The sequence below is a fragment of the Hydrogenophaga borbori genome (assembly GCF_003417535.1).
GTDB classification, from domain to species: domain Bacteria; phylum Pseudomonadota; class Gammaproteobacteria; order Burkholderiales; family Burkholderiaceae_C; genus Hydrogenophaga; species Hydrogenophaga borbori.
This window is the reverse complement of sequence record NZ_QVLS01000001.1, coordinates 555,604-612,850: the sequence shown is the minus strand read 5'-3', so window position 1 is coordinate 612,850 and position 57,247 is coordinate 555,604. Positions and strand designations below refer to the sequence as shown.

Genomic DNA, 57,247 nt, shown 5'->3' with positions numbered 1-57,247 from the left:
TGAAGCTCAGCGCCAACTGGATGGCGGCCTGCGGCGAACCCGGCGAGGACGCCACCCTGTACGAGACCGTGAAGGCCGTGGGCATGGAGCTGTGCCCCGCGCTGGACGTGTCCATCCCCGTGGGCAAGGACAGCCTGTCCATGCGCACCCAGTGGCAGGCCGATGGGCAGACGAAGAAGGTCACCGCGCCGGTGAGCCTGATCGTCAGCGCCTTCGCCTCGCTGGCCGACGTGCGCGGCACCTTCACGCCCCAGCTGAACCGCGACATCGACGACACCACCCTGGTGCTGGTCGACCTCGGCAAGGGCCGCCACCGCCTGGGCGGCAGCGTGCTGGCCCAGACCCTGGGCCACCCCGGTGGCGAGGTGCCCGACCTGGACAGCCCACAGGACCTGAAGAACCTGGTGAACGCGGTGAACGCCCTGCGCGCGCAGGGTCGCGTGCTGGCCTACCACGACCGCAGCGACGGTGGCCTGCTGGCCGCCGTGGCCGAGATGGCCTTCGCTGGGCGGGTGGGCGTGGCGCTCAACATCGACCAACTGATCACCGAGGGCGACGGCATCAGCGACAGCCGCGCCGAGACCGGCGACGCCAAGAACTGGGCCCAGCAGGTCGGCGCGCGGCGCGAAGAGCTCACGCTGCGGGCCCTGTTCAACGAAGAGCTGGGCGTGGTGCTGCAGGTGCGCACCGAACAGCGCAACGAGGTGATGCAGGTGCTGCGCGAGCACGGCCTGTCCAAGCACAGCCACTTCATCGGCAAAGTGCAGAGCCGGGCGTGGCCGCCAGCGTCCGCGCGCGGCCCCGCCGGTTCCGCCAGGGACGCCGGCACGGGCGAGCTGCAGGTCTGGCGCGACACCAAGGCGGTCTTCAGTGCCCGGCTGTCCGACCTGCAGCAGGTCTGGGACAGCGTGAGCTGGAAGATCAACCAGCGGCGCGACAACCCCGAGTGCGCCGACGCCGAGCACGCGGCGGCCGGCGACCCGGCCGACACCGGCCTGCACACGCACCTCACGTTCGACCCCAACGACGACGTGGCCGCGCCCTTCCTGAACCTCTCGCGCCCCCGGGTGGCGATCCTGCGCGAGCAGGGCGTCAACTCGCACGTGGAGATGGCCTGGTGCTTCACCCAGGCCGGCTTCGAGGCGCTGGACGTTCACATGACCGACCTGCAGGCCGGTCGCGCCGACCTGAAGGACGTGCGCGGCGTGGTGGCCTGTGGCGGCTTCAGCTATGGCGACACGCTGGGCGCGGGCATTGGCTGGGCGCGCTCCATCACCTTCAACCCGCGCCTGGCCGAGCAGTTCCAGGCCTTCTTCGCGCGAGCCGACACCTTCGGCCTGGGCGTGTGCAACGGCTGCCAGATGTTCGCCGAGCTGGCCGACATCATTCCCGGGGCCCAGGCCTGGCCGCGCTTCACCACCAACCGCAGCGAGCGTTTCGAAGCGCGCCTGTCGCAGGTGGAGGTGCTGGACTCGCCCAGCCTGTTCTTCCAGGGCATGGCCGGCACGCGCCTGCCCATCGCCGTGGCGCACGGCGAGGGCTACGCCAACTTCCGCCACCGGGGCGACCCGGCCCAGGCCATCGCCGCCATGCGCTTCGTCGACAGCCAGGGCCAGGCCACCGAGCGCTACCCCTACAACCCCAACGGCAGCCCGGCCGGCCTCACCGCCGTCACCACCGCCGATGGCCGCTTCACCGCGCTCATGCCGCACCCCGAGCGCGTCTTCCGCAACGCGCTCATGAGCTGGACCGATCAGGACGTGTCCGCCCCCAGCGGCTGGACGCGCCTGTGGCGCAACGCGCGCCGCTGGGTGGGCTGAACATGTCCCCCCCGAAGCGCCTGCGGCGCCTCCCCCCAGGGGGCAACACCTGCAGCCCGGCAAAGCCGGTTCTGCGGTGTTCCCGATGAAGGCACGGCGCATGGCACGCACCCACACACTAGACCCTTCCACGATCGCGGCCTACGCGCGCGACGGCGCCGTGGTGCTGCGCGGCGTCTTCACCCCGGCGGAGCTGCGGCGCCTGGAGGAGGGCATCGAGCACAACCTGGCGCACCTGAGCCCGCTGGCCCTGGTGGCCAGCGAACCCGACGACCCGGGCCGCTTCGTCGAGGACTTCTGCACCTGGACCGACAACCCGGCCTATGCGGACGTGCTGCGCCACTCCGCGCTGCCGCACCTCTCGGCCCAGCTCATGGGCAGCCGCCAGGTGCGGCTCTACCACGACCACCTGCTGGTCAAGGAAGCCGGCACGCGCCAGCCCACGCCCTGGCACCAGGACCAGCCCTACTACAACGTGGACGGCGCGCAGAACGTGAGCTTCTGGATCCCGGTGGACCCGGTGCCGCTGGCCAGCACGCTGCGCTTCGTGGCCGGCTCGCACCACGGCACCTGGTACATGCCGCGCACCTTCCGCGATCAGCAGGCCAAGTGGTTCCCTGAAGGCACGCTGGCCGAGCTGCCGCCGGTGGAGCAGGAGCCGCAGCGCTATCCCCAGCTGGCCTGGGCCCTGGAGCCCGGCGACTGCGTGGCCTTCCACATGCTCGCGCTGCACGCCTCCAGCGGCACCGGCCCGGGCGCGCGCCGCCGCGTATTCTCGGCCCGCTACCTGGGCGACGACAGCGTGCACGCGCCGCGCCGTTGGCGCACCTCTCCCCCGTTTCCCGGGCTGGACGCCCGCCTGCCCCCCGGCGCGGCCATGGACGACCCCCTGTTTCCCCTGGTCTGGCCTTCGGCGCCTACCTGAACCTGCGGAGCCCCCATGGCCGGTACCAGCCTGCTCGCCCTCATCGACGACATCGCCACGCTGCTCGACGACGTCTCGCTCATGACCAAGGTCGCGGCCAAGAAGACGGCGGGCGTGCTGGGCGACGACCTCGCGCTCAACGCCCAGCAGGTCACCGGCGTGAAAGCCGACCGCGAGCTGCCCGTGGTGTGGGCCGTGGCCAAGGGTTCGCTGCTCAACAAGGCCATCCTGGTGCCGGCGGCGCTGCTCATCAGCGCCTTCGTGCCCGCGCTCATCACGCCACTGCTCATGCTCGGGGGCCTGTTCCTGTGCTTCGAGGGCGTGGAGAAGCTGGTCCACGCGCTGGGCGCACACAAGGCCGAGGACACGAAGGGCCGCGAGGCGCTGGTGAGGGCCGCGGCCGACCAGGCCGTGGACCTCGTGGCCTACGAGAAGGACAAGATCAAGGGCGCCATCCGCACCGACTTCATTCTCTCGGCCGAAATCATCGTCATCAGCCTGGGCACGGTGGCCAGTGCCACCATGGGCCAGCGCATCGGCGTGCTGGTGGGCATCGCGGTGGTGATGACCGCGGGCGTGTACGGCCTGGTGGCCGGCATCGTGAAGCTCGACGACCTGGGCCTGCACCTGAACCGGCAGGCGCAGGCCTGGAAGCAGGCCATCGGTCGCGGCATCCTGGCCTTCGCGCCCTGGCTGATGAAGTCGCTGTCGGTGCTGGGCACGGCCGCCATGTTCCTGGTGGGCGGCGGCATCCTGCTGCACGGCCTGCCGCTGCTGGCGCACGGCGTGGACACCTGGGCCGAAAGCCTGGGCTGGTTCGGCGCCTTCGTGCCCAGCCTGGCCGGCGCGCTGGTGGGCATCGCGGCCGGCGCGGTGGTGGTGGGCGTGGTGGAAGTGGTCAAGCGCCTGCGCGGCGCGCGAGCCAAGGCCGGCTGAGCCCTGCGGCCTTGACATGGGTCAAGGCGCCGTGGCGGGCGCGGCATAGACTGGATTGGCCCACCGATCCTCCGCAGGAGTCCTGCCATGAACAGCACCGCCACTGCCGATCAAGCGCCCCTGACCAACTTCACGCAATGCCACGCGGGCATCGTGCGCCGGCTGCACGCGCTCGATGAGTTGCCCGCGCTGCTGGAGCCCGCGATGCGGGCCCGGCGCATTGCCGAGGAATCGCTCGCCTTTTTTCGCGAAGCCATCTTCGAGCACCACCTCGACGAGGAGCGCGAACTCTTTCCCGCCGTGCTGGCCAGCGCCGAGCCGGGGCCGGAGCGCGAGCGCGCGCAACGCCTGGTGGAGCACCTGACCACCCAGCACCGTCAGCTGGAGGCGCTGTGGCGCTCGCTGGAGCGCGAGCTCAAGCGCGTGGCGCGCGGGCAGGACAGCGAACTCGACGTCGGCGATGTGCGCCGGCTGGTGGCGGACTACACCGCGCACGCGCGGCTGGAAGAGACGGAGTTCCTGCCGCTGGCCGAGACCATCCTCGGGCGCAACGGCAACCACATGGCGGCGCTCGGCCTGTCGCTGCACCTGCGGCATGCGCCGCAGCCGGTGCCCTACGTCTGAACGACTGCGGGTTATTGCCTAGAGCCGCGCCGACGCGCACGGCCTATGCTCCGCAAATCACTCACATGTGAGTGATTTGCGGCGGACGCCGTTGTCCGCTGGAAAAAACATCCAGGAGACAAGGCATGACATTCTTCCGATGGGCCGGCGCGGCGCTGCTGTGCGTCGCGGCCTTGAGCGGCCACGCGCAGGACAACTTCCCCAACAAGACCATCCGCATCGTCATTCCGTACGCGGCCGGTGGCGGCGTCGACGCCGCCGCGCGCCTGGTCGCCCAGTCGCTGGGCGACGCGATGGGGCAGAGCGTGATCGTCGAGGCCAAACCCGGCGGCAACACGGTCATCGGCGCCTCCACCGTCGCGCGCGCCGCGCCCGATGGCTACACGCTGCTGCTCACCGGCGGCTCGACCATGACCCTGCTGCCGCTTACCCAGGCCAAGCTGGCGTTCGATCCCCTGAAAGACTTCGCGCCCATCGGGCTGGTGTCGCGCCTGCCGTTTTTCCTCACGGTGTCCAGCACCCAACCGTACAAGACGGTGAAGGAATTGTTCGCCGATCCGAAGATGAAGGACGGCTCGCTGGCCTACGCCAGCAACGGCGTGGGCTCGATGGCCCACGTGGGCACCGAGATGCTGGTGCAGAGCGCGGGCGCGAAGATGATCCACGTGCCCTACAACGGCTTCACGCCGGCGATCGCCGACCTCGTCACCGGCCGCGCCATCATGGTGATGGCCGATCTGGCGCCGCTCAGCGGCCAGATCAAGTCTGGTGGCCTGCGCCCGCTGGCCGTGGCCTCGCTGAAGCGCTCGCCCTTCCTGCCCGACGTGCCGACCCTGGCCGAGGCGGGCTACCCCGGCACCGAGTACGAGGTCTGGTTGGCCCTGTACGCCCCGGCGGGAACGCCCGCGGGCGTGCTCAAGCGCCTGTCGGGCGAACTGGAAAAGGCCCTGGCCGTGCCGGCCACGCGCGAGGCCTTCGCCAAGCTCGGCCACGAAAGCGACTTCGTGGGCCCCGAAGGCATCCGCCAACGCATCCAGGCCGAACAGAAGGCCTTCGCGCCCGCCGTGCGCGCCGCCGGCCTGGCCGCCCCGACCAACTGACAGGACCCCATGCTCCCCGACAGCCCCCACGGCGCCGCGCGCACCGCCGCCCACCACCTGCTCCAGGCCCTGCTGGATCGCGGCATCGAGTACCTGTTCTGCAACCTCGGCACCGACCACGCGCCCCTCATCGAAGAGATGGCGCGCTGGCGCGAAGAAGGCCGGCGGCTGCCTGAACTGGTGCTGTGCCCGCACGAGAACACCGCGATCCACATGGCCGGCGGTTACGCGGTGGCCACCGGGCGCGGCCAGGCCGTGCTGGTGCACGTGGACGCGGGCACGGCCAACGCCGCGATGGGGCTGCACAACCTGTTCCGCGCGCGCGTGCCCATCCTGCTGATGGCCGGCCGCGCGCCGGCCACCACCTTCAACGGCGTGGACGGCGGGCGCGACACCTACGTGCATTTCGTGCAGGAGCCCTTCGACCAGGGCAGCGTGGTGCGGCCCTACGTGAAGTGGGAGTACACGCTGCCCTGGCCGTCGATGGCCGAGGAGGTCATCGCCCGCGCGCACGCCGTGATGCAGAGCGATCCGCCCGGTCCCGTGTACCTCATGCTCCCGCGCGAGGTGCTGGCCGCGCAGTGCCCGCCGCAGGAGCTGCGGCCGTTCCCCGCCGCGCGCCACCCGCCCGTGCGCGCGGGCATCGCCCGGCCCGATGACATCCGCCGCATCGCCGAGCGCCTGGTGGCCAGCGAGGACCCCTTGCTCGTCACCGGCTATGCCGGTCGCAACCCGCGCGTGCCGGCCCTCGTGGAGGCGCTGGCCACGCGGGTGGGCATGCGCGTGTGCGAGTTCAACAGCGTGCACCTGAACATCCGCCGCGACAGCCCATGCTTCGGCGGCTACCTGCCCGGGCCGTTCGCCGAGCGCGCCGACGTTGGCCTGATGCTGGACGTGGACGTGCCCTGGGTACCCAAGACCACGAACGTCAACCCCAAGGCCTGGTGGGCGCAGATCGACCTGGACGCGCTCAAGCGCGACATGCCCATGTGGGGCTTCGCCACCGACCTGCGGCTGGAGGGCGACAGCGAGCCGCTCCTGGCCGACCTCATCGAGGCCGTGTCGGCCCTGGCCACGCCGGCCTTCCAGGCGCGCGCCGCCGCGCGCCTGGCCCGGCTGGCGGCCGAGCACGCCGAGCGCGGTCGGCGCGTCGCCGAGGCCGCGCGCGCGCCGGGCGAGCCCGGCGCCATCAACGCCGCGCACCTGTGCGCCGCCATCCACAGCGCCCTGGGCGAGGACGACATCGTGCTCAACGAAGGCATTCGCCACACACTCACCGTGTTCGACCAGGTGCCGCGCCAGCGGCCGGGCACGCTGCTGGGCCTGCCGGGCGGCGGGCTGGGCTTTTCGGCCGGCATGGCGCTGGGCATGAAGCTCGCCCACCGGGGCCGCCGGGTGGTGCACTTCGTCGGCGACGGCACCTTCTACTTCAGCAACCCCACCTCCACTTATGCGGTGGCGCGCGAAGCCGGCACGCCCATCTTCACCGTCGTGCTCGACAACAGCGGCTGGGCCGCGGTGAAGGAATCGACGCTGCGCATGTACCCCAAGGGCCACGCTTTCCACAGCGGCGAGTTCGCCTCGGTGCTGCCGAGGGACATGGACTTTGCCGCCGTGGCCGAAGCGGCCGGCGCGCACGGCGAGCGCCTGAGCGAGCCGGGCGACATCGGCGCCGCCGTCGCGCGCTGCATCCGCGCGCTCGATGAGGGCCGCAGCGCGCTGCTGCACGCCCGCATCGCCCCCCTTTGAAGGAGACACCCGAATGAACACCCCATGGAGCACGGTCGCCGAGGCACAGGCCACCGTGGACAAGGCCGCCCAGGCCTTCGTGGCCTGGTCGCGCAGCGGACCGGGCCTGCGGCGCGAACTGCTCGGCAAGGCGGCCGATCTGCTGCAGGCGCGCGCCGAAGCTTTTGTCGAACGCATGGTGGCCGAGACCGCGACGTCGGTGGCCTGGGCGCAGTTCAACGTGAAGGGCGGCATCGCCGCGCTGCGCGAGGCGGCCGCGCTCACCACGCAGGTGGGGGGCGAGACCATCCCGTCCGACCAGCCCGGCTGCCTGGCGATGACGCTGCGCGTGCCCGTCGGCGTGGTGCTCGGCATCGCCCCCTGGAACGCGCCCCTGCTGCTGGGCCTGCGCGCGCTCATCGTGCCGCTGGCCTGCGGCAACACGGTGGTGATGAAGGCCTCCGAGGTCTGTCCCGACAGCCACCGCCTCATTGGCGAGCTGCTGAACGACGCGGGTTTTCCGCCCGGCGTGGTCAACGTCGTCGCGCACGACCCGGCGATCGCGCCCCAGGTGGTGGAGGCGCTGATCGCCCACCCGGCGGTGCGGCGCGTGAACTTCACCGGCTCCACCCGTACCGGACGCCTCATCGGCGCGCTGGCCGGCCAGCACCTCAAGCCCGCCTTGCTGGAGCTGGGCGGCAAGTCCCCGCTGGTGGTGCTGCGCGACGCCGACATCGATGCCGCGGTGAACGCCGCCGCCTTCGGCGCTTTCATGAACCAGGGGCAGATTTGCATGTCCACCGAGCGCATCGTGGTGGAGGAAGCCATCGCCGATCGCTTCGCGCAGGCCCTGGCGGACAAAACCGAGCGGCTCGCCACCGGCGAGGTGCCAGCGCTGGCCGGCGCGCTCATCAGTGAACGCGCCGCCGGGCAGGTGTCGGACCTGGTGGAGGACGCCCTGGCGCAGGGCGCGCGGCTGCTGGTGCCGCTGCGGCGCCAGGGCGCGCGCATCGCGCCGCTGGTGCTGGACCACGTGCGCCCCGGCATGAAGGTCTATGGCGACGAGTCCTTCGGCCCCATCGCCGCGATCGTGCGCGTGAACGACCTGGAGGAGGCGATCCGCGTCGCCAACGACACCGGGTACGGCCTGGCCGGCGCCGTGTTCGGACGCGACATCTCGCGCACCCTGCAGGTGGCGCAACGCCTCGAATGCGGCGTGTGTCACATCAACGCGCCCACCGTGCGCAGCGAACCGCAGCTGCCGTTCGGGGGCGTCAAGGACAGCGGGTACGGCCGCTTCGGCGGCAAGGCGGCCATCGCGGAGTTCACCGAGCTGCGCTCGATTACGATCCAGACCGAACCCCAGGTCTACCCCTTCTGACACCTTGCCCCGCCCCCGAACACCTCCCGCCAGCCCCGTTCCCCAGCCCGCTCCCCGCGCGCGCCGCAACCTGCCCTTGCTGTTGTTGCAAGCGCGCGGCGGGCTCATCGCCCGCTTTCGGCCCGTGCTCAAGAAGACGGGACTGACGGAGCAGCAGTTCCGCATCCTGCGCGCGCTCGACGTCTACGGCACGCTCGAGCCGCGCGAGATCTGTTCCATCTGCCACATCTCCAGCCCCAGCCTGGCCGGCGTGCTGGCCCGCATGGAGGCGCTGGACCTGGTCTGCCGCGAGCGCCTCAAGGGCGACCAGCGCCGCCAGCACGTCTCGCTCACGCCGCGCGCCGTGGGCATGTTCAAGGACGTCAGCGGCGACCTGGAGGACGTCTACCGCCAGCTGGAAGCCGATCTCGGCCCCGAGTTCGTGGCGGAGGTGTACGCCATGCTCGACCGCCTGCTGGCCGTGCTGCACCCCCCCGGCGACGCGGGGGCGGAGCCCGAGGACGCCTGACTCAGTGCGCGCCGCGCGCGCTGGGCCGCGTGCGGTGGAAGGTGATGGGACTGGCCGCCGCGGCCTTCATCACCGAGGGCTTGATGCGGCCCACCACGTGCATCTCGCAGGGCTTGCAGTCGAAACGCAGCGTGAGCTTCTCATTGTTGTGGGTGATCGTCAGCGGCTCGGCGCGCACCGTGCCCTGCACGCCGGTGACGCCCTTGGCCTGTTTGGGGCACAGGCTGAGCGAGAAGCGCACGCAGTGCTTGGTGATCATGAGGCTGACCTCGCCGGTCTCCTCGTGCGATTCGTAGGCGCTGGCGATCACCTTCACGCCGTGCTTTTCATAGAAGGCGCGCGCCCGGTGGTTGAACACATTGGCCAGGTAGGTCAGCGTGTCCTCGGGGTAGGGCGCGGGCGGCTCCACCGCCTGGCCGCGCGGCAGCCGCCGAAAGGCCTTGGCGCGCGCGGCTTCCAGCGCGGCCACGGCCTCGCGGCGCAGCGGGTTGAGCAGCGAAGCCGGCACGAACCAAGGTTCCTTGAAGGCGAGCGAGATGTCGATGGGCACGAACAGCGTGTCGCCCAGCCGGCCCAGGGCCTCGCGCAGCTTGTCGTGCGCCTGCGCGGCGTCGCGCGCGGGCGCCAGCGCGCAGGCCAGCTCGGCGTGGGCGGCATGGCCGTCTTCGTCGGTGAGGTCCAGGCGCAGGCCCTCGGCCGTGCGGGAGAGGGCCATCCAGACGCCGATGCGGCGCTCGGCGGACTTCTTCTCGAGCGCGCGCACCCAGTCCATGTCGCGGTTGCGGTTCACCACCGTGCCGCGCTTGAGGTGGCGCAGGCCCTCCAGGGCGTCCTTGGGAAAGACGCGGAAGCGGCCGGCTTGGCCGGTGGCTTCCGCGCGGTTGATCTGCAGGCCCACGAGTTCACGGTGCAGGTCCAGGTAGCACAGGCCGTCGCCGTTGTGGATGACCGTGGTGTCGTCGTCGCACTGCAGCTCCACCCAGTTCGGGCCCAGCTGCGTGACGAAGCCGATGGGGCGGCCCGGGTTCTTGGGCGTGTCGAAGGCGCCGATGTCGTCCTGGCGGCCGTTGACGAAGTAGTCGGTGAACTCGCGGTTGAAGTTCTGGTCGGGGTCGGGCGTGAAGCTGAAGTGGCAGCGCCCCGAGGAGGCGCGGCCCAGCTCGGGGCGCTCCTCCAGGATCTCGTCGAACAGCCGGCGGTAGTGCGCGGTGATGTTCTTGACGTAGCCCAGATCCTTGTAGCGGCCTTCGATCTTGAAGCTGCGCGCGCCGGCGTCGATGAGGGCGCGCAGGTTGCCGCTCTGGTTGTTGTCCTTCATCGAGAGCACGTGCTTGTCGTGCGCCACGATGCGGCCCTGGCTGTCCTTCACCTCGTAAGGCAGGCGGCAGGCCTGCGAGCAGTCGCCGCGGTTGGCGCTGCGGCCGGTGTGGGCATGGCTCACGTAGCACTGCCCGCTGTAGGCCACGCACAGCGCGCCGTGGATGAAGAACTCGACGATGCAGCGCTGCTCGTCCAGGGCCTCGTAGATGGCGCGGATCTGCGGCAGCGTGAGCTCGCGCGCCAGCACCAGCTTGGACAGGCCCGCGTTCTGCAGGAACACGGCCTTGTCCACCGTGCGGATGTCGGTCTGCGTGCTGGCGTGCAGCTGGATGGGCGGCAGGTCGATCTCCAGCAGGCCCATGTCCTGGATGATGAGCGCGTCGGTGCCCGCGTCGTAGAGCTGGTGGATGAGCCTGCGCGCGGGCTCCAGCTCGTCGTCGCGCAGGATGGTGTTGACCGTGACGTAGATGCGGCTGCCGAAGCGGTGCGCGTGCTTCGCCAGGCGAGCGATGTCCTGCACGCTGTTGTCGGCCGAGGTGCGCGCGCCGAACGAGGGCCCGCCAATGTAGACGGCGTCGGCGCCGTGGTTGACGGCCTCGATGCCGATGTCGGCCGTGCGGGCGGGGGAGAGCAGCTCGATCTGGTGGGGCAGCATGGGGGCGGGCAGAATCGCGGAACCGCGTATTGTCCCGGAGAAGGCCTTTGTCCGCACCCACGTCCATCGTTCTGGTCCATGGCGCCTGGCACGGCGCCTGGTGCTGGCGCCGCGTGCTGCCGCTGCTGCGCGCGGCCGGCGCCGAGGCGCACGCGCTCACGCTCACCGGCCTGGGCGAGCGGGCCCACCTCATGGGCCCGGCCATCGACCTGCACACGCACATCCAGGACGTGCTGGGCCTGATCGAGGCCGAAGAGCTGGACCGGGTGGTGCTGGTGGGCCACAGCTACGCGGGCATGGTCATCACCGGCGCGGCCGACCGCCTGCTGCGCGAGCGCCCGGGCTGCCTGGCGCAGCTGGTCTACCTGGACGCCGCGCTGCCATACCCCGGCGACAGCTGGAGCAGCCACCACAGCGAAGAGACCCGGGCCGCGCGCACCGCCGCCGCCCAGCCCAGCGGCGGTCTGCACTTTCCGCCGCCGGATGCCTCGCTGTTCGGCCTGCAGGGCGCCGACCGCGATTGGGTCAACCGCCGCCAAACGCCGCAGCCGTTCCGGCTCTACCAGCAGCCGCTGGATTTCGACGGCGAGGCCTGGGCCCGCGTGCCGCGCTGCTTCATCGACTGCACCTCGCCGGCCCTGGCCACCATCGCCCCGTCGCGTGTGCGCGTGCGGCAGGAGCCCGGCTGGCGGCTCATCGAAATGGCCACCGGCCACGACCCCATGGTGAGCGAGCCCCAGGCCCTGGCGGGGCACCTGCTGGACCTCTGGCGCGCGGCGGGCGCATGAACGGCACCCGGTACGACCGCATCGACCAGCTGCGCGCCCTGGCGCTGCTGTGGATGACGGTCTACCACTTCTGCTTTGACCTGAACCACTTCGGCCTGATCCACCAGGCCTTCCTGAGCGACCCGTTCTGGACCACGCAGCGCACGGCCATCGTGAGCCTGTTCCTGTTCACGGCCGGTCTGTCGCAGTCGGTGGCCCTGCGCCAGGGCCAGGGCTGGCCGCGCTTCTGGCGCCGCTGGGCGCAGGTGGCGGGCGCGGCGCTGCTGGTCACGCTGGGCTCATGGTTCATGTTCCCCGAGAGTTTCATCTACTTCGGCGTGCTGCACGGCATCGCGGCGATGCTGGTGGTGGCGCGGCTCACCGGCGGCTGGGGGCGCTGGCTGTGGCCGCTGGGCGCGCTGGCGATCGCGCTGCCCTGGCTGGCGCCTACCGCCATGGCGCAATGGCCCGCGCTGGAGTTGCTCAACCAGCGCGGCTGGAACGCGCTGGGCTTCATCACCCGCAAGCCCTTCACCGAGGACTACGTGCCCCTGCTGCCGTGGATGGGCGTGGTCTGGTGGGGCCTGGCCGCCGGGCATTGGGTGCTCGTGCGGCGCCCCCATTGGCTGGGCGGCTCGGGGCAGGGCGGCGCGCTGGGCCGTTTCATGGCGCGCTGGGGGCGCTGGAGCCTGAGCTACTACCTGCTGCACCAGCCCGTGTTGGTGGGGCTGGTGGGGCTGTCGGTGGTGGTGTGGCGGGGCTGAAGCGCGAGGATCGACAGCTTCAGTCGGCATGAAGCCACCTGTTGGGCTTCTAACCGACCAGTGATGCGGAAGGTTTGGCGGTAACGCCGCGGGCGGCGGTGTTACGCAGCGGCACCTTCTTCAACACGACAAGGCACATGAAACGAGCTGGCAATGGCATTCAACGGACGCGCTCACCAGCCTCGACGCGCCAACCCGTGACGCGTGTGACGCGGATCGCCGAGCAATTGCGCAAAGATGCGGTGAAGCCCGATCAGTACCCGGTGGACGGACGGGTCCGGTCCTTCCTGACCGACGAACACCACAAGCACGATAGACGCGACGAGCCCGACATCATCGACTGGTGCGTCCAGGCCAGGGCGGCGGCGCTGCTGAGCCCCCTGCTTGAGCGGTGGGGGCGTCCGAGCGTGTACTTCCAGGACGGTGATGCCTATGTGCTGGAGGCCGCCATTGCGGCGGCCTTGGCCGGCGGTACAAAACACATTGCCGTGGTTCGCTGCTTCCACCCCGCGCAAGCGGACAGTTTCGGCAGCCCGAAGCTGGTGGACGCCTTGGTCGCTGCGGCCGCACAGTGCGAGTCCTTGACCCTGGAGCGCTTTGGCCTGTTGACGCCGGATGAGGTGCATCGGTTTCTGGAGCGTGCCCGTGAGGGCGGCTGCGTTCTCCAGTGCCTGACCCTGAACCAGGTGGCCGGCATGGACCGCGAGGCCATGGAGTTGCTCGCGCGGTTGTTGCCGACATCGGTCATCCAGGAACTGCAGCTGGGCGAAGTCGATCCTGTCGTGCTCATCGATTTCCTGGCCGCGCTCAGTCGATGCACCCAAGGACAGTTTCTTGCCTTGCAGACCCTGGGGTTCAGCTATTCCGTTGTTGGCGAGGCCGCTGGGCGCTACAGCGAACTGGGCCGCTTGCAGGTCGACGAGATCGAATGGCAAATCGCCCTGCTGAAGTCCCTGCACGACAGCCGGTGCAAGACGCTCGCGGTCAACGCCAAGCGATCGGTGGTCGTCTCGGACGATGGGACGAGCGGCCATGCGACCGATCCATTGCCGCCCGACTACGTCTGCGCTGGCACCACGCAGATGCTGACGCCGCCGCCCTCTCTTTTCGGGACACCGCCGCACGCTTTGCTGGAGCTTGAAGGTCACCGCGAAAATGTCCCGCGCACCTGCATCGAATGGCACCCGCGCGTGGTGGGCCGCAACGGCTTTCTGGTCGATCTCGCCGAGGGTTTGAACCGGCGTTGGCTGGCCGAAGAGTGCTTGCCGGCGGTCGTCAAGCGCAATCGCTCGATGACGGTGACAGAGAAGGACATATCGGGACGCATCGCCTTCTACCTCTCGGATGGCGATCCCGTGACGCTTTGCTGGATCCGGGCGCTCAACACGGACCATCGCCAGCTGTGGGACCACACGTACAACCGCCACTTGGAAGCGATCGCGCAAGAGAGCAAGACGACCCTGGAGGAGATCGACGCCTTGTTGAGGGCGGGCCTGACCATGGATTTGATCGGCTATGTCCGGCAATTGCGCGAGCGCGACCAGCTGCCGCTGCCTTCGGCGATGGATGCGCTTCGATCGCGGTACATCGACCATCCCGTGCGGAAAGAGACCTGGCTCTGGGCCTTCGATCCCGTGGGTGCCATCAAGTACCTGATCCAGGAGGGGAGGGCCGGCGAACTCAAGGGGTGGTCCACCGCGCTGAGGAAAATGGGCGCGCTGCCTCCGTTCGAGGACTTGGCGCCCTTGATCACCCATTGCCTGGACCAGAAGCAGGAGCAGCCCGAACTGGTGGAGCTGCTGTGCAATTTCCAGCCGTAGCACGCGGGCGCATCGGCCTCAGCGATCGGCCCGATGCTCAGCGCGGCGCCGTGGCCGCCAGCGTCTGGCGGATCAATTCCAGCGTGGACTGTTGGGTGAGCGTGGTGGGCCGCTGCGCGCTGGTGGCCAGGCTCAGGCGCGTGCGCAAGGGGGGATCGATGCCGCGCAGCCGGTAGGCCGAGGGCCGGATCGAGCTGGCCACGGCGTTGCGCGAGAGCAGGGCGGCGCCCGCGCCGTCGGCCACCAGGTCCAGGATGGCCGAGACGCCATCGATCTCCAGCGCCACCTTCGGGCGCAGGCCGATGGCCGCGAGCTCGTGCTCCAGCTGCATGCGCACCGCGTTGGGCCGACTGGGGATGATCAGCGGCAGGTCGGCCAGGTCGCGCAGCGCGATCGGCGAGGGCGGCGGATCTTCCGGCAGACCGGGCGGGCGTGGCTGCACCAGCCACAGGTCCTCTTCGGCCAGTGGCTGGATCTCCAGTTCCGGTACCGGCTGGGCGTTGTAGAGGACGGCGATGTCCAGCCGGCCGGTGAGCAGCCATTCCTGCATGGTGGCCGACAGGCCCTCGGTGATGGACAGCGAGGCCTCGGGCAACTGCTGGCGGAAGGCCCGCGTGAGGGGCACCGACAGCGTGCGCGCCAGCGTCGGCGGCAGCCCGATGGCCACCCTTCCGGCCAAGGCGCCGCGCACGCGGCCCAGCTCCTCTCGGGCGCGCTCCACCTGGTGCAGGATGCCGCGCCCGTGCGCCAGCAGCAGCTTGCCGGCCTCGGTGGGCGTGGCGCCCCGGCCGTTGCGCACCAGCAGGTTCTGGCGCAACTCCACTTCGAGCAGCCGCACCTGGCGCGACAGGGCGGGCTGCGCGACGTCCAGCGCGATGGCGGCGCGCGTGAAGCTGCCGAGCTCGGCCACGCGCACGAAGTATTCGAGTTGCTTGAGGTCCATGGGAAAGGGGCCGGGTCGGCGTTGCACAGCAGGTATGTGATTTTGTTCTAGCTGCTAGCCGGCTGTATGGGTTTTCGTACAGCGCCAGGCTGCCGACAATGGCCGTCTTTCTTCTGGACGCCCATGAACGCCCCCCTGACCGGCATTTCTTCCATGGCCACCCGCCAGGTGCTGGCCGAACTCACCGGTGCCTACACGGCGCGCGCCGGACAGGCCGTGGCCATCGAATCGGTGGGCGGCGTGGACGCGGCCAAGCGCGTGGCGGCCGGCGAGGCTTTCGACGTGGTGATCCTGGCCTCGGACGCCATCGACAAGCTCATCGCCGCCGGCCACCTGCAAGCGGGCCGCGTGGACCTGGTGCGCAGCGGCGTGGCCGCCTGCGTGCGCGAAGGCGCGCCGGCGCCCGATCTGTCCAGCGAGGCGTCGGTGAAGGCCGCGCTGCTGGCGGCGGACAAGATCAGCTACTCCACCGGTCCGAGCGGCGTGGCGTTGCAGAAGCTCTTCGAGCGCTGGGGCATCGCCGAGGCCATGGCCGCCAAGACCGTGCAGGCGCCGCCCGGCGTGCCGGTGGCCTCGCTGGTGGCCAAGGGCGAAGTGGCCCTGGGCTTCCAACAGCTCAGCGAGCTGCTGCACGTGCCGGGCATCGCCATCGTGGGTGGCCTGCCCGAGCCGATCCAGATCGTCACCGTGTTCAGCGCCGGCATCCCGGTGAACGCGCCGCGCGCCGAGGCGGTGCGCGCGCTGCTGGCCTTCATGACCTCGCCCGAGGCGGCCGAGGCCAAGCGGCGCCAGGGCATGTCGCCCGCCTGATTTGTTTGATTCCCCCAGAACACCCGAGAGGAGCACCACGCATGTCCCTGATCATCGACTGCCACGGCCACTACACCACGGCGCCCAAGGCGCTGGAGAACTGGCGCAACGCCCAGATCGCGGGCATCAAGGACCCGGCCCAGATGCCCAAGGTCGCCGACCTGAAGATCAGCGACGACGAGCTGCGCGAGTCCATCGAGACCAACCAGCTCAGGCTCATGAAGGAGCGCGGCAGCGACATCACGCTGTTCAGCCCGCGCGCCAGCTTCATGGCCCACCACATCGGCGATTTCGGCGTGTCCAGCACCTGGGCCGCCATCTGCAACGAGCTCTGCTACCGCGTCTCCACGCTGTTCCCCGAGCACTTCGTGCCCGTGGCCATGTTGCCGCAAAGCCCTGGCGTGGACCCGGCCACCTGCATCCCCGAGCTGGAGAAGTGCGTCAAGGAGTACGGCGCGGTCGGCATCAACCTCAACCCCGATCCCTCCGGTGGCCACTGGACCAGCCCGCCGCTGACCGACAAGCACTGGTACCCCATCTACGAAAAGATGGTGGAGTACGACCTGCCGGCCATGATCCACGTGAGCACGAGCTGCAACGCCTGCTTCCACACCACCGGCGCGCACTACCTCAACGCCGACACCACGGCCTTCATGCAGCTCATCCAGGGCGATCTGTTCAAGGACTTCCCGACGCTGAAGTTCCTGATCCCGCACGGCGGCGGCGCGGTGCCCTACCACTGGGGCCGTTTCCGCGGCCTGGCGCAGGAGATGAAGAAGCCCCTGCTGGACACCCACCTGATGAACAACGTGTTCTTCGACACCTGCGTGTACCACCAGCCCGGCATCGACCTGCTCAATACCGTGATCCCGGTCAAGAACGTGCTGTTCGCTTCGGAGATGATCGGCGCGGTGCGCGGCATCGACCCCTTGTCCGGGCACTACTACGACGACACGAAGCGCTACATCGAGGCCTCGAAGATCCTGTCCGCCGAGGACAAACACGCGATCTACGAGGGCAACGTGCGGCGCGTCTTCCCGCGCCTGGATGCGCGCTTGAAGGCCAAGGGGCTGTGATCTTGTTCGGGCGCTTTTGCCGCGACGTCCAGGAACACCAACACATTCAAACAGGAGCCATGACATGTACGAACTAGGCGTCGTCTACCGCAACATCCAGCGCGCCGACAAGGCGGCCGCCGACGGCCTGGCCGCGCTGGGCTCGGCCACCGTGCACGAGGCCATGGGCCGCGTGGGCCTGCTGAAACCCTATATGCGCCCCATCCAGACCGGCGTGCAGGTCAGCGGCACGGCCGTCACCGTGCTGCTGCAGCCGGGCGACAACTGGATGATGCACGTCGCCGCCGAGCAGATTCAGCCGGGCGACATCGTGGTCGCCGCCGTCACCGCCGAGTGCACCGACGGTTACTTCGGTGACTTGCTGGCCACCAGCTTCCAGGCCCGCGGCGCGCGCGCCCTGGTCATCGACGCCGGCGTGCGCGACGTCAAGACCCTGAAGGAAATGAACTTCCCGGTCTGGAGCAAGGCCATCAGCAGCAAGGGCACGATCAAGGCCACCCTGGGCTCGGTGAACATCCCCATCGTCTGCGCCGGCATGTTGGTCACGCCGGGCGACGTGATCGTGGCCGATGACGACGGCGTGGTCTGCGTGCCCGCCGCGCGCGCGGCCGAGACCCTGGCCGCCGCCCGCAAGCGCGAGAGCTTCGAAGGCGAGAAGCGCGACAAGCTCGCCAGCGGCGTGCTCGGCCTGGACATGTACAAGATGCGCGAGCCGCTGGCCGCCGCCGGCCTGCGGTATATCGATTGAAAGGCCGCCATGAGCAAACCCACCACCGGTGATTTCACCAAGACCGCCGGCTGGCTCGACTGGTTCGACGGCCCGAGCAAGCCCCGCTTCCAGCTGCCCCCGGGCAGCGTGGACGCGCACTGCCACGTGTTCGGCCCCGGCGCCGAATTCCCCTACGCGCCCGAACGCAAGTACACCCCCTGCGACGCCAGCAAGCAGCAGCTGTTCGCCCTGCGCGACCACCTGGGCTTCTCGCGCAACGTGATCGTGCAGGCCACCTGCCACGGCGCCGACAACCGCGCCATGGCCGACGCCTGCCGCAGCAGCGGCGGCCGGGCGCGCGGCGTGGCCACGGTCAAGCGCAGCGTGAGCGACCAGGAACTGCAGGACCTGCACGCCAGCGGCGTGCGCGGCGTGCGCTTCAACTTCGTCAAGCGCCTGGTGGACTTCACGCCCAAGGACGAGCTGATGGAGATCGCCGGTCGCATCAAGGCCCTGGGCTGGCACGTGGTCATCTACTTCGAGGCCGTGGACCTGCCCGAGCTGTGGGACTTTTTCACCGCGCTGCCCACCACCGTGGTGGTGGACCACATGGGCCGCCCCGACGTGAGCAAGCCCATCGACGGCCCGGAGTTCCAGCTCTTCCTGAAGTTCATGCGCGAGCATGAGAACGTCTGGAGCAAGGTGAGCTGCCCCGAGCGCCTCAGCCTGGGCGGGCCCAAGGCCCTGAACGGCGAGCAGGCCGCCTACCGCGACGTGGTGCCCTTCGCGCGCCAGGTCGTCGAAACCTTCCCCGACCGCGTGCTGTGGGGCACCGACTGGCCGCACCCCAACCTCAAGGACCACATGCCCGACGACGGCCTGCTGGTCGATTTCATTCCGCACATCGCCACGACGGCCGAGCTGCAGAAGAAGCTGCTGGTCGACAACCCGATGCGCCTCTACTGGCCTGAGGAGGTCTGACATGGCTCTCGACAAACCCTACAAGGACGTGCCCGGCACGACCATCTTCGACGCCGAGCAAAGCCGCAAGGGCTACTGGCTCAACCAGTTCTGCATGAGCCTGATGAAGGCCGAGAACCGCGAGCGCTTCAAGAAGGACGAGCGCGCCTACCTCGACGAGTGGGCCATGACGGAAGAGCAGAAGCAGGCCGTGCTGGCGCGCGACCTCAACTGGTGCATCCGCCTGGGCGGCAACATCTACTTCCTGGCCAAGATCGGCGCCACCGACGGCAAGAGCTTCCAGCAGATGGCGGGCTCCATGACCGGCATGACCGAGGAGGAGTACCGCAACATGATGATCGGCGGCGGCCGCTCGGTCGAAGGCAACCGCCGCATCGGCGAGGACGGCGATGCGCAGGCGCACCGCCAGCCCCAGGGTTCGCAAGGCAAACAAGGGAAGCACTGACATGGCCCGCATCACCGCATCCGTCTACACCTCGCACGTGCCCGCCATCGGCGCGGCCATGGACCTGGGCAAGACCGGCGAGCCGTACTGGCAGCCGCTCTTCAAGGGCTACGAGTTCTCCAAGCAGTGGATGAAGGACAACAAGCCCGACGTGGTGTTCCTGGTCTACAACGACCACGCCACCGCCTTCAGCCTGGACTTCATCCCCACCTTCGCGATCGGCACGGCCGCCGAGTTCCAGCCCGCCGACGAGGGCTGGGGCCCGCGCCCGGTGCCCGTGGTCAAGGGCCACCCCGAGCTGGCCTCGCACATCGCGCAGAGCGTGATCCAGCAGGACTTCGACCTCACCATCGTCAACAAGATGGACGTGGACCACGGCCTGACGGTGCCGCTGTCGCTGATGTGCGGCCAGCCCCAGGCCTGGCCCTGCCCGGTGATCCCCTTCGCGGTGAACGTGGTGCAGTACCCGGTGCCGAGCGGCCAGCGCTGCTACAACCTGGGCAAGGCCATCCGCAAGGCGGTGGAGAGCTACGACGAAGACCTGAACGTGCACATCTGGGGCACGGGCGGCATGAGCCACCAGTTGCAGGGCCCACGCGCCGGCCTCATCAACAAGGACTTCGACAACCGCTTCCTTGACCTGCTCGAGACCGACCCCGAGGCGGCGGCCGCGATCCCGCACATCGACTACGTGCGCGAGGCCGGCAGCGAGGGCATCGAACTCGTGATGTGGTTGATCGCGCGCGGCGCCATGGCCGATGCCGCCGGCGGGCCGCGCCCGAAGGTGGCGCACCGCTTCTTCCACGTGCCCGCGAGCAACACTGCCGTGGGCCACCTGATCCTGGAGAACCAATAAATGAGCAACAACAAGACCATCAAAGTGGCGCTGGCCGGCGCCGGCGCCTTCGGCGTCAAGCACCTGGACGGCATCAAGAACATCGACGGCGTCGAGGTCATCTCGCTGATCGGGCGCGAGCTCGACAAGACGCAGGAAGTCGCCAGCAAGTACGGCATCGGCCACGTCACCACCGACCTGAACGAGTCGCTGGCCATCCAGGAGCTGGACGCCGTCATCCTGTGCACGCCCACGCAGATGCACGCCGAGCAGAGCCTGGCCTGCCTGAAGGCCGGCAAGCACGTGCAGGTGGAGATTCCCCTGGCCGACAGCCTCAAGGGCGCGCAGGCCGTGGTGGACCTGCAGAAGCAGACCGGCCTGGTGGCCATGTGCGGCCACACGCGCCGCTTCAACCCCAGCCACCAGTTCGTGCACCAGAAGATCCAGGCCGGCGAGTTCAACATCCAGCAGATGGATGTGCAGACCTATTTCTTCCGCCGCACCAACACCAACGCGCTGGGCCAGGCCCGCAGCTGGACCGACCACCTGCTGTGGCACCACGCCGCGCACACCGTGGACCTGTTCGCCTACCAGGCCAACAGCCCCATCGTGCTGGCCCACGCGATCCAGGGCCCGATCCACCCGGTGCTGGGCATCGCCATGGACATGAGCATCCAGCTCAAGGCCGCCAACGGCGCCATCTGCACGCTCTCGCTCTCGTTCAACAACGACGGTCCGCTGGGCACCTTCTTCCGCTACATCGGCGACACGGCGACCTACATCGCGCGCTACGACGACCTGTTCAACGGCAAGGACGAGAAGATCGACGTGTCCAAGGTGGACGTGAGCATGAACGGCATCGAGCTGCAGGACCGCGAGTTCTTCGCCGCCATCCGCGAAGGCCGCGAGCCCAACGCCAGCGTGGGCCGCGTCTTCGCCTGCTACCAGGTGCTGCACGACCTGGAGCAGAAGCTCAAGGCCCAGGGCTGAGCCCGGACGCTCCTGCCGGGGCCGCTAGGATCGGGGCATGCATCCCAGTGCCCTTGACAACGGCGGCCTCTTTTTCGACACCTACCTGAACGCGGGCGAGGCGCTCACGGTCCTGGACATCGGCGCCCAGGACGTGAACGGCTCGCTGCGCGCGCTGGCGCCCGCCGCCTGCCGCTACGTCGGCGTGGACTTCGCGCCCGGTCGCGGCGTCGACGTGGTGCTGGACGACCCCTACCGGCTGCCCTTCGCCGACCAGAGCATCGACGCCGTGGTCAGCAGCTCGTGCTTCGAACACGTCGAAATGTTCTGGCTCAGCTTCAACGAGATCCTGCGCGTGCTCAAGCCGTCGGGGCTCTTCTATCTGAACGCGCCCTCCAACGGCGACTTCCACCGCTACCCGGTGGACTGCTGGCGCTTTTATCCCGACGCCGGCGCGGCGCTGGTGCGCTGGGCCGTGCGCTCGGGGTACCGGCCGGCCTTGCTGGAGTCGTTCACGGCCTACCAGAAGCTCGACGTGTGGAGCGATTTCGTGGCCGTCTTCGTGAAGGACGAGGCCCAGGTGGCGCGCCACCCGCGGCGCATGCTCGACCGCCTGGACCGCTACATGAATGGCCGCCGCCACGGCGAGCAGGGCATCCTGTGCCCGCAGGAGCACCCCGAGGACGGCGCGCGCCTGCGCCGCCTGACCGGCCACCCCAAGGGACTGGGCTGAAGCGTTCGAGCCGGCCCGCCGAGGCCACAATGAGACCCGCACCGCGATCGCCCCACCACCGCCCATGCCGCACGCCGACCCTTCCGCCCCATTCGATCCGCGCACCGTGGCCCAGTTGGACGCGGCCTGGGGCGACCCCGCGAGCTGGACCGAGCACGGCCTGCAGTGGACCCATTTGTCCACCGTCAAGGCCCGCATCGCTCAGGCGGTGTCGGGGGACCCGGCGGTGCACCCGCTGCAGTGGTTCTTCCAGCGGGTCGCGGCCGAGCGCCCGCTGCCACTGCGCCGCGTGCTGGTGCTGGCCTGCGGCGAGGGCCATGTCGAACGCGAGACCGTGAGCGCCGGCTGGGCCGAGTCCGCGGTGGCGCTGGACCTGTCCAGCCGGGTGCTGGAGCGCGCGCGCGAGGCCGCCCAGGCCCAGGGACTGGCGATCGACTACCACCAGGCCGACATGAACCGGTTGCCCGTGGGCGCACCCGGCTTCGAGCCCGGCAGCTTCGACGCCGTGCTCGGCGTGGCGGCGGTGCACCACTGCAGCGAGATCGAGCGCCTGTACGCGGACGTGGCGACGCTGCTGCCCCCCGGGGGCTGGTTCTTTCTCGACGAGTACGTCGGCCCGGACCGCTTCCAGTGGTCGCCAAGCCATGTGCGCCACCTCAATACCTTGCTGGAGCTGCTGCCGCCGCGCCTGCGCACGACGCTGGACGGCCGCCTCAAGGCCCACGCGCGCCGGCCCACGCCGCAGGAGGTGATCGCGGTGGACGCGAGCGAGGCGGTGCGTTCCTCCGAGCTGCTGCCGCTGCTGTCGGGCCATTTCGAGCGCCTGGCCTGGCGCCCGTACGGTGGCGCGCTGCTGCACGTGCTGCTGAGCGATATCGCGCAGAACTTCCTCGGCGATGCCGAGGCGCCTTACCTCGATGCCCTGTTGGACGCCGAAGAGGAGCTCCTGCGCAGCGGCCAGCTGGACCCCTGCTTCGGCTGCGTCATCGCGCGTCGCCCGCGCTGAGCCAGCGCGCCAGCCACGCCGGGTCGTTGGGGCCCAGCGCCAGCACGCGCTCGGGCTCGGCGACCACGCCATCGGGGGGCAGGGCGGCGTAGCTCTCGCGGATGGCCTGGCGCCGCTCCCGCAGCCGCGTGGACGAGGGGTCCAGGCCCGTCACCACCGTGAGGCCGGTGGGCGCCGTGGACAGCGTCACGACGCGCAGATCGGGCCGCAGGGCGCGCAGGCAGGGCACGATCTTCCAGCCGTCTCCCGTGTGAAAGCCGGTGCGCCGCTCGCGGCCCGCCGTCGCGGCCGTCAGCGGCACGGTGTCGTGCAGCAGCAGCACGGCGCCCGGCGCGGCCAGGCGTTCGGCGCCGATGAAGTCGTCCAGCACCGCGTCGAAGGCGTGGTCGCCGTCGATGAACGCGAGGTCGAAACCCTGCGTGGCCAATGCGTCGTCCGCGGGCAGCCCGGCGAAGAACGCGGCGCTGGTGCAGGGGAACAGGCGCGTGGGCGCCTCGCAGCCGCTCAGCGGGTCGCCGCGCGGCGCGGGGTCGACGCCGGTGGCCTGGGTCCCCGGCCGCGCCAGCCTCAGCGTATGGCCGAACTCGACGCCGATCTCCAGGTAGAGGCGCGGCTTCAGGTGCCCGTGGAACCAGCCCAGCCAGTGCCGGTAGTCGGGGCCCGGCCAGCGCTGGCGCGCCAGCGCCACGTGCACGCCGGGCAGGTTGGGCTCCTGGGCCAGCGCGTCCCACAGCACGGCATCGGCGTCGGCGCCGCGACCCTCGGCGCGCAGGCGGCGCCAGCGGCGCAGCGCCGCGGTTTCGAGGGGGTGCACGGCGGCGCTCATGCCGGCCCCTCGGGGCGGCCCCGCAGCGCCTGGCGCAGGACCCGGGCGAAGCGCTCGGGCGCGTAGCGCTCGGCGCAGCGTTGCCAGGCGGCCGCCTGTTGGCGCTGCCACAGGGCGTCGTCGCGCAGCAGGCGCAGGACGCCGGCGGCGAAGGCCTCGGCGTCGCGCGCGGACTGGATATCGCGGCCGGCGATCCAGCCGAGCTGGCGCACCAGCAGCGCCGAGGCCACGACCGGGATGCCCTGGGCCGCGGCCTCGATGACCTTGGCCGGCACGCCGCCGGCGAAGCGCACCGGCGCGATGAACACCCGCGCGCCGTCGTAGTGCGGCGCCAGTGCCTCTTGCGGACCCAGCAGGCGCACGTCGTCGCCGGCCAGCCGCGCCAGCCGGGGCGAGCGGTTGACGCCGACCACGGACAGCACGGGCGGCTGCGGCAGTCGCTCGCGCAGCCGCGGCAGCACCTGCTCGATGAACCACAGCAAGCCGTCCTCGTTGGGCGTGTCGGGGTGCAGCGCGCCCACGAAGAGCAGGCCCTGGCGCGCGGCCGGGCCGGGCACTTCAGGGCGCACCGCCATGCCATGGCTCAGCAGGCTCACGCGGTGGCCGGCGGCGGCAAAGCACGCGGCGTCGCGCTCAGAGACCACCAGCACCTCGCTGGCGCCGCGCGCCAGGGCGATCTCGCGCGCCAGGTGCGCCTGCGCGGCCGCGCGGGGCATGGGCCGGCCGCGCACCGCCGCCTCGGCGATCTCGCGCAGCGCGAACAGGGCCTCGGCGTCGTAGACCAGGCGCATGCCGGCAAAGAGCTCGGGCCGGCGCGCGCGCAGCGGCTGCAGCGCCTTCAGGTTGGGGGGGCGGCTCACCAGCAGCACGTCGTAGACGCCGCGGCGGCGTTCCAGGAAGGCTTCCAGCCGCGCCATGCCGTGGCCCAGCACCACCTCCACGCTGCTGGGCAGCGAGGCCTGGATGTCGCGCCAGTCGTCCTCGGTTTGCCAGAGGGGGAAGAAGCTCACGGGCCAGTCGCGCAGGGCCTGCAGCATGAGGCGCGCGCGCGGCAGGCCGCCGCCTTTGTGCATGTGCGGCACCTCGTTGTCGATGATGAGCACGCGCGGGCGGCGCGGATGGTCCTCGGGCGAGCGCCAGCGGTCGCCGTCCAGGCGCGGCGTGTGCGGATGGGGCTGGCCGCGCAGCCAGTCCGCGTGGCGGGCCTGGAAGCGCGTGCGGTTCTCGCGCATGCGGCGCTCGGCTTCGTCGCCGGGGGCGCTGCCCCATTCCAGGTGCTCGACCAGCACCTCGGGGTCGACCACCACGCGAAAGCCCGCGCGCCACACGCGCAGGCAGAAGTCGCTGTCTTCGTAGTAGGCGGGGGCGAAGGCCTCGTCGAAGCCGCCCAGCATGCGCCACAGCGGCGCCGGCACGGCCAGGAAGACGCCGGAGACATAGTCGGTGGCGCGGCTGCACATGGCAGCCGGGCAGAAGGGGTCTTCGCCGCGCCCCACGCCATGGGCGCTGCCGTCGCGAAAGAGGACGTTGCCCATCTCCTGCAGCCCGCCCGCGCTGAGCACGATGCGCCCGCCCAGGGCACCGATGGCGGGCTCGGTGTCGAGGCGGCGCACGGCGGCCCGCAGGCTGCCGGCGTGCACGATGGCGTCGTTGTTGAGGAACAGCAGGTGGCGCCCGCGCGCCAGGGCCGCGCCCTGGTTCGCGGCGCGCAGGAAGCCCAGGTTGTGTTCATTGACCACCACGCGCGCGCCCGAGACGCGCGCGAGCAGCTCGGCGGTCTCGTCGCCGGAGGCGTTGTCGATGACGATGGTCTCGAAGCGCACGCCGCGCTCATCGGCCAGCGCCTGCAGGGTGCGGCGGGTGAGTCCGGCCTGGTTGTAGAGCACGACGATGACCGACAGATCGGGCGGCGTGTCGCCATCGGGCAGGGGCAGCGCCAGCCGGGCGGGGCGGTCCAGCCAGGCGCGCAGCGCGCGGCGCGCCTCGGCGCGCTGGCGGGCCTTGGGGTCGGCGCCGAACTCGGCGGGGTCGGCGCTGTCGACCGCCTGCTGGCAGAGGGCTTCGATCTGCCGCGCCAGGCGGCGGCCGTCGCAGAGCGGCGAGTCCAGCAGACGCTGGCGCAGGCTGGCGCGGTGTCGGGCCAGCGCGGCGGGGTTCTGGGCCAAGGCCACGGCGGTGGCGACGAAGGCCTCGGGCGTGTCGGCCACCCATTCCTGCAGGCCCAGGGCGGCCAGCAGCGAGTGGCCCTGGCGGGCGCCGGCCCAGGCGCCGCTCAGCGTGAGCACGGGCACGCCCATCCAGAGCGGGTCCAGCAGGCTGAGGCCCCCGTTGCCGGGGAAGCTGTCGAGCACCAGATCGATCCGCTGGCACCAGCGCAGCAGGTCTTCGTAGGCGCAGGGCGGGTCGAAGGCCACGCGCGCGGCCGCCACGCCGTGGGCGTCCAGGGCACGCAACACCTGGGCGCGCTGCGGCCAGTCGTGCGCCAGTTCGCCGATGAAGCGCAGGCGGGCCCCTGGCGTGGCCAGCAGGACGCGGGCCCAGGCCCGCAGGCTGGCCTCGTTGATCCGCAGACCGCGCGCGAGCACGCCGAAAGTCGGTGCGCCGGTGGCTTGCGCGGGCGGGGGCGCGATCGCGGGCGCGTGCAGCGGCGGGTCCCAGCACCACTGGCCGCCGTCCAGGCGCCACAGGGCCTCTTCGTGCAGCGCTTCGTGCGTGGGCGGCACCGAGGTGGCGTCGCACAGCAGGGCGTCGAACAGGCCGCCGGCCGTGCCCCAGCAGCCCAGCCAGCCGATCTGCAGCGGCGCGGGTCGCCGCGCCAGGGCCTGCAGGACCTCGAACTGGCCTTCGAAGGGGTGCAGTCCGCCGGCGTCGATCAGCACATCGATGCGCAGCGCGGCGCAGCGGCGCGCCAGTTCGGCCGGGTCCAGCGCCCGCTGGTGGATGTGGGCCGGCAACCCGGCCATCGGCCGGTTCGTGAAGACGTGGACCTCGGCGGCCTGCGCCTCGTGGTTCGCCAGCACACGGCGCAGCAGCCGCTCGTGCCCTTGGCCCGCGAGGTAGGCGATGCGGGGGCGTGAGCCGGGCCGGCGCGCGGGCGCACCGGGCGCCCGGCGGTCCAGGCCCGTGCGCAGCTTGAGCGCGCGGTAGGCGTGGCGCGAGGCCAGGGCCAAGTCCTGCGCCGTGGACCGCTCGCTGAGCGAGCGCGCGTACAGCGCGGCGCTGCCGAGCCAGAGGTCGTCGGGACAGTCCGCCTCGGCCCATTGGGCCAGGCGCAGCAGCGCGCCGTGGCCGTGGCGGTGGGAGGCCTCGGCCAAGGCCTCCCGCAGCGCGGCGCGGCGGTCGCCGCGGGGCAGCAGCGCCAGCACCGGCGCCGCTTCGTCCACGCCCAGGGCGTACAGGCGCAGCAGCGAGCGCGCCGCGTCGCTGGCGCGCTCGCGGGCACCGATGAGTTCGCGGCACAGGGTCACGGCCTGGCGGTGGTCGCTGGGGGTGGAGCGGGGGTCTTCGCTGAGCAGGCGCGCGAGCAACAGGCGCGCCGGCGTTTCGTCGGGGCGCAAGGACAGCAGCCGCTCCACGGTCCGCCGGCCCAGCGCGAATTCGCCCGAGCGCAGACAGGCCTCGGCCAGCTCGCGCAGCGGCACCGGGTTCTGATCGTCGAGTTCGCTGGCGTGCAGGAAAGCCAGCCGCGCCGCGCCGAAGCGCTGCGCGTCGAGCAGGACCCAGCCGAACTGGCGCAGCGTGGCGGGGTCCGCAGGCGCCAGGGTCAAGGCGGTTTCGACGGCGGACTGCGCCTCGTCCAGGCGCCGCTGCTGGCAGCGCACCTGCGCCAGCGCGCGCCAGGCCAGCGCGCTGGCCGGGTCCTGCGCGACGGCGGCCTCGGCCTGTTGCTCGGCCGCCGCGAGGTCTTGCGCGGCCGCGAGCACGAAGGCGGCCTGCACGCGCACCGCGAGGTCTTCCGGGCGGTGGCGCAGCAACTCGCGCACGGCGCCGGCGGCGGTGGGCAGATCGCCCTGGTCCTTGGCGAGCCAGGCCAGCTGGCGCAGCACGTCGAGCGCGTCGGCGCCAGCGCCGCCGGCGCGGGCCAGGCAACGGCGGGCCAGCGCCCAGCGGCCGCGCTGCGCGTGCACTCGCGCGAGCACCTGCCAGGCGTCGGGGTGGCGCGGCTGGGCGCGCAAGGCCTGCAGCAGATGCCGGCGGGCCGCGTCCAGCTGGCCCAGATCGAGCTGCGCCTGCCCCAGCAGCGCTTGCGCGGGCAGGCAATCGGGCTGGCGCGCCAGCACCTGCATCGACAGCCACTCGGCGTCCACCGGGCGGCGCCAGTGCAATTGGATCTGGGCCCGCCGCAGCAGCGCGTCCCAGCGGTCCATGTCGCGCTGCTGCACTTCGTTGAAGCTGGCGTCGGCGCCGCGCAGGTCGCCGGCGCGCTGCTGCAGCGCGCCCAGCAGGTGCCAGGCGGCGGCGTCGTCCGGCGCGGCGTCCACCCGCTGGCGCGCCAGGGCGATGGCGCGCTCCAGGTGGCCGTGCCGGCATTCCCACTCGATCAGGGCGTCCAGCAGCTCGGGGTGGGCGGGCCAGCGCTCCAGGCCCTCGGCCAGGCATGCGGCGGCGCGCAGGGGCAGGCCGAGCGCGGCCAGGCACTGGGCGCGGTGCAGGTGCAGGCGCACCTGTTCGGGCGCGGCCCAGGCGTAGGCGGCGATGGCTTCCTCGTACAGGTCCAGCGCAGCCGCGGGATCACCGCTCTTTTGCCGCAGCCAGCCGAGCTGCAGCAGCCGACCCGGCTGGCGTTCGGCCTGCAGGGCGCGCTCGGCCCAGGCCACGGCCTCGGGCAGCTGGTCCAGGTCGTGCAGCACCCAGGCCAGCGCGAAGACGGCCTCGTGCCGCGAGGGGTCGAGCACGCAAGCCATGCGCAGCGCCTCGGCGGCCCGCACCAGCTCGCCTTGCCGCTGGTGCTGCAGGCCCTGTTGCCAGTACCGCGCGGCCTCGGCGGGTGTGTCGTCCGGTTCCTGGCCGCTCACGCCCTCAGGCCCCCGGTCGTTCGCAGACCACGGTGAACATGGGCACCTGGCGGTTCTGCGAGGGCTGGCTCTGCTCGTGCAGGATGACCCGCGCGTCGGTGAAGCCCAGCAAGCCCAGCGTGGAAACGAAGAACTGCGGTGTGAACAGCCACCAGGTGTCGACCTGCTGCACGCCGCGGTGCGGCTGCAGCTGGCACAGCGCGCGCGGACCGAGCGACGGGTCGTAGAGCTCGGTGACGATCACCGTGCGCCGCGTGCGCGCCGCCACGCTCTGCACCATGTCGAAGGGCCGGCGGCAGTGCAGCAGCACCGAGGCCATCAGGCCGACGTCGAACTCGCCGAGCTCGGCCGGCAGGGCGTAGGGATCGGCCTCGATCAGGCGCACGCGCGAGCGGCGTTGCCGGTGCACGTACCAGAACGAATTGCGCACGCCTTCGATGGAGCGCGTGAACCCGTGGCGCCACCGCGGCGTGTCGAAACCTTCGTGGGGCACCACGTCCCACAGGTGCGACATGGGCGGCTCCAGGCAGGTGACCTGGGCGCCGGCCGCTTCCATGTGGAAGGACAGGTGGCCGCTGGCGGGGCCGATCTCCAGCACCGAACGGCCGCTGAAGTCCACGCCGCCCAGGTACTGCGCCGTGTTGGGCCGCAGGTCCCAGTCACCCACCACCTCCTCGCCATCGGCCAGCGTGGTGGAGTGGTAGAACAGACAGTCCTCGCGGCGCGGCTGGCGGGGTGGCACCTCGCGCACGGCGGCGTGCGCGGGCATTGGCGGCGGCGGGGCCGCGGGCGGCGCGGCAACCGGCCCGTGCGGCGCCGTGCGCGCGGCGTGCAGCTGCAGCAGGCCCAGCAGCCGGGCCACGGTGGACGCGGTGCCCGCCACGTGGGCGGCGCCGCGGCGCAGGGCGGCCGCGCGCTGCGCTGCCGCGCCGGGGCCGTGCAGGTGGCGCAGCGCCGCCGCCCAGTCGGCCAGCGGCGCCTCCAGGTCCAGCACGGCGCCGCCGTCGCCCACCAGTTCGGGCAGCGCACCGCGCCGGCTGGCCAGCACGGGCAGGCCATTGAGCTGGGCCTCCACCACGGTGCGGCCGAAGGATTCTTCCCAGACCGAGGGCATGAGCAGCACGCGCGACTGGCCGAACACCTCGCGCATGCCGTCGCTGGGCCCGCGCCACTCGACGTTGCCCAGCCGCGCCGCGCGCGCCTGGCCATGGGCCCGCCAGGCCGCGTTCAGGGGCCAGCTTTCCATCACCAGGAAGGGCAGCTCGGGACAGGCCGCGGCCAGCTCGAACAGGCGCTCCACGCCCTTGATGGGCGTGGGGTTGACGAACAGCACCTTGTCGCCCTGGCGCTCGGCCCGGTAGGCGGGGGCCGAGACGGTGGGTGGGATCACCGCGCAGTCCAGGCCGTAGAGCGCGCGCCAGCGCCGTGCCGTGAAGTCGGAGTTGGCCAGGTAGAGCAGCGAAGGGTCGGCCACCAGGTGGCCACCGATCTGGTGGGTTTCGACGTTGTGCAGGTAGACGGCCGTGGGCCGGCCGGTGTCCAGGCTGGCCAGCACCAGCGAGCTCAGGTAGGTGCCGCTCTGCACCACGATGGCGTCGGGCTCCCAGGCGGCCACGGCCTGGGGCAGGGCCTCCAGGGGCCGCGTCGCGCGCAGCACGGGGTAGCCCAGGTGCTCGTCGCGGCTGAACGGGGCGTCGGCGCCAGCGGCCTCGGCCTGTCCGCACAGCACGGCGGCCTCGGCCCCCAGTTCGCGGATCGCCAGGCAGAGGTCGTGGGTGGTGGTTTGCAGGCCGCCGGTGACGTCCGGCAGGTGCGGGTAGCTGGAAACAAACAGGACGCGCATGGCGGCGAGGGGCGGCGCTCGCGCCAGGGCGCGGTGGGCCGCCGGTCAGGGTGGAGGGCGCCGGCGGCCGGGGTTCAGGACACCTGCAGCACCTGAGAGGAGCCCAGCAGGTCCCTCAGGGTCAGGGAGGGGTTGCTGCCGGCGTTGTTGTCCACGATGCCTTTCAGGCGGTCGTTGGCCAGGATGCCGCCCGGATTGCTGGCGCCGCCCGGGAGGCTGCCGGTCGAGAGGAGCTGGCCGGTGGGGGCCGGCGGCGGGTTGCCATTGGCGGTATTTCCCGTCGGGCGCGACTCGAACCGGTTGAGCATGGCGTTGAGGTTGGTCGTGGCGGTGCGTTGCGGCGTGCCGACGCCGTTGCCCGACATGTCGACGCCAAAGCCGGCGCGGGTGATCGTCGTGGTGTTGCCGTCGCTGCTGGTCGCGCGCATCTGCTGGCCGAACAGGAAGGTGCCGCTCGTGCGATCGCTGCTGGTGTCCACCAAGGCGATGCCGCCCAGGAGTTCGATCTTGCCGTGCGGCGTGGCGATGACGGTGGCGGTGGTCTTGCTGATCTGCCCGCCCACGACGCGCACCACGCCCTTGGCCAGGCCGAGCCGGATCTGGCCCTGGCGGGTGGCGGGGTCGAAGCGGAATTCGTCGATGGTGAGTTCGGAGTCGGGGCCCAGGGTCAGGGCCGACTGGTCGAGAAAGAGCAGGTGCAGCTGGCCGTTGGCGTCGGTGCGCAGGCGCTGGCCGGGCAGCACGCTGCTGCCCACCACCATCACTTCGTTGTTCCCGGTGACGGTGCCGCCGGGCGCGACCGCCGTCACCACGCCGGTGCGGTTGGCCGATGCCGCGGGGCCCTGGGCCATGGTCGTGGGCAGCGCAGCGGTCGACAGGGCAGCGGCGAGCCACCAGTCCTTGGAAATCGGCGGGGTCATATCGGGGTCCTCGGGAAACGGTCTTGAGAGGGGGGCCGTGGGTGGGCGCGGGCGTCAGAAGCGGTAAGCGGCCGCCACGAACAGCGAGGTGTTCTTGCTGTCGTAGTTGGGCAGCTTGCTGTCCGTCTTCACGTGCTCCAGCTGCACCAGCAGGGACCAGGCCGCCGACAGCGGCACCGTCTGGCCGATGCCGATGCGCCATTCGGTGTCGCGGCGCGCGACGTTCGGGTCGATGGCCGGGTCGGCCGCGTCGTAGGCGCGCCGCTGCAGGCCGCCCCAGACCGAGGTGGTCCACAGGCCGCCGCCCTTGAGCGGGCTGGCGTAGCTGCGCAGGTAGGTCACGCGCGCTTCCTGGCTGTCGTTGTCGTAGTAGCGCCGATCGGTGCGCTGCCAGTACGCGCGCAGCTCGCCGCTGAGCAACTGGCCCGGTGCGAGCTCGCGCGTCAGGCGCACGCGCAGCAGCTTGCTGGGGCCGCCGAGTTCGCTGGCGGCGGGCACGTCGATGCGGGTGGCGTAGTCGACGTCGCGGTATTCGAGGCCGCCGTCGACGAGGGTGCGCTCATTGAGGCTGTAGGCCCCGTCCAGGCCCAGGCCGTGGTTGCTCAGGTAGCGGTGCCCCTGGGCCGACAGCGTGGCGGCGATCAGGTGCGGGCGGATGCTCAGGCCGGGCAGGCCGCTCGGCGAGGGCTTGAAGCGCAGGCCGGAAGTGAGCTCGACCAGGGCCAGGTTGTACGGGTCGACCTGGTTCACCTGCAGCGTGCTGCCCGAGGAGGAGCTGAACTTGACGATCTGCGCGGCGAGCGAGCTGACGATGGCGGCCTCGTTCTGGCGGCCCAGGTCGTATTGGTGGTCCAGGCGCAGGCCCAGTTGCAGGTCGGTATCGGACGTCGGCTTGAGCGCGTCGGGCACGGCCACCGGCATGCCGCCGGCCAGAACCGTGTCGCGGCTGGTGCGCGAGCTGGGGTTGGTCTGGGCCCGCAGGCCCAGCAGCACGTTGCCGTCCAGTCGCGAGACCTGGGTGCGCTTGCCGATGTCGCGCAGCAGGGTTTCGGCCTGGCCACGCTCGACCGGTCCCAGGCGCGGGTCGTCCAGCGCGCGGCGCAGCATGCCGGCGGCCATGTCGTAGGAGCCGAGGCGGTAGTACAGCACGCCCAGGTCCAGGCGCACGGAGGGCGGTGCGTTCGGGTCCAGCAGCAGGCGCTCGAGCGCGGCGATGGCGCCTTCGTGGTTGCCCGATTGCTCCAGCAGGCGCGCATAACGCGCGGTGGCGTTGCCGTCGGCGGGCGACTGCAGGGTCTGTCGGAAGGCTTCCTCGACCTGGCTTTGCAAGGGCGCGTTGGGCGCGGTCTGGGCCCATGCGCTGGAACAGAACAAAGCCGTTGCCAACAATTTGATAGCAAAGACCTCAGGAGAATGGCAGGCCGTGGGGCGCTTCAATTGGGATTCCTCCTGGATGGCTGGGGCTGGCTGAAAGGTCGCGGGCGATTGTTACATATTTGCAAGCACGCTTATCATTCTCGGCCCGTACCCGGAGGGCCCTGCGGTCCTCGGGCCGACTGTGTTTCGACCGACGCCCAGCGTCTTCTGATGGCCGCGATTCCCTCTCTTCCCGTGGCGCCGCCGGCGCCCCGGCACCCGCTCGATTTCCGCTTTGGCGCCCAGGGCCCGAAGGCCCGCACGGTGTTGGTGTATGGCAACTGCCAGACCCCGTACCTGGCGCGCATGCTCAGCGCCCTGGACGACCTGAACGACGACTACCGCTTCGTGGCGGCCCTCAACCACGCGCAGCCGGGTGATGCCCAGGCGCTGCCGGTGGCCGACGAGGACCTGCACAACGTGGCGCTGCTGCTGCGCCAGCACGAGATGGCGCCCGGCAACCCGGCCTTGCAGGCGATCGAGGCGCGCCTGCCCCCGGGCTGTCCGGTCATCACCTTCCCGAGCTACCTGCTGAACTGCCTGTGGCCCTTCGAGTGCGCCGAACCGCGCGAGCGCCACGACCCGGCCTATCCGACCTGGAAGCGCTACCCGACGGGTGACCTGGTGGCGCTCGAAATCGCCGAAACCGGTCTGAGCGGTCCGATCGCCGTGGCCGCCTACATGGACCTGTCCGCGCGCAGGATGCCCGACCTGCAGCGCCGCCTGGAGGACGACCTGGACCTGATGCGCCTGTTCGACGGCCACTGCGACGTGCGCATCGCCGACCACGTGGTCGCGAACTTCCGCGACCAGCACATGTTCTGGACGCGCGGCCACATGTCGGCCGCCGCGATGCGCGAGCTGGCGCGCCGCGTCGCCGATCAGGCCCGCCGCGTGATCGGCGGCCAGGCGCAGCGCGCCGAGCTGTGCCTGGACGCGGCCATGGACTTCGAGGGCATGGGCGGCGTGCAGATGCCTGTCCACCCGCTGGTGGCCGACGCCCTGAAGCTGAGCTATTGCCCACCCGACCGCACCTACCAGTGGGCGACGCAGCAGTGGACCTTCTACGAATACATCGAGCGTTACATCGCCTACGACACGAGCTGGTAGCCTGAGGCCGCAGTGCCCGGGCACGCGCCCGCTTCCATTCCCTTTTTCCCGACCTGAACCCGCCATGCCGCAGCAACGACCACTTGGACCCTTCACCGTCTCGGCCATCGGCCTGGGCTGCATGAACATCTGCCACGCCTACGGTCCGCCCGTGCCCGAGGCGCAGGCCGAGCGCCTGCTGCTGGCCGCGCTCGACGACGGCGTGACGCACTTCGACACCGCCGCGCTCTACGGCTTCGGCGCCAGCGAAACCCTCATCGGCAAGGTGCTGGCCCCGCACCGCCACCGCTTCACCCTGGCCAGCAAGTGCGGCATGCAGGGCGTGGACCTGAAGGGCGACGGCCAGCTGGTGCGTGTGATCGACGGCCGGCCCGAGACCCTGCGCGCCACCTGCGAGGCCTCGCTGCGCCGCCTGCGCACCGAGGTGATCGACCTGTACTACCTGCACCGCTGGGACAAGCAGGTGCCGGTGGAGGAGAGCGTGGGCGCGCTGGGCGACCTGGTGCGCGCGGGCAAGATCCGCGCGGTCGGCCTGTCCGAGGTCTCGGCCGCCACCCTGCGAAAGGCGCACGCCGAGTACCCCATCAGCGCGGTGCAGACCGAGTACTCGCTGTGGACGCGCAACCCCGAGATCGCGGTGCTCGATGCCTGCCGCGAGATCGGCGCGGCCTTCGTCGCCTTCAGCCCGACGGCGCGCGGCTTCCTGGCGATCGACCTCGACCCGCAGGCGTTCGACGCCAAGGACATCCGCCGCGCCATGCCGCGTTTCACGCCCGCGCACTGGGCCGCCAACCAGCGCCTGCTGCCGGCCTACCGAGCCCTCGCGGCCGAGGTGGGCTGCACGCCCGCGCAGCTGTCCATCGCCTGGCTGCTGCACAAGGCGCCGCACATCCTGCCGCTGCCGGGCACGGGCCATGTGGACCACCTGCTGGAGAACAACCGCGCCGACGGCGTGCGCCTGAGCGCCGACGTGATGCAGCGCCTGGAGGCGCTGATCAACCAGCACACCGTGAGCGGCAACCGCTACAGCGAGCAGTCCAACCGCGAGGTGGACACCGAGGTGTTCGCGTGAGCGCCACCCCGGGCGCCGGGCGTCCCATCCTGGTGGTGGCCGCCGGCCAGACCTTCGACGAGCTGAGCCGCGCCGAAGGCGATTTCCCCGACTGGATCGCGCGCGGCCTGGGCGATGGCGTGACGCTGCGCCACGCCGACGCGCGCGAGGCGCCGGACTACCCGGACCCGCGCACGCTCGGCGGGGTGGTGGTGAGCGGCTCGCACGCCATGGTCAGCGACCGCGCGCCCTGGAGCGAGCACCTGGCGCGCTGGCTCAAGGACTGCGTGGCGGCGGAGCTGCCGGTGCTGGGCATCTGCTTCGGCCACCAGCTGTTGGCGCACGCCCTGGGCGGCGAGGTGGACCGCTTGCCCGAGGGGCCGGAGGTGGGCACGCGCGAGGTGCGGCTGGGCCCCGAGGCCGGCGACGATGCCCTGCTGGGGGCCTTGCCGGCCCGCTTCCCCGCGCAACTCATCCACTACCAGTCGGTGCGGCGCCTGCCGGCGGGCGCGGTGCCGCTGGCGCGCAGCGACATCGAATCCCACCAGGCCTTCCGCGTGGGGCGGCGCGCCTGGGGCGTGCAGTTCCACCCGGAGTTCTCGGCGACGGCCATGCGCGGCTACCTGGAGCGCCTGAAGGGCGAGCTGGGCGAGGAGGTGGAGCGGCGCCTGGACGAGGTGGGCCCCACGCCCCAGGCGGCGCAGGTGCTGCGCCGCTTTGCCGAGCTGACCCGGCAAGCCTGAGCGGCCGCCGCTACCGCGGCCGGTCCTGGTGTGGGTGGGCCGGCGGGCTGTCCGCCGGCCGCGCCTCGACCGCCTGGCGAAAGCGCGACAGGGGAACATGGCCCAGGCGATGGACACGCTGAGCAGGCCGGTGGCCCGAACGATCAGCAGCAGGTCGCGGCCGATCGGGGTGGATGTCACCGCGCCCAGCAGCGAGCGGTCGTGGGCGGCGTCGGCGGCACCGTTGGCGGTGGTCCAGGACAAGCAGGATGCGCATGCCGTCGGGCCGCCTCAAGGGCGCACCGGGCGCAGGCAGCCCAGGTCGCCTTCGGGGCAGTTGAGCTGGCGGCGCAATTCCTGGGTGCGCTCGCGGGTCAGCCGCGTCTGGCAGTGCAGGCGCACCATGGGTTCGGCGCTGCCGCCGCGCACCGCGCTGGCCTCGAACCCGCAGGTCGCGGTGCGGTAGGTCAGCCAGTCTTTCTGGGCGGTGCGCAGCAGGGTGCGCCTGGCGGGGTCGAGGCGCGCGGACAGCTCGCGCAGCACCGCCGCGTGGGCCGCCTGCGCGTGTTCGAAGTCCTGGTAGGCGCAGGCGGTGAGTTGGCGCTGCGTTTCGGCCCGGGCGCAGTCGGCCGGCAGGTCGTGGGGCGGCTTCGCCGCGGGTGCGGTGGCACCGGCCGAGTGGGCGAACAGCCCCAGGCAGAGCAGGGCGGCGAAACGAGGCATGAAGGGTCCTTCCTGGCGGGACGCGGCGACGGACCATTCTCCGCCGAAACAAAACGACAAGAAGCGATACCGCCACGAGACCCGGTGTCGGCGCGCGCCGCGCACCATGGCGGCCACGTTCCACCCCGTCCCATGAAAGGACCCGTCATGAAACCCTGGATCAAGCGAACCCTCATCGGCCTCACCAGCGTCACCGTGCTCGCGGGCGGCCTGGCGGCCTGCGGCCACCGCGCCCACCAGGCCGAGGGCCCGGCCTCGGCCGAGCGCGTGGCCGAGTGGCGCGGCAAGGCGGTCGATCGCGTGACCCGCAAGCTCGACCTCACGGCCGAACAGCGCCAGAAGCTGGAGCTGCTGGCCGACAAGCTGATCGCGCAGCGCAGCGCCATGATCGGCCAGACCCCCAGCCCGCGCGCCGAGATGAAGGCCCTGGTGGCCGGCGAGAAGTTCGACCGCGCCCGCGCCCTGCACCTGCTCGACGAAAAGACCCGCGCGCTGCAGCTCACCACGCCCGAGGTCATCACGGCCCTGGCCGATTTCTACGACAGCCTGAACCCCACCCAGCAGGCCGAGGTGCGCGAGTTCCTCGAGAAGCGCCGCGGCTGGTTCCACCGCGGCTGAGTGGGGCGCGCCATGTCGCCCGCGCTGCAAGCCATCGCCCACCCGCTGCGCGAGCACGGCCCCGTGCTGCTGGCGGATGTGAACGACCCGCACGACGAGGTGCTGGCCCTGGTCTGGGGCCCGCGCTTCGACCGCGAGCACGCGATGTGGCTGTGGTCGCGCCTGTCGCGGCGCGCGCCGCAGCAGGCCGTGCCGGTGCTGCCCGCGCTCATGGGCGCGGCCGAGCGCTTCGATGCGCTCGATGTGCCCGCGCAGCGGCGCGTGCGCCGGCTCATCCTGCGCCACCGCGCCCTGCGGGCCGCGTGGGCGGTGTGAGAATGCGCGAATGCCCCGCATCCTGCTGATCGACGACGACACCCAGCTCGGCCCCCCCCTGGCGAGCTACTTCCAGCGGTTCGATCTGGCGCTGGTGCATGCGCACACGCCCAGCGAGGGCCTGGAGCATCTGCGCCGGGGCGGCTTCGACGCCGCCATCCTGGACGTGATGCTGCCCGAGATGGACGGCTTCGAGCTCTGCCGCACCATCCGCAAGGACAGCGACATCCCCATCGTCATGCTCACCGCGCGCGGCGACGTGATGGACCGCGTGGTCGGCCTGGAGTTGGGCGCCGATGACTATTTGCCCAAACCCTTCGAGCCGCGCGAGCTGGTGGCCCGTGTGCAGACCGTGCTGCGCCGCCGGCCGACGGTGGCGGCGGCCGCGTCCGACGTGCTGGCCTTCGAGGGCCTGAGCATCGACCCCGCGCGGCGCCAGGTGCTGCGCCAGGGCGAGGCGGTGGACCTCACGGGCACCGAATTCGAGCTGCTGCACCTGCTGGCGCGCGAGGCCGGGCGCGTGCTCAGCCGCGACGACATCCTCAACCACCTGCGCGGGCACGAGGCCGAGCTGCTCACGCGCGCGGTGGACATCGTGGTGAGCCGCCTGCGCAAGAAGCTGGAGCCACTGGACTGCATCAAGACCCTGCGCAACGCGGGTTACTCGCTCGCGCTGCGGCGCGCACCGGCACCGCGCCCATGAAGCCGGCCGCCGACCACCGTCCGCGCTGGCGGCATTCGCTCAAGCTGCGCCTGCTGGGCGTGTTCCTGCTGCTGGCCTTCCTGGTGGCTTTCATCTTCATCGGTGGCGCGCAGAAGGCCTTCACCCTGGGCTGGAAGGAGGCCGGGCGCCCGCTGCTGATGGACTACGTGACGCGGCTGGCGAACGACGTGGCGCCCCAGGGCCGGCCCGATGTCGAGAAGGCCCGTGCGCTGGTGGAGCGCCTGCCCATCGTCACCATCGACATCACCGGGCCGGTCGTGCAGTGGCGCTCGCACCCGGCACTGCCGCGCCCGCACTGGCGCAAGGACAGCGGCGCCGACGACTGGAACGACGACGAGAACTGGCGCGCCCTGGTGCAGCGCCGCACGGCCGACGGGCACGTGATCGAGTTCGGCCTGAACGACACCGCCATCGAACGCCGCCCGCGCCTCTTCGTTTTCGCGCTGGCGGCCCTGCTGGTGGTCACCGGGCTGGCCTTCTGGTACGTGCGCCGCCTGCTGAGTCCGCTCGACGCCATCCGCGCCGGGGCCATGCGGTTCGGCGCGGGCGATTTCTCGCAGCCCATCGCCGTGCCCGCGCGCCGCTGCGACGAGCTGGGCCAGCTCGCGCAGACGGTGAACACCATGGGCCAGGACATCGAGCAGATGCTGCAGGCCCAGCGCGCGCTGCTGCTGGCCATCAGCCACGAGCTGCGCAGCCCGCTCACGCGCGCGCGCCTGAACACCGAGCTGCTGCCCGAATCGCCCGAGGTCAACCCGCAGCGCGAGGCCCTGCTGCGCGACCTGGGCGAGATGGCGCGCCTCATCAGCGACCTGCTGGAAAGCGAGCGCCTGGCGGGCCGCCACGCGGCCCTCAACCGGGAGCCCACCGAGCCGGCCACGCTGGCGCGCGAGGTGATCGCCGAACTGGCGGCGACGCGGCCCGAGGTGCGGCGCATCGGCCTGCGCCTGGACGAGGGCTTGCCCCTGGTCTTGCTGGACCGCGTGCGGGTTCGCCTGCTGCTGCGCAACCTGCTCGACAACGCGCTGCGCCACGGCGCGGAGGCGGCCACGCCGCCGGAGTTGCGCGTGGAGCGCGTGGAGCGCGTGGACGGTGGGGGGCTGCGCTTCGTGGTGCGCGACCATGGCCCGGGCGTGCCCGAAGACCAGATCGCGCACCTGGCCCAGGCCTTCTACCGCCCGGACAGCGCCCGCACCCGGCACGCGGGTGGGGTGGGGCTGGGGCTCTACCTGTGCCGGCTGGTGGCGCAGGCGCATGGTGGGCGCTGCGAAATCCGCAACGCCCACCCGGGGCTGGAGGTGCGCGTCACACTGCCGGCGCAGGCTTGAGGCGCAGGGCGCGAGACCTGCCGGCATGGGGCAGGGGGCAGGGGAACCGGGTGTTCAGAACCGCCTCGCCAGGGACCGTTCTGCACCCGTTTTCCGCCGGTTTTCGACCGATTGGCCGAGGGGGTCCCGGCCTAGAGTCGCGGGCTATGTACCGGCCGCTGCCCCTGGATTCCTTTGCCTTGCACGAACCCGTTCCGGTCAACATCTGGGACGCCAAGGGCGTTCTGCTGCTGCGCAAGGGCGAGACCATCACCTCGGAGCAACACCGTGGCGTGTTGCTGCTGCACGCGCCGGTGGTGCTGGCCAGCGACTGGCAGGCGCTGAACTACGGCTACACCGCCTCGCTCGACCGCATGGTGCGGGACAACCAGGCGCTCAATCGTATCGCCGGGCTGAGGGCGCTGTCGGCCTCGCCGGCCGAGGTGGCGGCGCGCGACGCTGGCGTGTCGGTGCCCGAGGCCTGGGCCGAGCTGCACGCCACCCTGGCGGCGCTGCTGCACCAGGGGGCCAGCGCGCACCAATTCCTCGAACGTGTGCTGCGCGTGCAGTCGCAGGGCGAGCAGCTCTGGCACGACCAGGCCGACAACAGCCTGCTGGTGCTGGTGCAGCTGCTCTTTGACACGCGCGTGTCCTACAGCGCCACGCACGCGCTGCTGGCCGCCGGCCTGTGCGCCCTGGTCGCGCCCCTGGCCGGGCTGGACGAAAAGCAGCGGCGCGCCCTGGTGCTGGCCGCGCTGACCATGAACCTCGGCATGACCCGCGAGCACGACGAAATGGCTCGCCAACCGGGGCCGCTCAGCTCGGCCCAGCGCAAGGTGGTGCGTGAACACCCCCAGCAAAGCGTGGCCCTGCTGCGCCAGCTGGGCGTGCTGGACGCCGAATGGATCCGCCTGGTGGCGCAGCACCACGAGAAACCCGATGGCACGGGCTACCCCAAGGGCGAGCGGGTCGACCGCATCACCCACCGCCTGCTGCAGATGGCCGACGTGTACGTGGCCTGCATCAGCCCGCGCAAAAGCCGCGGCGCGCTGCTGTCGCAGCAGGTGGCGCGCGAGCTGTACATGGGCGGCCACCGCGCACCCGACCAGTTGGGCGCGCTGTTCGTCAAGAGCGTGGGCTTCTACCCGCCCGGCAGCTACGTGCGGCTGGCCAGCGGCGAGCTGGGCGTGGTGGTGCGCCGGGGCGAGAAGGCCAACGAACCCCGCGTGGCCGCGCTGGTGGGCCGCCAGGGCCTGCCGCTGGGCGAGCCCGTGCTGCGCGACACGGCCGATCCGGCCTGGGCGGTGGCCGCCAGCCTGCCGCCGGGCGAGGTGAAGGTCATCGTCAACGTGGACCGGCTGATCGCGCGCGGCTGAGCCGCGCCGGTGGACCACGGCCCGCGGGCGAGGGGGGCCTCAGCGCCGGATGCGCGCCAACCGCTCCTGCAGCGTCGCCGCCGACAGCTCGCCGATGCGCGTGGCCACCAGGCGCCCGTCCGAGTCGAAGAACAGCGTGGTGGGGAACGCCTTCTGCTGAAAGGCCGCGCCGGCGGCGCGCGCCTCGTCGATGAGCGCGTTGTCCAGATCCAGGCCGCGCGACCGCAGCCAGGCCCGCACCTGGTCCGCCGCTTCGCCCTGGTTGAGGAACACGACGTTCACGTCCGGCGACTGCCGCTGCGCGGCCGCCAGCACAGGCATTTCCCGCACGCAGGGCGGGCACCAGGTGGCCCAGAGGTTGATCACGGTGGGCTTGCCCTGGAAGGCCCGCAGGTCCACCTCGGCGCCTTGCAGGGAGCGCACCGTGAGCGCGGGGAGGCGCCGGTCGGTGTCGGGCAGCGCGCTCAGCGCGCCCATGCCGGCGACGAAGACGGCCGTGCCGGCCAGCAGCGCGGAACGCAAGGCCGGCCAGGTCTGGGGCGCATGCCGGCGGGCGCGGACGAGGGCATACAGCCAGGCGCCCAGCAGCCCGGCCACGGGGTTCCAGCCGCCGTCGCGGATGTCGAGCATGCTGAGCGGCTCGGCCAGGTAGGCCGAGCGGTACTCGACGATGAATGCGATCCGCGCGAGCAGGGCGCCGGCCCAGAGCGCGCCCCACAAGGCATCGCCCGGATCGACGCCCTGGCGCCTGCCCAGCCACCGGCCCAGGGCCCAGGCCACCAGCAGCGAGGCCAGCACGGCGCCCAAGCCCCAAGGCAGCACCAGCGGTCCCAGGGTGATGGCGGGGTTCATGTCGTGTGGGCTCCTGGGGGGATGGCGGCGCGCTGGCGCCGGGATGGGACAATAAGAGGTTCGGGTGCAGGCCTTGTGGGCCGCGCGAGGCGCGCCGGGCCGCCGCACCCGATGGACCGTTCTCCGATGGAAAAGATTCCCCCCACACCACCATTCAGTCCATGGCGCCTGTCCGTCGCGCCGATGATGGACTGGACGGACCGCCACTGCCGCTTCCTGCACCGCCTGCTGACGAAGCGCACGCTGCTCTACACCGAGATGGTGACGACCGGCGCGCTGATGCACGGCAGCGTGCAGCGCCACCTGCGCTTCAACGCCGAAGAGCACCCGGTGGCCCTGCAGCTGGGTGGCAGCGAGGCGGACGAGCTCGCCCAGGCCGCCCGCCTGGGCGAGCAATGGGGTTACGACGAGATCAACCTCAACTGCGGCTGCCCCAGCGAGCGCGTGCAGCGCGGCGCCTTCGGGGCCTGCCTGATGGCCGAGCCGCACACCGTGGCCGATGGCGTGAAGGCCATGCGCGACGCGGTGTCCCTGCCGGTGACGGTGAAGCACCGCATCGGCATCGACAAGACCGAGAGCTACGACTTCGTGCGCGACTTCGTCGGCACCGTGGCCGAGGCGGGCTGCGAGGTTTTCATCGTGCACGCGCGCAACGCCTGGCTGCAGGGCCTGTCGCCGAAGGAAAACCGCGAGGTGCCGCCGCTGCGCTACGGGCTTGCGCACCGCCTCAAGCGCGACTTCCCGCGCCTGACCATCGCGGTCAATGGGGGCATCACCACCAATGAGCAGATCGCCGAGCACCTGCAGCACGTGGATGGCGTGATGCTGGGCCGCGAGGCCTACCACCACCCCTGGCTGCTCACCCGCTGGGACGAGGCCTTCTTCGGCGCGCCACCCAGCGCCCTGGACCGCGACGCCGTGGAGGACGAAATGGTGCGCTACATGGAGCGCGCCCACGCCGAGGACGGCTGTCCCTGGTACGCCATCGCGCGCCACATGCTGGGCCTGCGCCACGGCTTGCGCGGCGCACGCAAGTGGCGCCAGGTGTGGAGCGACCACCGCCTCAAGCCGCTGCCGCCGCGCGAGGTGTGGCGCCTGGCGCGGGCGCACGTGAGCGACGAGACCGAGACGCTCGCCGCCTGAACGGCGGTGCCCAGGGTGGGACGGCGCTCAGGCCGCCCGCAGCATGGCCTCGGGCGTGTCGTTGATGGTGGTGCGGCGCAGCTCGCGCCGCTCGCTGATGTCGTAGCGGCGGCCGCGGTGCAGGGTGCTGCGGTTGTCCCAGATCACCAGGTCGCCCGGCATCCATTCGTGCACGTAGACGTTCTCGCGCCGCGTGGCGTGCTCCAGCAGATCGCTCAGGTACATGCGGCCTTCGGCGATCGGCCAGCCGATCACCTCGCGTGCGTGCACGCCCACGAACAGCACCTTGCGGCCCGAGCCCGGGTGGGTGTCCGCCAGCGGCCAGACCGCCGGCGGGATCTCCTTCTTCTGGTCGTCGGTGTAGGCGTCGTCGCCCAGCAAGATGCGCGTGTGCAGCGCGAAGTGCTCGGCCTGGAGGTCTTCGATCTCGGCCTTCGTGCGCTCGTCCAGCGTGTCGTAGGCGTGGCGCAGGTCGGCGAACTCGGTGTTGCCGCCCCAGCTGGGCGTGATCACGCAATGCAGCATCGAGTAGGCCGCGCGCGGGTTCATGAAGGAGCTGTCGCTGTGCCAGAGCTGGTTGGCGAAGTTGGAGAGGTTCTTGGGCGAGTCGCGATGCGCGACCTTGCCCTGCGCGTCGACGTTGGAGATGTCGATCAGGCGCTCATCCTCCAGGCGCTCGGGGCGTTTGAACACGCGCTTGAGGCCGATGTCGAGCGGGCCGAAGTGCCGGGCGAAGTCGAGCTGCTGCTGGGCCGACAGGGGCTGGCCGCGAAAGACCAGCACGGCGTGTTCGTTCATGGCCGCGTTGATCGCGCGAACGTCTTCGGGCGCGAGCGGGCGGGTGAGGTCCAGGCCGCTGGCCTCGGCGCCGAAGACGGGGTGGATGGGCTTGAGTTGCAGGGAGCTCACGGTGCGGTGTCCTTCGGATTCATTCCTGTTCGATCTTGGCTTCGGTGACGATGCGGCCCCAGCGCTTCATCTCCGAGGCGATGAAGGCATCGAACTGCTCGGGCGTGGAGCCCACCACCTGCAGGCCGAATTCCTGGGCGCGCTTTTGCACGTCGGCGCTGGCCAGGGCCTTCGCGGTGTCGGCCTGGATCTTCTGCAGCACCGGCTTGGGCGTGCCGGCGGGCGCCACGAAGCCGAGCAGGGCACCGACGTTGAAGCCGGGGATGGTTTCGGCGACGGTGGGGTAGTCGTGGCCCGCCACGCGCTTGTCGCCCATGGTGGCGATGATCTTCATGCGGCCGCCCTGCACGTAGGGCAGGATGGACAGGAAGGGATCGACCACCAGGTCGAGCCGCCCGCCCATGAGTTCGGTGTGCGCGGGCGCGCTGCCTTTCATGGCGATGTGCTGCATCTCGAAGCCGGCCTCGCGCTTGAGCAGCTCGGCGCCCAGGTGCGTGGTGCTGCCGGCGCCGGGCGTGCCGTAGTTCAGCTTGCCGGGGTTCTTGCGGGCGTAGTCGATCAGTTCGCGCAGGTTGTTGAAGGGCGCGTTGGGGTGGGCCACGATGGCCAGCTGCATGTTGAAGAGCTGTGTGACGCCGGCCAGGTCCTTCTGCGTGTCGTAGGGCAGTTTCTTGCGCAGCGTGGGGTTCACGGCCAGCGAGGAGTTCACCATGCCGATGGTCTGGCCGTCGGGCGCCGACTTGGCGACGAAGTCGGCGCCGATCACGGTGCCGGCGCCGGGCTTGTAGTCGATGATCACCGGCTGGCCCCAGGTCTCCTGCAGCTTCTGGCCGAGCAGGCGGCCCACGGTGTCGGTCGGTCCGCCGGGGGGGAAGGGGATGATGATTTTCACCGGGCCCTTGGGAAAGTCCTGGGCGGCGGCCGGTGCGAGGGCGGCCAGCCCGAGGGACAGGGCGAGAGCGGTGTGCTTGATCCAGTTCAAAGTGTGTCTCCGGGTGGTTTAGTTAAAATGGAACGTCGTCTCAAAATTATATAGGCGAGAAGAAAAAATGGAACATCGTCTCGAAAAACGCGCGGTGGGTGGCGCGCCGGAAGAGGCCGTCGCTTCGGGCAAGGACGAGGTCAGCGCGCTGGCGCGGGGGCTGGCGGTGCTCAAGGCCGTGGCGGAGGCGGATGAGCCGCTCTCCAACCGCGAGCTGGCCGAGGGCACCGGCATCCCCAAGGCCACCGTGTCGCGCCTGGCGGCCACGCTGCTGTCCAGCGGCTTCCTGCGGCAGACCGCCGGCAGCGAGCGCTTCAGCCTGGGCCCGGCCACTTTGCAGCTGGGCAACGCCTACCTGCGCACCTTCGATTTCCGCCAGCGGGCCCGGCTGCACCTGGCGGAATTGGCCGAGGCGGCGGGCGCCAACGTCCATCTGACGGTGCGCGACGGCCTGGACATGCTGCTGATCGATACCCTGCGGCCGCGCTCGGCGCTGATCCTGTCGCGCATGGACGTGGGCTCGCGCATGACCATCGCCACCTCGGCCGCCGGCCGCGCCTACCTATCGGCCCTGCCGCCGGCGCAGCGCGCCGCCCTGTACGACGAGATCCGCGCCTCGGTGGGCGAGGCGGCCTGGCCTCAGACGCAGTCGCGGCTGGAAGCGGCGGCGCAGGAGCACGCGCGGCTGGGCTACTGCAGTTCGTTCGGCGAATGGCACCCCGACATCCACGCCCTGGGCTTCAGCCTGCGCGGCGTCGAAGGCGAGCTGTACGGCGTGAGCGTGGGCGGGCCGGCCTACAAGCTGCCGCGCGAATGGCTGGTGGAGAAGGTCGCGCCCCAGCTGCTGGAGACGCGGCGCGCGATCGCACGCGAGATCGGCGAGGACTGAGCCGGGCGGGGCGCCGGCCGCGGCCTCAGGTGGCGGCTTCGAGTCCGCTGGCGAAGTGCTCGCGCATGCGCTGCATGGCCTGCGCGCCGTCGCGCCCGCGCAGGGCGGCCATCACGGCGCGGTGCTCGGCCAGCGACTCCTCGATGCGGCCCGCCTTGAACAGCGAATGGTGGCGGTTGAGCTTCATCACCTTGCGCAGGTCGCTCACCATCTGCAGCCGCCAGCGGTTGTCGGCCAGCTCCAGCAGGCGCAGATGAAAGCGCTCGTTGATGGCGAAGAAGCGGTCGCGCTCGTGCACCGCGCCTTCCAGTTCGCCGTGCAGGGCGGCCAGTTCGTCCAGCGCGGCGGCGTCGCCGCGCGAGGCCACTTCGCCGGCGGCGTCCGATTCGAGCAGCGACAGCAGGTGGTAGACGTCGCGCAGGTCCTTCTCGGACACTTCGGTGACGTAGGCGCCGCGGCGCACCTTCATCGTCACCAGGCCTTCGGCGGCCAGCACCTTCAGGGCTTCGCGCAGGGGGGTGCGGCTGATGCCGTACTCCTCGGCGATCTTGAGTTCGTCGATCCAGCTGCCCGGCTCCAGTTCGCGCTGGAAGATGCGCTGGCGCAGCCGTTCGGCCACTTCCTCGTACAGCGCGCGCGGCGCCAGGGAGGGGGCGGTGGGGGTGGCGGTGTCGGTGTCCATGCAGGCGCCGATTCTATCCGCGCATTGAAATTCTGCATCAATAATTATGAATGATGTACACTCGCCGTGGTGCCTGAGCCGCAGAACACCTGGGCCCTTGCCTTGCTCCCGCCGTTTTCCACGCCCGCCGCCATGAGCCAACACCCCGACGCCTTCGCGCGCGCCACGCTGTCCGACTGGACCAAGGCCGCCGCCAAATCCGCCCCTGGCGGCCAGCTTGACGCGCTGACCTGGACCACGCCCGACGGCATCGCCGTCAAGCCGCTGTACACCGCGGCCGACCTGCAGGGCCTGGCCTACACCGACACGCTGCCCGGCTTCGAGCCCTTCATTCGCGGCCCGCAGGCCACCATGTACGCGGTGCGGCCCTGGACCATCCGCCAGTACGCGGGCTTTTCCACCGCCGAAGAGTCGAACGCCTTCTACCGCAAGGCCCTGGCGGCCGGCGGGCAGGGCGTGAGCGTGGCCTTCGACCTGGCCACCCACCGCGGCTACGACAGCGACCACCCGCGCGTGACGGGCGACGTGGGCAAGGCCGGCGTGGCCATCGACAGCGTGGAGGACATGAAGATCCTGTTCGACGGCATTCCGCTCGACAAGGTCAGCGTCAGCATGACCATGAACGGCGCGGTGCTGCCGGTGCTGGCGGGCTACGTGGTGGCGGCCGAAGAGCAGGGCGTGCCGCAGGACCAGCTCAGCGGGACCATCCAGAACGACATCCTCAAGGAGTTCATGGTCCGCAACACCTACATCTACCCGCCCGAGCCGAGCATGCGGATCATCGGCGACATCATCGAGTACACGGCCAGCCACATGCCGAAGTTCAACTCGATCAGCATCTCGGGCTACCACATGCAGGAGGCCGGCGCCAACCAGGCGCTGGAACTCGCCTTCACCCTGGCCGACGGCAAGGAGTATGTGAAGACGGCCATGGCCAAGGGCCTGGATGTCGACGCCTTCGCGGGCCGCCTGTCCTTCTTCTGGGCGGTGGGCATGAACTTCTACCTCGAGATCGCCAAGATGCGCGCGGCCCGCCTGCTGTGGTGCCGCATCATGAAGGGCTTCGGCGCGAAGAACCCCAAGAGCCTGATGCTGCGCACGCACAGCCAGACCTCGGGCTGGAGCCTGACCGAGCAGGACCCGTACAACAACGTGGTACGCACCACCATCGAGGCCATGGCCGCGGTGTTCGGCGGCACGCAGAGCCTGCACACCAACGCGCTCGACGAAGCCATCGCGCTGCCCACCGAATTCAGCGCGCGCATCGCGCGCAACACCCAACTGATCATTCAGGAAGAGACCCACATCACCAGCGTGGTCGATCCCTGGGCCGGCTCCTACATGATGGAGACGCTGACGCAGCAGATGGCCGACGCGGCCTGGGCCATCATCGAAGAGGTCGACGCCATGGGCGGCATGACCAAGGCGGTGGACAGCGGCTGGGCCAAGCTCAAGATCGAGGCCGCCGCGGCCGAGAAGCAGGCACGCATCGACTCGGGCAAGGACGTCATCGTCGGCGTCAACAAGTACAAGCTCAAGAACGAAGACGCGGTCGAGATCCTCGACATCGACAACGTGAAGGTGCGCGAGGCGCAGATCGCGCGCCTGAAGCGCGTGCGCGCCGCGCGCGACGATGCCGCGGTGAAGGCCGCGCTGGCCGCGCTCACCGAGGCCGCCGGTTCGGGGCAGGGCAACCTGCTCGATCTGTCCATTCAGGCGGTGCGCCTGCGCGCCACCGTGGGAGAAGTCAGTGATGCCCTTGAAACCGCCTTCGGCCGCCACCGCGCCGATACCCAGAAGGTGACCGGCGTGTACGCCGCCGCCTACGACAGCGCCGAAGGCTGGGCGCAGCTGCAGAAGGAGATCGCCGATTTCGGCGAGCAGCAGGGCCGCCGCCCGCGCGTGATGATCGCCAAGCTCGGCCAGGACGGCCACGACCGCGGCGCCAAGGTGGTGGCCACGGCCTTCGCCGACCTGGGCTTCGACGTCGACATGGGCCCGCTGTTCCAGACGCCCGAGGAGTGCGCGCGCCAAGCCATCGAGAACGACGTGCACGCCGTGGGCGTGAGCACGTTGGCGGCCGGCCACAAGACCCTGGTGCCGGCCATCATCGCCGAGCTGCGCAAGCAGGGCGCCGACGACATCGTGGTCTTCGTGGGCGGCGTGATTCCGCGCCAGGACTACGACTTCCTCTACGAGGCCGGCGTCAAGGGCATTTACGGCCCGGGCACGCCCATCCCGGCCAGCGCCAAGGACGTGCTGGAACAGATCAAGAAGGCGGTGGCTTGAGCCTGGCCGCGTCGCCGCAGACCTTGCTCGACGCCATCGTGCAAGGCCAGGGCATGGCGCAGCGCCGCGCCATGGCCAAGGCCATCACGCTGCTCGAGTCCACGCGCGCCGACCACCGCGCCCAGGGCGACGAGCTGCTCACCGCGCTGCTGCCGCGCACCGGACGGGCCTTCCGCCTGGGCCTCTCCGGCGTGCCCGGCGTGGGCAAGAGCACCTTCATCGAGGCGCTGGGCCTGCACCTGATCGGGCAGGGCCAGCGCGTGGCCGTGCTCACCATCGACCCGTCGAGCACGGTCTCGGGCGGCTCCATCCTGGGTGACAAGACCCGCATGGAGCGGCTGTCCATGGACGAGCGCGCCTTCATCCGCCCCAGCCCCAGCGGAGGCACCCTGGGCGGCGTGGCCGAGAAAACGCGCGAGGCCCTGCTGGTGTGCGAAGCCGCCGGCTACGACGTGGTGATCGTCGAGACCGTGGGCGTGGGCCAGAGCGAGACCGCCGTGGCCGGCATGACCGACTGCTTCGCGCTGCTGCAGCTGCCCAACGCGGGCGACGACCTGCAGGCCATCAAGAAGGGCGTGATGGAGATCGCCGACCTCGTGGTCATCAACAAGGCCGACATCGACGCCGACGCCGCGACGCGGGCGCGCGCGATGATCACCTCCGCCCTGCGCCTGCTCGGCCAGCACGGGCGGCCCGAGCACGCGGCGCACGACGCCACGCACTGGCACCCCACGGTGCTGCAGCTCTCGGCGCTCAAGGCCCAGGGCATCGCCGCCTTCTGGGCCGAGGTCCAGCGCTTTCGCCAGGTGCAGAGCGCCAACGGCGAGCTCGCCGCGCGCCGCCAGCGCCAGGCCAAGGCCTGGATGTGGGAGCGCATCGACGCCGGCCTCAAGCAGCGCTTTCGCGAACACCCGGCGGTGCGCGCCGCGCTGGCCGACACCACCACGCAAGTGCTCGATGGCCGCCTGCCCGCCAGCACCGCGGCGCGGCAGCTGCTCGCGCTGTTCGACTGAATTCTCTGGAGAAGAACCATGCAAGACATCCTGCAACAGCTCGAAGACAAGCGCGCGCGGGCGCGCCTGGGCGGCGGCGCCAAGCGCATCGAGGCGCAGCACGCCAAGGGCAAGCTCAGCGCGCGCGAGCGCCTGGAGGTGCTGCTCGACGAGGGCACCTTCGAGGAATGGGACATGTTCGTCGAGCACCGCTGCACCGACTTCGGCATGGCGGACAACAAGATTCCCGGCGACGGCGTGGTCACCGGCTACGGCATGATCAATGGACGCCTGGTCTTCGTCTTCAGCCAGGACTTCACCGTCTTCGGCGGCGCGCTCTCCGAGGCGCACGCCGAGAAGATCTGCAAGGTGATGGACCAGGCCATGAAGGTCGGCGCGCCCGTCATCGGCCTCAACGACTCGGGCGGCGCGCGCATCCAGGAAGGCGTGGCCTCGCTCGGCGGCTACGCCGACGTGTTCCAGCGCAATGTGCTGGCCAGCGGCGTGGTGCCGCAGATCAGCATGATCATGGGGCCCAGCGCGGGCGGCGCGGTGTACTCACCCGCCATGACGGACTTCATCTTCATGGTGAAGGACTCCAGCTACATGTTCGTCACGGGTCCCGAAGTGGTGAAGACCGTCACGCACGAGGAAGTGACGGCCGAGGAACTGGGCGGCGCCATCACCCACACCACGCGCAGCGGCGTTGCCGACCTGGCCTTCGACAACGACGTGGAGGCGCTGCTGATGCTGCGCCGCCTGTTCAACTACCTGCCGCTCAACAACAGGGAGAAGGCGCCGGTGCGGCCCAGCGGCGATCCGATCGACCGCATGGAGCTGAGCCTGGACACCCTGGTGCCCGACAACCCCAACAAGCCCTACGACATGAAGGAGCTCATCCTCAAGATCGTGGACGACGGGGACTTCTTCGAGCTGCAGCCCGAGTACGCCAAGAACATCGTCATCGGCTTCGCGCGCATGGACGGCCAGACCGTGGGCATCGTGGCCAACCAGCCGCTGGTGCTGGCCGGCTGTCTGGACATCAAGAGCTCCATCAAGGCCGCGCGCTTCGTGCGCTTCTGCGACTGCTTCAACATCCCCGTCGTCACTTTCGTCGACGTGCCCGGCTTCATGCCCGGCACCAGCCAGGAGTACGGCGGCATCATCAAGCACGGCGCCAAGCTGCTCTATGCCTACGCCGAGTGCACGGTGCCCAAGATCACCGTGATCACGCGCAAGGCCTACGGCGGCGCCTATGACGTGATGGCCTCCAAGCACCTGCGCGGCGACGTGAACTTCGCCTGGCCCAACGCCGAGATCGCGGTGATGGGCGCCAAGGGGGCGGTGGAGATCATCTTCCGCGAGGAGAAGAAGGACCCCGCCAAGCTCGCGCAGCGCGAGGCCGAGTACAAGGCCCGCTTCGCCAACCCCTTCGTGGCCGGCGCGCGCGGCTTCATCGACGACGTGATCCTGCCGCACGAGACGCGCAAGCGCATCGGCCGCTCGCTGGTGATGCTCAAGGACAAGAAGCTGGAGAACCCGTGGCGCAAGCACGGGAACATCCCGCTCTAAAGGCCCGAGGAGAGAAAGACATGTTCAAGAAGATCCTGATCGCCAACCGCGGCGAGATCGCCTGCCGCGTCATCGCCACGGCCAAGAAGCTGGGCATCGCCACGGTGGCGGTGTACTCCGACGCCGACAAGGAAGCGCGCCACGTGCAGCTGGCCGACGAGGCCGTGCGCCTGGGCCCGCCGCCGTCGCGCGACAGCTACCTGTTGGGCGAGGCCATCATCGCCGCGGCGAAACAGACCGGCGCCGAGGCCATCCACCCCGGCTATGGCTTCCTGTCCGAGAACGAGGACTTCGCGCGCCAGGTGGAAGAGCAGGGCCTGGTCTTCATCGGCCCCAAGCACTACTCCATTGCCGCCATGGGCGACAAGATCGCGTCCAAGAAGCTCGCGAACGAGGCGAAGGTGAGCACCATTCCGGGCCACAACGAGCCCATCCAGTCGCCCGAGGAGGCGGTGGCGATCGCGCAGAAGATCGGCTACCCGGTGATGATCAAGGCCAGCGCCGGCGGCGGCGGCAAGGGCCTGCGCGTGGCCTTCAGCGACAAGGAGTGCTTCGAGGGCTTCACGAGCTGCCGCAACGAGGCGCGCAACAGCTTCGGCGACGACCGCGTCTTCATGGAGAAGTTCGTCCAGGAGCCGCGCCACATCGAGATCCAGGTGCTGGGCGACGCGCACGGCAACGTCATTTACCTGAACGAGCGCGAGTGCTCCATCCAGCGCCGCCACCAGAAGGTGATCGAGGAGGCGCCGTCGCCCTTCATCAGCGAGGCCACGCGCCGGGCCATGGGCGAGCAGGCCGTGGCCCTGGCCAAGGCCGTGAAGTACCAGAGCGCGGGCACGGTGGAGTTCGTGGTCGGCAAGGACCAGGACTTCTACTTCCTGGAGATGAACACCCGCCTGCAGGTGGAGCACCCGGTCACGGAATGCATCACCGGGCTGGACCTGGTGGAGCTGATGATCCGCGTGGCCGCCGGCGAGCAGCTGCCGCTGGCGCAGGCCGACGTGAAGCGCGAGGGCTGGGCCATCGAGTGCCGCATCAACGCCGAGGACCCGTTCCGCAACTTCCTGCCCAGCACGGGCCGCCTGGTGCGCTTCGCCGCGCCGCCGCAGACCATGTGGCAGGCCGACACGGAGCACCGTTTCGGCGTGCGCGTGGATACCGGCGTGCAGGACGGCGGCGAGATCCCCATGTACTACGACTCGATGATCGCCAAGCTCATCGTGCATGGGCGCGACCGCCAGGACGCCATCAACAAGATGCGCGAGGCGCTCAACGGCTTCGTCATCCGCGGTGTGCAGAGCAACATCCCTTTCCAGGCCGCGCTGCTCGCGCACCCGAAGTTCGTGGCGGGCGATTTCAATACCGGCTTCATCGCCGAACACTACGGCCAGGGCTTTCGCGCCGAGGACGTGCCGCACGACGACCCCGACTTCCTCGTGGCGCTGGCGGCCTTCGTGCGCCGCAAGAGCCGCGAGCGCGCGGCCGGCCTGAGCGGCCAGCTGCCCGGCTACGGCGTGAAGGTGGGGCACGACTACACGGTGATCGTGCTCGACAAGGCCGGCGCGCACCGCCGCGTGAACGTGCACGTGGACGAGGTGCTGGGCCAGGTGGGCGCGGCGGTGGTGATGGTGGGCGAGAAGCGCTACGCCTTCCAGAGCCCATCGCGGCTCAACGACATCTGCACCGTCGGCGTGTGCAACGGCCAGCCGTTCACGGCCCAGCTGGAGCGCGGCACGCCGCGCAACCCGCTGGCGCTGGTGGTGCAGCACAACGGCACGCGCATCGAGGCCATGGTGGTCTCGCCGCGCATGGCCGAGCTGCACGCGCTCATGCCCTTCAAGGCGCCGCCCGACATGAGCAAGTACGTGCTGTCGCCCATGCCGGGCCTGCTGGTGCAGGTGGCCGTGCAGCCGGGCCAGAAGGTGCAGGCCGGCGAGCGCGTGGCCGTCATCGAGGCCATGAAGATGGAAAACGTGCTGTTCGCCTCCGCCGACGGCACGGTGGCCAAGGTGCTGGCCCAGCAAGGGGAGTCCCTGGCCGTCGACCAGGCTATCGTCGAGTTCGAATGAAGTCCGCGCCAGCCCGGCCGGCTGTTTCCTCTGCTGACGCCACAAGCCTGCCGCGCTGGGTTACCCTGCGGGCTCCACGGCTTGTTGGAGCACGGCACATGGCGGACGGACGCGGTCAGGGGCTGAGTGGTTTGGCGTTTGCATTGGCCTGGGTGCGCAACCCGCGGCGGGTGGGGGCCATTGCCCCGGCCTCGCGGGCGCTGGCGCAGGCCATCGCGGCGGAGGTGTCCCGCGTGGGCCCCGAGCTGCTGCTCGAAATCGGCGCCGGCACCGGCGCCATCACCCAGGCGCTGGCCGACCTCGGGCCGCCACCCGAGCGCTTCTTCATCATCGAACGCGACCCCGGCCTGGTGCGCCACCTGCACCACCGCTTTCCGCGCGCCGAGGTGCTGCACGCCTGCGCCACGCGGCTGGACGCGCTGCCCCTGCCGGCCGCCGGCTCGCTCATGCTGGTGTCCTCGCTGCCGCTCCTGTCCATGCCGCGCGACGAGGCCAGGCGCTGCGTGCAGGCCATGCTGGCGCTGCTGGAGCGCCAGCCCAACGCCCGCCTGCTGCAGTACACCTACGCGGCGCGCCACGTGCGGCCCTTCGATCAATTGCCGCCGGGCTGGCGCTGGCGGCGTGTCACCACCGTCTGGGCCAATCTGCCGCCGGCGACCGTCTGGTCGCTGGAGCCGGCGGCCCACGCCACCCACGGCATCCATTGACCATGAGCACCTCTTCCTCCCGTCCCTTCCGTGTCCTGGGCGTGCAACAGATCGCCATCGGCGGCCCCGACAAGCACCGCCTGCAGACCCTGTGGGTGGACATGCTGGGCCTGGAACTGACGGGCACCTTCCGCAGCGAGCGCGAGAACGTGGACGAGGACATCTGCGCCATCGGCAGCGGGCCGTTCAAGGTCGAGGTGGACCTGATGCAGCCGCTGGACCCCGACAAGAAGCCGGCGGTGCACGCCACGCCGCTCAACCACATCGGCCTGTGGATCGACGACCTGCCCAAGGCGGTGGAATGGCTCACGGGGCGCGGCGTGCGCTTCGCGCCCGGCGGCATTCGCCAGGGCGCGGCGGGTTTCGACATCGCCTTCCTGCACCCCAAGGCCAGCGAGGAATTCCCGATCGCGGGCGAGGGTGTGCTGATCGAGCTGGTGCAGGCGCCGCCCGAGGTGGTCAGCGCCTTCGATGCACTGGCCGCGGGGACGCCCGCCTGAGGCGCGGCGCCTCATTCCTCGAAGCCAGGGCGCGAGGCCGGGGGCCATTCGAACCGTTCGATCAGCTCCGGCGATCGGCGAAAGAGCGCGAACAGGGCGTCCTCCCCCTCGGCGGGAAGGGGCGGGCGGCGCAGCTGCGCGTTGGCCACCCAGCGCACCATGTTCGCGTGGCGGCCGGGGCCCGGCACGCCCGCGCCACGGCTGGCAAGGCCTGTCGGCGGCAGCAGGCGGGTGGCCTGGTGCTTGGCGCGCGAGGCCTTGACCAGGCTGTCCAGATCGATCAAGCGAAAGCAGAGCTGAGCGATGTCCAGCGGACCGGGCAGCGCCCGCTGGACATCGCGAAACTCGGCGGCCTGCAGGTCTTCGCAGGCCAGGTCGTGGCGGTCGGTGTAGGCGCGCACATGGTCCATCACCTCGTTCTGCTGCAGGTCGTTGCCGTCCATGGCCACGGCGATGGGCCGTCCTTCGTAGCAGACGGTGAAGAGCACCACGAAGCCGTGGTGGTCCCGGTACAGGCGCCCGCCCTGGCCGGGACCCAGCGCATGGGCCATGGTGAGGCTCAGCGGGCCGTGAACCCCCAAGCCGGCGATGCGTTCGGCGCCCGGGTCCTCCTCGGTCCGCGTGTCCAGGGTGTCAGGTCCGTCGGCCGCGGGCTCCAGCGCCATCAGCTGATCCGCGCACAGGTCTCTGATGAGGGCTTCCTGCAGGCGCTCGCTGTGCGCCAGGCAGTCGGCGAAGGCCTGGAAGCGGTAGCGGGCGACGGCCTGGGGAAACCAGGGCATGCGCCGCAGCACGCCCAAGACCTCGGGCGGGACGAGGTGGCGCCGGCTGGCGCGGTGGAGTGAGCCGGTGTGCGTGGTGCGGCCGGTGGAGAAGAGGCCGGTGCCGGAGGGTGTGAGTCGTTGCATGGCGTGGGTTCAGGAAAACGGAGGGTGCTCGCCCCGTCGGGCGGGCGCCGCTGGGTGGCCTGGCCAGGGCGGTGGTTGCTTCCCCTTCGCTGACCGGGTGATCGCCGGCGCAAATGGCCGGCGCAAATGGCCGACTTTCGGGGGTTTGTTTTCGCCATTGCCGGGCGCGGGCTCCTTCTAAAGTCGTCAGCAAGCCCCTGTGGGCCCAATGGCAGAGGAGCACAAGCCCCATGACCCCCTCTTCGAATCCCCTGATGCGCCCAGGCGTGTGGCTCATGCGCCGCTGGCGCCTGGGCGGCAAGCTGGCCTGCCTGGCCTTGGCCGCGGCCTGGCCACTGGTGGCCGCGCTGGCGCTGGCTGCCACGGACCGCGCCGGCGCCATCCTCCCCGTGGCGGCGTCCGGCCTCGTCCTGCTGGCCTACCTGCTGATGGCCTTTCGCGCCGCGTTCCTCGGTGACTTCCGACGCCTGCTCGACGCCATGGCCGACACGGCCGGCGGCAACCTGCGTGCGCACCCGCGGCTGGACGGCCACGACGAGCTGGCCGACCTGGCGCGCCTGCTCGACCGCATGATCGGCAGCCTCTCGGGCATGGTGGCCGAGGTGCGCAGCAACTCGGCGCTGGTGGCGCACGCCGGCCGCAGCCTGGCCGTGGGCAACCGCGACCTGGCCGAGCGCACCGAGCAGCAGGCCGCCAACCTCGAGCAGACCGCGGCCAGCGTGCAGCAGCTCACCGGCGCGGTGGCGCAGAACGCGCAGACGGCCAGCGACTCGGACCGCCAGGCCGCGCAGGTGCGCGACGTGGCCGAACGCGGCGCCGGCGCCATGCACCAGGCGGTGGGCACCGTGGAGGGCATCCAGAAAGGCGCCGCGCAGATGAACGAGATCATCGGCGTGATCGACAGCCTGGCCTTCCAGACCAACATCCTTGCGCTCAATGCCGCCGTGGAGGCCGCGCGCGCCGGCGAGCAGGGCCGCGGTTTCGCCGTGGTGGCGGGCGAGGTGCGTTCGCTGGCCCAGCGCTCGGCCGCCTCGGCGCGCGAGATCCGCGCCCTCATCGAGGCCTCGCGCGCGCAGGTGGAAAGCGGCGCCGCGCAGATCCGCGACGCCGGCCAGAGCATGGCAAGCATCGTCGACGGCGTGCGCGGCGTGGCCGGCAAGCTGTCGTCGATTTCGGCCTCCAGCGCCGAGCAGAGCACCGGGCTGGCCGAGATCAGCACCGCCGTGAGCCAGCTCGACCAGATCACCCAGCGCAACGCGCAGATGGTGGAGCTGGCCGTGCAGCAGGCCAACCGGCTGGAGCAGCGCGCGGCGCACCTGTCGCGCGCGGTGAGCCGTTTCATGCTGCAGCAGGGCACGGCCGAGGAGGCCATGGCCCTGGTGGACAAGGCCCTGACGCACCGCCGCCAGGTGTCGGCCGAGACCTTCGTGCGCGACCTGACCGAGCCCGCCCGCGGCTTCCACGACCGAGACATGTACGTGTTCGCGCTCGACGCGTCGGGCGTCTACCGCGCCTTCGGCGGCAAGCCCGACAAGCTGGGCAGCCGCGTGCACGACATCGCCGGCGTGGACGGCGCGGCGCTGCTGGCCGCCATCGTGAGCCAGGCCGAACAGGGCCCGGGCTGGGTGGAGTACGACATCGTCAACCCGGCCAGCGGCGCGGTGCAGGCCAAGATGTCCTATGTGGTGAAGGTGGACGCCCTGTACGTGGGCTGCGGCGTCTACAAGACGGTCGCGGCGCGCTGAGAAGGCCGTCCAGCCTGGGAGCGGATGTCGCGCAGGACTTCATCGGGGATGCGGGCAGCGACGGGGATGGTGTGGTCACCAAGGATGGGGCCTTCGCAGTCGATTCCTCCATGCTGGCCCCATATGGCCTTCGGATGACCTCTCCAGATAACCCGCACGGTCAACGGTGCGCGCGGGCTGCCGAGCG

General features: G+C 70.9%; 50 protein-coding genes (1 of these 50 cut by a window edge). 37 read left to right on the top strand and 13 right to left on the bottom strand.

All coding sequences use genetic code 11. The features are described from left to right. The 8 genes from purL to hpaR form a co-directional block, all read left to right on the top strand. Positions 1–1,820: the end of a phosphoribosylformylglycinamidine synthase gene (gene purL, locus DY262_RS02880; protein WP_116957452.1), read on the top strand. Its footprint begins 2,224 nt before the window's first position; the window shows 1,820 of its 4,044 coding nt (coding positions 2,225–4,044); its start codon lies beyond the left edge, outside the window; it ends in the stop codon at positions 1,818–1,820. Positions 1,821–1,920: 100 nt separating this feature from the next. Next, on the top strand, positions 1,921–2,745 hold the full coding sequence (locus DY262_RS02875; protein ID WP_116957451.1) for a phytanoyl-CoA dioxygenase family protein: 825 nt from the start codon (positions 1,921–1,923) through the stop codon (positions 2,743–2,745). A gap of 15 nt (positions 2,746–2,760) precedes the next feature. After that, the gene (locus DY262_RS02870; protein WP_116957450.1) at positions 2,761–3,681 is read left to right on the top strand and encodes a DUF808 domain-containing protein; all 921 of its coding nucleotides are present in this window, start codon (positions 2,761–2,763) and stop codon (positions 3,679–3,681) included. 87 nt (positions 3,682–3,768) lie between these two features. Further along, a complete protein-coding gene (locus tag DY262_RS02865) occupies positions 3,769–4,305 on the top strand; it encodes a hemerythrin domain-containing protein (protein WP_116957449.1) in 537 nt (178 codons plus the stop codon). 125 nt (positions 4,306–4,430) lie between these two features. Then, positions 4,431–5,405 carry a Bug family tripartite tricarboxylate transporter substrate binding protein gene (locus DY262_RS02860; RefSeq protein WP_116957448.1) on the top strand — a complete coding sequence of 325 codons (975 nt, stop codon included), beginning with the start codon at positions 4,431–4,433 and terminating at the stop codon, positions 5,403–5,405. A gap of 9 nt (positions 5,406–5,414) precedes the next feature. Continuing rightward, on the top strand, positions 5,415–7,154 hold the full coding sequence (locus DY262_RS02855; protein WP_116957447.1) for a thiamine pyrophosphate-requiring protein: 1,740 nt from the start codon (positions 5,415–5,417) through the stop codon (positions 7,152–7,154). Positions 7,155–7,167: 13 nt separating this feature from the next. Beyond that, entirely contained in the window at positions 7,168–8,514 is a 1,347-nt protein-coding gene (locus DY262_RS02850) for an aldehyde dehydrogenase (protein WP_116957446.1), read from the top strand. Between the two features lie 4 nt (positions 8,515–8,518). Beyond that, positions 8,519–9,022, top strand: coding sequence for a homoprotocatechuate degradation operon regulator HpaR (gene hpaR / locus DY262_RS02845; protein WP_116957445.1), 504 nt, complete (start codon positions 8,519–8,521; stop codon positions 9,020–9,022). A 1-nt stretch (position 9,023) separates the two neighbouring features. Here hpaR and DY262_RS02840 read toward each other — a convergent pair whose 3' ends face one another. Next, entirely contained in the window at positions 9,024–10,997 is a 1,974-nt protein-coding gene (locus DY262_RS02840; RefSeq protein WP_116957444.1) for a peptidase U32 family protein, read from the bottom strand. A 47-nt stretch (positions 10,998–11,044) separates the two neighbouring features. Here DY262_RS02840 and DY262_RS02835 point away from each other — a divergent pair, with 47 nt between their 5' ends. The 3 genes from DY262_RS02835 to DY262_RS02825 all read left to right on the top strand — a co-directional run bounded on the left by DY262_RS02835 (position 11,045) and on the right by DY262_RS02825 (position 14,348). Next, entirely contained in the window at positions 11,045–11,785 is a 741-nt protein-coding gene (locus DY262_RS02835; protein ID WP_116957443.1) for an alpha/beta fold hydrolase, read from the top strand. Next, a complete protein-coding gene (locus DY262_RS02830) occupies positions 11,782–12,528 on the top strand; it encodes a heparan-alpha-glucosaminide N-acetyltransferase (RefSeq protein WP_116957442.1) in 747 nt (248 codons plus the stop codon). Before DY262_RS02835 ends, DY262_RS02830 begins: the two co-directional genes overlap by 4 nt. A 137-nt stretch (positions 12,529–12,665) precedes the next feature. Further along, positions 12,666–14,348 (top strand): hypothetical protein, encoded by a 1,683-nt coding sequence (locus tag DY262_RS02825; RefSeq protein WP_147326164.1) that lies wholly within the window; start codon positions 12,666–12,668, stop codon positions 14,346–14,348. Between the two features lie 37 nt (positions 14,349–14,385). Here the strand turns inward: DY262_RS02825 and DY262_RS02820 are convergent, their stop codons facing one another. Next, positions 14,386–15,291 carry a LysR substrate-binding domain-containing protein gene (locus DY262_RS02820; protein WP_070398570.1) on the bottom strand — a complete coding sequence of 302 codons (906 nt, stop codon included), beginning with the start codon at positions 15,289–15,291 and terminating at the stop codon, positions 14,386–14,388. A 123-nt stretch (positions 15,292–15,414) separates the two neighbouring features. On the opposite strand from DY262_RS02820, the gene DY262_RS02815 reads away from it, so the two are divergent. The 9 genes from DY262_RS02815 (at position 15,415) to DY262_RS02775 (ending at position 22,855) form a co-directional block, all read left to right on the top strand. Beyond that, a complete protein-coding gene (locus DY262_RS02815) occupies positions 15,415–16,101 on the top strand; it encodes a substrate-binding domain-containing protein (RefSeq protein WP_116957440.1) in 687 nt (228 codons plus the stop codon). Positions 16,102–16,142: 41 nt separating this feature from the next. Further along, a complete protein-coding gene (locus tag DY262_RS02810) occupies positions 16,143–17,177 on the top strand; it encodes an amidohydrolase family protein (protein ID WP_116957439.1) in 1,035 nt (344 codons plus the stop codon). A 64-nt stretch (positions 17,178–17,241) separates the two neighbouring features. After that, positions 17,242–17,925 carry a 4-carboxy-4-hydroxy-2-oxoadipate aldolase/oxaloacetate decarboxylase gene (gene ligK, locus DY262_RS02805; protein ID WP_116957438.1) on the top strand — a complete coding sequence of 228 codons (684 nt, stop codon included), beginning with the start codon at positions 17,242–17,244 and terminating at the stop codon, positions 17,923–17,925. A 9-nt stretch (positions 17,926–17,934) separates the two neighbouring features. Beyond that, positions 17,935–18,867: an amidohydrolase family protein gene (locus DY262_RS02800; protein ID WP_116957437.1), complete on the top strand. Its 933-nt coding sequence runs from the start codon at positions 17,935–17,937 to the stop codon at positions 18,865–18,867. A 1-nt stretch (position 18,868) separates the two neighbouring features. Continuing rightward, on the top strand, positions 18,869–19,312 hold the full coding sequence (ligA, locus tag DY262_RS02795) for a protocatechuate 4,5-dioxygenase subunit alpha (protein WP_116957436.1): 444 nt from the start codon (positions 18,869–18,871) through the stop codon (positions 19,310–19,312). Between the two features lies 1 nt (position 19,313). Continuing rightward, on the top strand, positions 19,314–20,168 hold the full coding sequence (locus DY262_RS02790) for a class III extradiol dioxygenase subunit beta (protein WP_116957435.1): 855 nt from the start codon (positions 19,314–19,316) through the stop codon (positions 20,166–20,168). After that, on the top strand, positions 20,169–21,137 hold the full coding sequence (locus DY262_RS02785) for a Gfo/Idh/MocA family oxidoreductase (RefSeq protein WP_116957434.1): 969 nt from the start codon (positions 20,169–20,171) through the stop codon (positions 21,135–21,137). Positions 21,138–21,174: 37 nt separating this feature from the next. Further along, the gene (locus DY262_RS02780) at positions 21,175–21,849 is read left to right on the top strand and encodes a class I SAM-dependent methyltransferase (RefSeq protein WP_116957433.1); all 675 of its coding nucleotides are present in this window, start codon (positions 21,175–21,177) and stop codon (positions 21,847–21,849) included. Positions 21,850–21,913: 64 nt separating this feature from the next. Next, entirely contained in the window at positions 21,914–22,855 is a 942-nt protein-coding gene (locus DY262_RS02775) for a class I SAM-dependent methyltransferase (protein ID WP_116957432.1), read from the top strand. Here the strand turns inward: DY262_RS02775 and DY262_RS02770 are convergent. The 5 genes from DY262_RS02770 to DY262_RS02750 form a co-directional block, all read right to left on the bottom strand. Further along, positions 22,833–23,681 (bottom strand): class I SAM-dependent methyltransferase, encoded by an 849-nt coding sequence (locus tag DY262_RS02770; RefSeq protein WP_116957431.1) that lies wholly within the window; start codon positions 23,679–23,681, stop codon positions 22,833–22,835. The two genes, DY262_RS02775 and DY262_RS02770, sit on opposite strands and share 23 nt — an antisense overlap. After that, entirely contained in the window at positions 23,678–28,696 is a 5,019-nt protein-coding gene (locus DY262_RS02765) for a glycosyltransferase (RefSeq protein WP_220377548.1), read from the bottom strand. Before DY262_RS02765 ends, DY262_RS02770 begins: the two co-directional genes overlap by 4 nt. 4 nt (positions 28,697–28,700) lie before the next feature. Beyond that, positions 28,701–30,539 (bottom strand): glycosyltransferase, encoded by a 1,839-nt coding sequence (locus DY262_RS02760; protein WP_116957430.1) that lies wholly within the window; start codon positions 30,537–30,539, stop codon positions 28,701–28,703. Positions 30,540–30,613: 74 nt separating this feature from the next. Beyond that, positions 30,614–31,459, bottom strand: a complete 846-nt coding sequence (locus tag DY262_RS02755; protein ID WP_116957429.1) for a FecR family protein — start codon at positions 31,457–31,459, stop codon at positions 30,614–30,616. 54 nt (positions 31,460–31,513) lie between these two features. Next, complete coding sequence (locus DY262_RS02750; protein WP_220377547.1) at positions 31,514–32,788, bottom strand: surface lipoprotein assembly modifier; 1,275 nt, start codon at positions 32,786–32,788, stop codon at positions 31,514–31,516. 258 nt (positions 32,789–33,046) lie between these two features. Here DY262_RS02750 and DY262_RS02745 point away from each other — a divergent pair, with 258 nt between their 5' ends. The 3 genes from DY262_RS02745 (at position 33,047) to DY262_RS02735 (ending at position 35,779) form a co-directional block, all read left to right on the top strand. Next, positions 33,047–33,985: a WcbI family polysaccharide biosynthesis putative acetyltransferase gene (locus DY262_RS02745; RefSeq protein WP_147326163.1), complete on the top strand. Its 939-nt coding sequence runs from the start codon at positions 33,047–33,049 to the stop codon at positions 33,983–33,985. Between the two features lie 64 nt (positions 33,986–34,049). Continuing rightward, a complete protein-coding gene (locus tag DY262_RS02740) occupies positions 34,050–35,057 on the top strand; it encodes an aldo/keto reductase (protein ID WP_116957426.1) in 1,008 nt (335 codons plus the stop codon). After that, entirely contained in the window at positions 35,054–35,779 is a 726-nt protein-coding gene (locus DY262_RS02735; RefSeq protein WP_245980769.1) for a glutamine amidotransferase, read from the top strand. Before DY262_RS02740 ends, DY262_RS02735 begins: the two co-directional genes overlap by 4 nt. Before the next feature lie 270 nt (positions 35,780–36,049). On the opposite strand, the gene DY262_RS02730 is transcribed toward DY262_RS02735, so the two are convergent. Then, entirely contained in the window at positions 36,050–36,481 is a 432-nt protein-coding gene (locus DY262_RS02730) for a lysozyme inhibitor LprI family protein (protein ID WP_181936396.1), read from the bottom strand. 147 nt (positions 36,482–36,628) lie between these two features. On the opposite strand from DY262_RS02730, the gene DY262_RS02725 reads away from it, so the two are divergent. The 5 genes from DY262_RS02725 to DY262_RS02705 all read left to right on the top strand — a co-directional run bounded on the left by DY262_RS02725 (position 36,629) and on the right by DY262_RS02705 (position 40,821). Then, entirely contained in the window at positions 36,629–37,099 is a 471-nt protein-coding gene (locus tag DY262_RS02725) for a Spy/CpxP family protein refolding chaperone (protein WP_116957424.1), read from the top strand. Between the two features lie 12 nt (positions 37,100–37,111). Continuing rightward, positions 37,112–37,414, top strand: coding sequence for a hypothetical protein (locus DY262_RS02720; RefSeq protein ID WP_181936395.1), 303 nt, complete (start codon positions 37,112–37,114; stop codon positions 37,412–37,414). Between the two features lie 10 nt (positions 37,415–37,424). Then, positions 37,425–38,117 (top strand): response regulator transcription factor, encoded by a 693-nt coding sequence (locus DY262_RS02715; protein WP_116957422.1) that lies wholly within the window; start codon positions 37,425–37,427, stop codon positions 38,115–38,117. Continuing rightward, entirely contained in the window at positions 38,114–39,466 is a 1,353-nt protein-coding gene (locus DY262_RS02710) for a HAMP domain-containing sensor histidine kinase (protein ID WP_116957421.1), read from the top strand. Before DY262_RS02715 ends, DY262_RS02710 begins: the two co-directional genes overlap by 4 nt. 179 nt (positions 39,467–39,645) lie before the next feature. Continuing rightward, entirely contained in the window at positions 39,646–40,821 is a 1,176-nt protein-coding gene (locus tag DY262_RS02705) for an HD-GYP domain-containing protein (RefSeq protein WP_147326162.1), read from the top strand. Positions 40,822–40,860: 39 nt separating this feature from the next. Here the strand turns inward: DY262_RS02705 and DY262_RS02700 are convergent, their stop codons facing one another. Continuing rightward, positions 40,861–41,673, bottom strand: a complete 813-nt coding sequence (locus tag DY262_RS02700) for a TlpA disulfide reductase family protein (protein ID WP_116957419.1) — start codon at positions 41,671–41,673, stop codon at positions 40,861–40,863. Positions 41,674–41,799: 126 nt separating this feature from the next. Between DY262_RS02700 and dusA the strand changes: the two genes are divergently transcribed. Next, positions 41,800–42,816, top strand: coding sequence for a tRNA dihydrouridine(20/20a) synthase DusA (dusA, locus tag DY262_RS02695; RefSeq protein ID WP_116957418.1), 1,017 nt, complete (start codon positions 41,800–41,802; stop codon positions 42,814–42,816). Positions 42,817–42,843: 27 nt separating this feature from the next. On the opposite strand, the gene DY262_RS02690 is transcribed toward dusA, so the two are convergent. Continuing rightward, entirely contained in the window at positions 42,844–43,725 is an 882-nt protein-coding gene (locus tag DY262_RS02690; protein ID WP_116957417.1) for a TauD/TfdA dioxygenase family protein, read from the bottom strand. Positions 43,726–43,744: 19 nt separating this feature from the next. Continuing rightward, entirely contained in the window at positions 43,745–44,707 is a 963-nt protein-coding gene (locus DY262_RS02685; RefSeq protein WP_116957416.1) for a tripartite tricarboxylate transporter substrate binding protein, read from the bottom strand. A 67-nt stretch (positions 44,708–44,774) separates the two neighbouring features. On the opposite strand from DY262_RS02685, the gene DY262_RS02680 reads away from it, so the two are divergent. Beyond that, entirely contained in the window at positions 44,775–45,596 is an 822-nt protein-coding gene (locus tag DY262_RS02680) for an IclR family transcriptional regulator (RefSeq protein ID WP_116957415.1), read from the top strand. Positions 45,597–45,621: 25 nt separating this feature from the next. Here the strand turns inward: DY262_RS02680 and DY262_RS02675 are convergent, their stop codons facing one another. Next, on the bottom strand, positions 45,622–46,278 hold the full coding sequence (locus tag DY262_RS02675; protein ID WP_116957414.1) for a GntR family transcriptional regulator: 657 nt from the start codon (positions 46,276–46,278) through the stop codon (positions 45,622–45,624). 132 nt (positions 46,279–46,410) lie between these two features. Here DY262_RS02675 and scpA point away from each other — a divergent pair, with 132 nt between their 5' ends. From scpA to DY262_RS02645, 6 genes are all read left to right on the top strand, one after another. Next, on the top strand, positions 46,411–48,567 hold the full coding sequence (gene scpA, locus DY262_RS02670; RefSeq protein ID WP_116957553.1) for a methylmalonyl-CoA mutase: 2,157 nt from the start codon (positions 46,411–46,413) through the stop codon (positions 48,565–48,567). A gap of 2 nt (positions 48,568–48,569) precedes the next feature. After that, entirely contained in the window at positions 48,570–49,580 is a 1,011-nt protein-coding gene (meaB, locus tag DY262_RS02665) for a methylmalonyl Co-A mutase-associated GTPase MeaB (RefSeq protein WP_281272900.1), read from the top strand. 18 nt (positions 49,581–49,598) lie between these two features. After that, positions 49,599–51,131: an acyl-CoA carboxylase subunit beta gene (locus DY262_RS02660; RefSeq protein WP_070398538.1), complete on the top strand. Its 1,533-nt coding sequence runs from the start codon at positions 49,599–49,601 to the stop codon at positions 51,129–51,131. A gap of 20 nt (positions 51,132–51,151) precedes the next feature. After that, positions 51,152–53,200, top strand: a complete 2,049-nt coding sequence (locus tag DY262_RS02655; RefSeq protein ID WP_116957413.1) for an acetyl-CoA carboxylase biotin carboxylase subunit — start codon at positions 51,152–51,154, stop codon at positions 53,198–53,200. A 98-nt stretch (positions 53,201–53,298) separates the two neighbouring features. Next, on the top strand, positions 53,299–53,907 hold the full coding sequence (locus tag DY262_RS02650; protein WP_147326161.1) for a class I SAM-dependent methyltransferase: 609 nt from the start codon (positions 53,299–53,301) through the stop codon (positions 53,905–53,907). Positions 53,908–53,909: 2 nt separating this feature from the next. Then, positions 53,910–54,407: a VOC family protein gene (locus DY262_RS02645; RefSeq protein WP_116957411.1), complete on the top strand. Its 498-nt coding sequence runs from the start codon at positions 53,910–53,912 to the stop codon at positions 54,405–54,407. A gap of 11 nt (positions 54,408–54,418) precedes the next feature. Here the strand turns inward: DY262_RS02645 and DY262_RS02640 are convergent, their stop codons facing one another. Further along, positions 54,419–55,315: a hypothetical protein gene (locus tag DY262_RS02640; RefSeq protein ID WP_116957410.1), complete on the bottom strand. Its 897-nt coding sequence runs from the start codon at positions 55,313–55,315 to the stop codon at positions 54,419–54,421. 230 nt (positions 55,316–55,545) lie between these two features. Here DY262_RS02640 and DY262_RS02635 point away from each other — a divergent pair, with 230 nt between their 5' ends. Further along, the gene (locus tag DY262_RS02635) at positions 55,546–57,060 is read left to right on the top strand and encodes a methyl-accepting chemotaxis protein (protein ID WP_116957409.1); all 1,515 of its coding nucleotides are present in this window, start codon (positions 55,546–55,548) and stop codon (positions 57,058–57,060) included. Positions 57,061–57,247: the final 187 nt, after the last annotated feature.

Coding starts and splice junctions, on each gene's coding strand:
- DY262_RS02875 (WP_116957451.1), top strand. CDS start 1,921: ATGGCACGCACCCACACACTAGACCCTTCCACGATCGCGGCCTACGCG.
- DY262_RS02870 (WP_116957450.1), top strand. CDS start 2,761: ATGGCCGGTACCAGCCTGCTCGCCCTCATCGACGACATCGCCACGCTG.
- DY262_RS02865 (WP_116957449.1), top strand. CDS start 3,769: ATGAACAGCACCGCCACTGCCGATCAAGCGCCCCTGACCAACTTCACG.
- DY262_RS02860 (WP_116957448.1), top strand. CDS start 4,431: ATGACATTCTTCCGATGGGCCGGCGCGGCGCTGCTGTGCGTCGCGGCC.
- DY262_RS02855 (WP_116957447.1), top strand. CDS start 5,415: ATGCTCCCCGACAGCCCCCACGGCGCCGCGCGCACCGCCGCCCACCAC.
- DY262_RS02850 (WP_116957446.1), top strand. CDS start 7,168: ATGAACACCCCATGGAGCACGGTCGCCGAGGCACAGGCCACCGTGGAC.
- DY262_RS02840 (WP_116957444.1), bottom strand. CDS start 10,997: ATGCTGCCCCACCAGATCGAGCTGCTCTCCCCCGCCCGCACGGCCGAC.
- DY262_RS02830 (WP_116957442.1), top strand. CDS start 11,782: ATGAACGGCACCCGGTACGACCGCATCGACCAGCTGCGCGCCCTGGCG.
- DY262_RS02825 (WP_147326164.1), top strand. CDS start 12,666: ATGAAACGAGCTGGCAATGGCATTCAACGGACGCGCTCACCAGCCTCG.
- DY262_RS02820 (WP_070398570.1), bottom strand. CDS start 15,291: ATGGACCTCAAGCAACTCGAATACTTCGTGCGCGTGGCCGAGCTCGGC.
- DY262_RS02815 (WP_116957440.1), top strand. CDS start 15,415: ATGAACGCCCCCCTGACCGGCATTTCTTCCATGGCCACCCGCCAGGTG.
- DY262_RS02810 (WP_116957439.1), top strand. CDS start 16,143: ATGTCCCTGATCATCGACTGCCACGGCCACTACACCACGGCGCCCAAG.
- ligK (WP_116957438.1), top strand. CDS start 17,242: ATGTACGAACTAGGCGTCGTCTACCGCAACATCCAGCGCGCCGACAAG.
- DY262_RS02800 (WP_116957437.1), top strand. CDS start 17,935: ATGAGCAAACCCACCACCGGTGATTTCACCAAGACCGCCGGCTGGCTC.
- ligA (WP_116957436.1), top strand. CDS start 18,869: ATGGCTCTCGACAAACCCTACAAGGACGTGCCCGGCACGACCATCTTC.
- DY262_RS02790 (WP_116957435.1), top strand. CDS start 19,314: ATGGCCCGCATCACCGCATCCGTCTACACCTCGCACGTGCCCGCCATC.
- DY262_RS02785 (WP_116957434.1), top strand. CDS start 20,169: ATGAGCAACAACAAGACCATCAAAGTGGCGCTGGCCGGCGCCGGCGCC.
- DY262_RS02780 (WP_116957433.1), top strand. CDS start 21,175: ATGCATCCCAGTGCCCTTGACAACGGCGGCCTCTTTTTCGACACCTAC.
- DY262_RS02775 (WP_116957432.1), top strand. CDS start 21,914: ATGCCGCACGCCGACCCTTCCGCCCCATTCGATCCGCGCACCGTGGCC.
- DY262_RS02770 (WP_116957431.1), bottom strand. CDS start 23,681: ATGAGCGCCGCCGTGCACCCCCTCGAAACCGCGGCGCTGCGCCGCTGG.
- DY262_RS02760 (WP_116957430.1), bottom strand. CDS start 30,539: ATGCGCGTCCTGTTTGTTTCCAGCTACCCGCACCTGCCGGACGTCACC.
- DY262_RS02755 (WP_116957429.1), bottom strand. CDS start 31,459: ATGACCCCGCCGATTTCCAAGGACTGGTGGCTCGCCGCTGCCCTGTCG.
- DY262_RS02745 (WP_147326163.1), top strand. CDS start 33,047: ATGGCCGCGATTCCCTCTCTTCCCGTGGCGCCGCCGGCGCCCCGGCAC.
- DY262_RS02740 (WP_116957426.1), top strand. CDS start 34,050: ATGCCGCAGCAACGACCACTTGGACCCTTCACCGTCTCGGCCATCGGC.
- DY262_RS02730 (WP_181936396.1), bottom strand. CDS start 36,481: ATGCCTCGTTTCGCCGCCCTGCTCTGCCTGGGGCTGTTCGCCCACTCG.
- DY262_RS02725 (WP_116957424.1), top strand. CDS start 36,629: ATGAAACCCTGGATCAAGCGAACCCTCATCGGCCTCACCAGCGTCACC.
- DY262_RS02720 (WP_181936395.1), top strand. CDS start 37,112: ATGTCGCCCGCGCTGCAAGCCATCGCCCACCCGCTGCGCGAGCACGGC.
- DY262_RS02715 (WP_116957422.1), top strand. CDS start 37,425: ATGCCCCGCATCCTGCTGATCGACGACGACACCCAGCTCGGCCCCCCC.
- DY262_RS02710 (WP_116957421.1), top strand. CDS start 38,114: ATGAAGCCGGCCGCCGACCACCGTCCGCGCTGGCGGCATTCGCTCAAG.
- DY262_RS02700 (WP_116957419.1), bottom strand. CDS start 41,673: ATGAACCCCGCCATCACCCTGGGACCGCTGGTGCTGCCTTGGGGCTTG.
- dusA (WP_116957418.1), top strand. CDS start 41,800: ATGGAAAAGATTCCCCCCACACCACCATTCAGTCCATGGCGCCTGTCC.
- DY262_RS02680 (WP_116957415.1), top strand. CDS start 44,775: ATGGAACATCGTCTCGAAAAACGCGCGGTGGGTGGCGCGCCGGAAGAG.
- DY262_RS02675 (WP_116957414.1), bottom strand. CDS start 46,278: ATGGACACCGACACCGCCACCCCCACCGCCCCCTCCCTGGCGCCGCGC.
- scpA (WP_116957553.1), top strand. CDS start 46,411: ATGAGCCAACACCCCGACGCCTTCGCGCGCGCCACGCTGTCCGACTGG.
- DY262_RS02660 (WP_070398538.1), top strand. CDS start 49,599: ATGCAAGACATCCTGCAACAGCTCGAAGACAAGCGCGCGCGGGCGCGC.
- DY262_RS02655 (WP_116957413.1), top strand. CDS start 51,152: ATGTTCAAGAAGATCCTGATCGCCAACCGCGGCGAGATCGCCTGCCGC.
- DY262_RS02650 (WP_147326161.1), top strand. CDS start 53,299: ATGGCGGACGGACGCGGTCAGGGGCTGAGTGGTTTGGCGTTTGCATTG.
- DY262_RS02645 (WP_116957411.1), top strand. CDS start 53,910: ATGAGCACCTCTTCCTCCCGTCCCTTCCGTGTCCTGGGCGTGCAACAG.
- DY262_RS02640 (WP_116957410.1), bottom strand. CDS start 55,315: ATGCAACGACTCACACCCTCCGGCACCGGCCTCTTCTCCACCGGCCGC.
- DY262_RS02635 (WP_116957409.1), top strand. CDS start 55,546: ATGACCCCCTCTTCGAATCCCCTGATGCGCCCAGGCGTGTGGCTCATG.